The sequence below is a fragment of the Nostoc sp. LEGE 12454 genome, from assembly GCF_056620565.1.
Genome location: NZ_JBWQXL010000056.1, coordinates 1 through 41,131, shown reverse-complemented (window position 1 = coordinate 41,131; position 41,131 = coordinate 1). Strand labels below are relative to the sequence as shown.

General features: G+C 40.5%; 41 protein-coding genes and 1 pseudogene. 31 read left to right on the top strand and 11 right to left on the bottom strand.

What is annotated here, in order from left to right; translation table 11 throughout:
* Positions 1–67 precede the first annotated feature (67 nt).
* The 4 genes from AC1F2U_RS30945 to AC1F2U_RS30930 all read right to left on the bottom strand — a co-directional run bounded on the left by AC1F2U_RS30945 (position 68) and on the right by AC1F2U_RS30930 (position 2,811).
* A complete protein-coding gene (locus AC1F2U_RS30945; RefSeq protein ID WP_480264593.1) occupies positions 68–706 on the bottom strand; it encodes a phospholipase D-like domain-containing protein in 639 nt (212 codons plus the stop codon).
* A gap of 50 nt (positions 707–756) precedes the next feature.
* Positions 757–1,191, bottom strand: a complete 435-nt coding sequence (locus AC1F2U_RS30940; RefSeq protein WP_480264592.1) for a hypothetical protein — start codon at positions 1,189–1,191, stop codon at positions 757–759.
* A gap of 151 nt (positions 1,192–1,342) precedes the next feature.
* Positions 1,343–1,909 carry a DoxX family protein gene (locus AC1F2U_RS30935; RefSeq protein ID WP_480264591.1) on the bottom strand — a complete coding sequence of 189 codons (567 nt, stop codon included), beginning with the start codon at positions 1,907–1,909 and terminating at the stop codon, positions 1,343–1,345.
* Complete coding sequence (locus AC1F2U_RS30930; RefSeq protein WP_480264590.1) at positions 1,906–2,811, bottom strand: SMP-30/gluconolactonase/LRE family protein; 906 nt, start codon at positions 2,809–2,811, stop codon at positions 1,906–1,908. Before AC1F2U_RS30930 ends, AC1F2U_RS30935 begins: the two co-directional genes overlap by 4 nt.
* A 914-nt stretch (positions 2,812–3,725) precedes the next feature.
* Between AC1F2U_RS30930 and AC1F2U_RS30925 the strand changes: the two genes are divergently transcribed.
* The 13 genes from AC1F2U_RS30925 to AC1F2U_RS30865 all read left to right on the top strand — a co-directional run bounded on the left by AC1F2U_RS30925 (position 3,726) and on the right by AC1F2U_RS30865 (position 15,981).
* Entirely contained in the window at positions 3,726–5,300 is a 1,575-nt protein-coding gene (locus AC1F2U_RS30925) for a GMC oxidoreductase (protein WP_094351924.1), read from the top strand.
* Between the two features lie 31 nt (positions 5,301–5,331).
* Positions 5,332–5,694 carry a hypothetical protein gene (locus AC1F2U_RS30920; RefSeq protein ID WP_094352096.1) on the top strand — a complete coding sequence of 121 codons (363 nt, stop codon included), beginning with the start codon at positions 5,332–5,334 and terminating at the stop codon, positions 5,692–5,694.
* 503 nt (positions 5,695–6,197) lie between these two features.
* Positions 6,198–6,932 (top strand): two-component system response regulator RppA, encoded by a 735-nt coding sequence (gene rppA / locus AC1F2U_RS30915; RefSeq protein WP_094352095.1) that lies wholly within the window; start codon positions 6,198–6,200, stop codon positions 6,930–6,932.
* 42 nt (positions 6,933–6,974) lie between these two features.
* Positions 6,975–8,309, top strand: a complete 1,335-nt coding sequence (gene rppB, locus AC1F2U_RS30910) for a two-component system sensor histidine kinase RppB (RefSeq protein ID WP_480264589.1) — start codon at positions 6,975–6,977, stop codon at positions 8,307–8,309.
* A 398-nt stretch (positions 8,310–8,707) separates the two neighbouring features.
* Entirely contained in the window at positions 8,708–9,718 is a 1,011-nt protein-coding gene (locus AC1F2U_RS30905; RefSeq protein WP_480264588.1) for a DUF389 domain-containing protein, read from the top strand.
* Positions 9,719–10,100: 382 nt separating this feature from the next.
* The gene (locus AC1F2U_RS30900) at positions 10,101–11,696 is read left to right on the top strand and encodes a mechanosensitive ion channel family protein (protein WP_480264587.1); all 1,596 of its coding nucleotides are present in this window, start codon (positions 10,101–10,103) and stop codon (positions 11,694–11,696) included.
* A 166-nt stretch (positions 11,697–11,862) separates the two neighbouring features.
* Entirely contained in the window at positions 11,863–12,870 is a 1,008-nt protein-coding gene (locus AC1F2U_RS30895) for a mechanosensitive ion channel family protein (protein WP_480264586.1), read from the top strand.
* Positions 12,871–13,008: 138 nt separating this feature from the next.
* Entirely contained in the window at positions 13,009–14,580 is a 1,572-nt protein-coding gene (locus AC1F2U_RS30890; protein WP_480264600.1) for a Na+/H+ antiporter, read from the top strand.
* Entirely contained in the window at positions 14,555–14,812 is a 258-nt protein-coding gene (locus AC1F2U_RS30885) for a hypothetical protein (RefSeq protein ID WP_143854181.1), read from the top strand. Before AC1F2U_RS30890 ends, AC1F2U_RS30885 begins: the two co-directional genes overlap by 26 nt.
* A gap of 32 nt (positions 14,813–14,844) precedes the next feature.
* Positions 14,845–15,222 (top strand): LapA family protein, encoded by a 378-nt coding sequence (locus AC1F2U_RS30880; RefSeq protein ID WP_179069740.1) that lies wholly within the window; start codon positions 14,845–14,847, stop codon positions 15,220–15,222.
* A 37-nt stretch (positions 15,223–15,259) separates the two neighbouring features.
* Positions 15,260–15,394 carry a hypothetical protein gene (locus AC1F2U_RS30875; RefSeq protein ID WP_480264585.1) on the top strand — a complete coding sequence of 45 codons (135 nt, stop codon included), beginning with the start codon at positions 15,260–15,262 and terminating at the stop codon, positions 15,392–15,394.
* A 54-nt stretch (positions 15,395–15,448) separates the two neighbouring features.
* The gene (locus AC1F2U_RS30870; RefSeq protein ID WP_333783394.1) at positions 15,449–15,736 is read left to right on the top strand and encodes a mechanosensitive ion channel domain-containing protein; all 288 of its coding nucleotides are present in this window, start codon (positions 15,449–15,451) and stop codon (positions 15,734–15,736) included.
* Positions 15,737–15,768: 32 nt separating this feature from the next.
* The gene (locus tag AC1F2U_RS30865; RefSeq protein ID WP_143854180.1) at positions 15,769–15,981 is read left to right on the top strand and encodes a hypothetical protein; all 213 of its coding nucleotides are present in this window, start codon (positions 15,769–15,771) and stop codon (positions 15,979–15,981) included.
* On the opposite strand, the gene AC1F2U_RS30860 is transcribed toward AC1F2U_RS30865, so the two are convergent.
* Positions 15,935–17,212, bottom strand: a complete 1,278-nt coding sequence (locus AC1F2U_RS30860) for a GAF domain-containing sensor histidine kinase (RefSeq protein WP_480264599.1) — start codon at positions 17,210–17,212, stop codon at positions 15,935–15,937. The genes AC1F2U_RS30865 and AC1F2U_RS30860 overlap by 47 nt on opposite strands.
* Positions 17,213–17,644: 432 nt before the next feature.
* On the opposite strand from AC1F2U_RS30860, the gene AC1F2U_RS30855 reads away from it, so the two are divergent.
* From AC1F2U_RS30855 to AC1F2U_RS30820, 8 genes are all read left to right on the top strand, one after another.
* The gene (locus tag AC1F2U_RS30855) at positions 17,645–18,172 is read left to right on the top strand and encodes a DM13 domain-containing protein (RefSeq protein WP_480264584.1); all 528 of its coding nucleotides are present in this window, start codon (positions 17,645–17,647) and stop codon (positions 18,170–18,172) included.
* 46 nt (positions 18,173–18,218) lie between these two features.
* Positions 18,219–19,016 (top strand): SDR family NAD(P)-dependent oxidoreductase, encoded by a 798-nt coding sequence (locus AC1F2U_RS30850; protein ID WP_480264583.1) that lies wholly within the window; start codon positions 18,219–18,221, stop codon positions 19,014–19,016.
* 11 nt (positions 19,017–19,027) lie between these two features.
* A complete protein-coding gene (locus AC1F2U_RS30845; protein WP_480264582.1) occupies positions 19,028–19,741 on the top strand; it encodes an NADPH-dependent FMN reductase in 714 nt (237 codons plus the stop codon).
* Between the two features lie 277 nt (positions 19,742–20,018).
* On the top strand, positions 20,019–21,338 hold the full coding sequence (locus AC1F2U_RS30840) for a 2Fe-2S iron-sulfur cluster-binding protein (protein WP_480264581.1): 1,320 nt from the start codon (positions 20,019–20,021) through the stop codon (positions 21,336–21,338).
* An 89-nt stretch (positions 21,339–21,427) separates the two neighbouring features.
* The gene (locus tag AC1F2U_RS30835) at positions 21,428–21,577 is read left to right on the top strand and encodes a hypothetical protein (protein ID WP_480264580.1); all 150 of its coding nucleotides are present in this window, start codon (positions 21,428–21,430) and stop codon (positions 21,575–21,577) included.
* 36 nt (positions 21,578–21,613) lie between these two features.
* Positions 21,614–21,817 (top strand): MOSC domain-containing protein, encoded by a 204-nt coding sequence (locus AC1F2U_RS30830; RefSeq protein WP_480264579.1) that lies wholly within the window; start codon positions 21,614–21,616, stop codon positions 21,815–21,817.
* Positions 21,818–21,827: 10 nt separating this feature from the next.
* A complete protein-coding gene (locus tag AC1F2U_RS30825; RefSeq protein ID WP_480264578.1) occupies positions 21,828–21,995 on the top strand; it encodes an MOSC domain-containing protein in 168 nt (55 codons plus the stop codon).
* A gap of 21 nt (positions 21,996–22,016) precedes the next feature.
* Positions 22,017–22,142, top strand: a complete 126-nt coding sequence (locus tag AC1F2U_RS30820) for a 3-alpha domain-containing protein (protein ID WP_480264598.1) — start codon at positions 22,017–22,019, stop codon at positions 22,140–22,142.
* Positions 22,143–22,221: 79 nt separating this feature from the next.
* Here AC1F2U_RS30820 and AC1F2U_RS30815 read toward each other — a convergent pair whose 3' ends face one another.
* Together AC1F2U_RS30815 and AC1F2U_RS30810 are read right to left on the bottom strand one after the other, a co-directional pair.
* Positions 22,222–22,596, bottom strand: a complete 375-nt coding sequence (locus AC1F2U_RS30815; RefSeq protein ID WP_480264577.1) for a hypothetical protein — start codon at positions 22,594–22,596, stop codon at positions 22,222–22,224.
* An 87-nt stretch (positions 22,597–22,683) separates the two neighbouring features.
* Positions 22,684–23,739, bottom strand: coding sequence for a restriction endonuclease (locus AC1F2U_RS30810; protein WP_480264576.1), 1,056 nt, complete (start codon positions 23,737–23,739; stop codon positions 22,684–22,686).
* 300 nt (positions 23,740–24,039) lie between these two features.
* On the opposite strand from AC1F2U_RS30810, the gene AC1F2U_RS30805 reads away from it, so the two are divergent.
* The 3 genes from AC1F2U_RS30805 to msrA (AC1F2U_RS30795) all read left to right on the top strand — a co-directional run bounded on the left by AC1F2U_RS30805 (position 24,040) and on the right by msrA (AC1F2U_RS30795) (position 28,881).
* Entirely contained in the window at positions 24,040–26,748 is a 2,709-nt protein-coding gene (locus tag AC1F2U_RS30805; protein WP_480264597.1) for an MGH1-like glycoside hydrolase domain-containing protein, read from the top strand.
* Positions 26,749–27,064: 316 nt separating this feature from the next.
* Complete coding sequence (gene egtD / locus AC1F2U_RS30800; RefSeq protein WP_480264575.1) at positions 27,065–28,081, top strand: L-histidine N(alpha)-methyltransferase; 1,017 nt, start codon at positions 27,065–27,067, stop codon at positions 28,079–28,081.
* Between the two features lie 122 nt (positions 28,082–28,203).
* Entirely contained in the window at positions 28,204–28,881 is a 678-nt protein-coding gene (gene msrA / locus AC1F2U_RS30795; RefSeq protein ID WP_480264574.1) for a peptide-methionine (S)-S-oxide reductase MsrA, read from the top strand.
* Positions 28,882–28,930: 49 nt separating this feature from the next.
* Here the strand turns inward: msrA (AC1F2U_RS30795) and msrA (AC1F2U_RS30790) are convergent, their stop codons facing one another.
* Complete coding sequence (msrA, locus tag AC1F2U_RS30790; RefSeq protein ID WP_480264573.1) at positions 28,931–29,422, bottom strand: peptide-methionine (S)-S-oxide reductase MsrA; 492 nt, start codon at positions 29,420–29,422, stop codon at positions 28,931–28,933.
* A gap of 363 nt (positions 29,423–29,785) precedes the next feature.
* The gene (locus AC1F2U_RS30785) at positions 29,786–30,382 is read right to left on the bottom strand and encodes a peroxiredoxin-like family protein (protein WP_480264572.1); all 597 of its coding nucleotides are present in this window, start codon (positions 30,380–30,382) and stop codon (positions 29,786–29,788) included.
* A 230-nt stretch (positions 30,383–30,612) separates the two neighbouring features.
* Between AC1F2U_RS30785 and AC1F2U_RS30780 the strand changes: the two are divergent.
* Positions 30,613–30,753, top strand: a pseudogene (locus AC1F2U_RS30780) (AIPR family protein); the annotation flags it as partial.
* A 192-nt stretch (positions 30,754–30,945) separates the two neighbouring features.
* Here AC1F2U_RS30780 and AC1F2U_RS30775 read toward each other — a convergent pair.
* Positions 30,946–31,428, bottom strand: coding sequence for a hypothetical protein (locus AC1F2U_RS30775; RefSeq protein WP_480264596.1), 483 nt, complete (start codon positions 31,426–31,428; stop codon positions 30,946–30,948).
* An 80-nt stretch (positions 31,429–31,508) separates the two neighbouring features.
* Positions 31,509–31,946, bottom strand: a complete 438-nt coding sequence (locus AC1F2U_RS30770; RefSeq protein ID WP_480264571.1) for a four helix bundle protein — start codon at positions 31,944–31,946, stop codon at positions 31,509–31,511.
* A gap of 224 nt (positions 31,947–32,170) precedes the next feature.
* Here AC1F2U_RS30770 and AC1F2U_RS30765 point away from each other — a divergent pair, with 224 nt between their 5' ends.
* From AC1F2U_RS30765 to AC1F2U_RS30740, 6 genes are all read left to right on the top strand, one after another.
* A complete protein-coding gene (locus AC1F2U_RS30765) occupies positions 32,171–33,253 on the top strand; it encodes a tyrosine-type recombinase/integrase (RefSeq protein WP_480264595.1) in 1,083 nt (360 codons plus the stop codon).
* 553 nt (positions 33,254–33,806) lie between these two features.
* Positions 33,807–35,384 carry a group II intron reverse transcriptase/maturase gene (locus AC1F2U_RS30760; protein ID WP_480264594.1) on the top strand — a complete coding sequence of 526 codons (1,578 nt, stop codon included), beginning with the start codon at positions 33,807–33,809 and terminating at the stop codon, positions 35,382–35,384.
* A 227-nt stretch (positions 35,385–35,611) separates the two neighbouring features.
* Positions 35,612–36,301: a hypothetical protein gene (locus AC1F2U_RS30755; RefSeq protein WP_480264570.1), complete on the top strand. Its 690-nt coding sequence runs from the start codon at positions 35,612–35,614 to the stop codon at positions 36,299–36,301.
* 349 nt (positions 36,302–36,650) lie between these two features.
* Positions 36,651–36,944, top strand: coding sequence for an HNH endonuclease (locus tag AC1F2U_RS30750; protein WP_094345565.1), 294 nt, complete (start codon positions 36,651–36,653; stop codon positions 36,942–36,944).
* Positions 36,945–37,221: 277 nt separating this feature from the next.
* On the top strand, positions 37,222–40,551 hold the full coding sequence (locus AC1F2U_RS30745) for an ATP-binding protein (RefSeq protein WP_480264569.1): 3,330 nt from the start codon (positions 37,222–37,224) through the stop codon (positions 40,549–40,551).
* 2 nt (positions 40,552–40,553) lie between these two features.
* On the top strand, positions 40,554–40,985 hold the full coding sequence (locus AC1F2U_RS30740; RefSeq protein ID WP_480264568.1) for a DUF7680 family protein: 432 nt from the start codon (positions 40,554–40,556) through the stop codon (positions 40,983–40,985).
* Positions 40,986–41,131 lie beyond the last annotated feature (146 nt).

The window sequence follows — 41,131 nt, the reverse complement described above, 5'->3', positions numbered from 1 at the left end:
CCCTTACTTATAGAAATCGCCGAAAAAGATTTAGTTTAAGGTTTAATCTGATTGCTGCTCTCTACAATTATGAGCTTTGTCTCCCCAAAATAAAATCTTCCTGAGCGACTTTTGCAAGAGGTCTATTATCTGTATTATCATAATTATACATTTTTGCTTTAATAGTTGGAGACTTAGATGTTAAAGCTTTACTTGGATTTTTATGTAGGGATTGTATTCTAACTAATTCTTGTGCGTAATCTTTTAATTCTTTTATGTCAATCTCTGCACTTTTATTCCACAGTTTATCAAACCATATCATAAGTTCTTTGATATTTTCTTTTTCCTCTATTAGAATTGACATTTCAACTCTTTCAAGAATACCCATTTTAGTAAAATTTGCAGAACCCACCAAGCCCAGATGCTTGCCAACTATAACTTTTGCATGTAAATTCTTATAATGATGGATATTTAATTTATTCTCGACAATAAAGTGAATTATATTTTCTCTTGATTGACCCTGAAAAGCACTGAGCCAAGCTTCTATGTCAGAAACAATACGCCACTTCTTGCACTTGTGTAAGAAAAGTTCGACATAGCTAATATCAATGTATGGACAAGCTATTAGCAGTTCTTCACTATTACTGACTTGATGAATTGCTTGATCAAAAGGTGAAATTCCACCATTGATACTTATATCTGTGTGATATATCAATTTAATACTCATAACAATAAATTATTAACTAAAGTTTACTGCGTAAGTTATAGGATAAATTACTAATTGTCTCTCAACTTTGAAAGCTCATCTTTTGCAGCTTCAATAAAGTATTTTTTTTCATGGTTGAAGTCTTGGTTTTGCTTGTTTGTAGATTGGGTATTACCAGCCAGTACACAATCAACTAGTTTTTTAGCTTGCTCAATTACTTTTTCTGTTCCTAAAAGTTCAACTTGTGAAAAATAGTTGATTAGTGAATCAAACTCTTTAATGCTACTAGCTTTTTCTTCTATTGAAAAAAGTATTAGTCTATTCGCTTCACCTAAAAAATCAGAATAAACCTTATTGCGAATAGTCATATCTTCTTTTGTCAAAGATAAGTGCCACTCTTTAATTTTAAGATTTTTGTTTGTAAAATAACTTATATAACCTCCTATAACAGTACCAAAAAGTGCTGACGTAACTCCAATAATGGCTGCAAGAACTTGTGGATACATCTATCAGACCTATCTGTGCAAAGATTGTAATCTAATTTTGTGTTAGATTAAAAAAAGTTAATATCGAAATACAGTCTTACTGATAACTTAGCGAGACACTAAACGTCAACAGATCACATTAACATTATGTCCTTGTTAACGAGAAAATAACTCAACTTCCAAAAATCAAAGCATCGAGCGAATAAGCACCAGGGCCTAAAACTGCGATCGCAATCAGCATGACGCAATACATAAAAGCCTTTTCCCAACTTGGGGGTTCACCTTGTCCTAAAGCACCTTGATACTGTTCTTGAGGAATTAAGTATGGATCTTGAGCTACAAAAGGCTTACTTCCAGAGATGTGCAAATATATCGCAAAAATCATTGAGCAGAGAATGGGCAAAGTTGCTAAGAGTGTGAGGAATCCAATAATCAGAAAAATTCCGCCACCTAACATCGATGCAGCTGATAAAAAGCAAAGAAAGACAGGCGTTTTTAGAGACTCAGCCCACCGTCGAAGATGCGTTATCTTAGGATAGCCGTGTAGTATAAACAACCAGCCAAGGCTAACTCTGAGAAGTAAAAGTGCTAATCCTGGAAATCCGTCAGGATACACAGGAGAAAGTGAACTTAACAAGTGTGGACTTAGCTGTGGGAAATTAAATGCAGCTAGGAAAAAAGCGAGTTTCTTCGGAATAGCTGCGCTTAACGCTACACCCAACCCAAATTGATAAATCATAGTTGTACACCACGGGTATTAAGGTCGATAACATATAATGAATGACCGGCTGTGATAAATAAGCGATCGCTTTCCTTACCACCGAAAGTCAGGTTAGCTGATGTCTCCGGTACAAAAATTTTTCCTAAGCGAGTTCCATCAGGGGCGTATATCTGCACACTGTCTTGAGAACTAGTAAAAACATTGCCATGTTCCTCAACCCGCAGTCCATCCGGTTGTCCTGGCTCAATGACTGCAAATACACGCCCATTCTTTACATAGCTATCGCCCACAACTTCATAGACGCGAATATGATGAGGCCCCCCAGGAATATTAAACGCAGCTGTATCTGAAACATACAAAAGGCTTTCGTCTGGACTGAAAGCCAACCCATTCGGGCGCACCATGTCTGTTACTACAGGATAAATCTCACCTGTTGCAGGGTCAAAGCGATAGACGTAACTTCCGGGTTGTTCTTGTTCGCCCCCGTAACCTTGGTTTGGCTCGGTAATCCCATAAGGCGGATCGGTGAACCAAATTGTACCGTCACTTTTGACTACTAAATCATTTGGACTGTTCAGGCGTTTGTTGTCGTAGCGATCGACTAAAACCTTCCATTCACCATTGTCTTCGCGTCGAATGATAGCACGCAAACCAGAGGAACAGGCAACCAGACGACCCTCTAAGTCGCGGTAATTACCGCTTTGGTAATCAGATGGATCTCGTAGGACAGTCACATTGTCAGTGGCACTCCACCGCAACAGGCGGTTGCCGTGAGCATCGCTCCACACAACGCTATCATCTTCATGGAAGTAAACAGGCCCCTCGCTATGGACTGCACCGTTGGCTAGCTCCTGGAGTAAAGCACCGGGGCGTACAATAGCAAGGAGGCGATCGTCATAAATCTCAATGGCTTCAGGCATAGAAATCTCCTGTTATTTAACTTGGCTACTGACGATAAATAGCAGGTTTAAATTAATACTAAAATACTATAGATGTATATTTAATATCGTGTAACCAACTGAGTACGCCACGGCGGAAATAGAGCAACCATTTAAAACCCCTAAAAAATTGATTCCATAATACTTTTGACTTCCGGCTTGCGGTACTGAGTGTAAAGTTTCTAGCTGTTTTCATCAGTTACTAAATACAATATTAAAGTTAATTATTATAAAGCTAATTCTTACTTTATTGATTTCTATTAACATTGAACCATAGATACAGCACTTCCTGCTGCTATGAGGTACAGATACTTGGGATGCTATTAGTAGTCTCTCAAGCTAGTAATGAAAAGTTTGTAGTAAGCACTTTAGTGCTTAGAAAATAAGGACTGAAGTCCTTACTACGAACTTTCTTACCTATTAATTTAAACTTGACAGACTATTAGCACAGATCAACGATAATTCGATCGATTAGTGTACCTCATAACTTCGGGAAGTGCTGTATAGATTGCACCAAAAGACTATTTTTATTCAAAATAAAGTTATTCATTTTTAAAATTAAATATTTTTTAACACATCAAATTAATAGCTTCATCAAAAATGCCAAGCAAAATTTATTTCCTATTTTTGTAAAGAGATTACATAGCTAATTCATACAATAGAAATAAAAAATGAAATTAAAATGAAATATTAACCTGTCTTTAGGCATAAATAAATATTAATCCATTAGAGAGAAGCAATATTGTAATTAAAGCTTTAGTCTAAGCATAAGAATCTGTCTTTAGAGCTATTTAAATTTTGATAAAATTTATAAATTAACTTAAAATATTGCCAAATTACTTGACGGCATCAAAGAAATTAAACCGTAATTAATATGAAATTACTAATTATCAATTATGACTAGCATCACAGAACATTACGACATCATTATTATTGGTACAGGAGCCGGTGGAGGTACATTAACTCACCGTCTTGCACCCACAGGTAAAAAAATTCTAGTGCTAGAAAGAGGCGACTTTTTACCGAGAGAGAAAGCTAACTGGAATCCAGAGGAAGTCTATCAAAAACATCGTTACCATACTGATGAGCAGTGGTATAACAGGGAAGGTAAAGCGTTTAAGCCTCAGACAGGCTACTGGGTTGGTGGCAATACCAAACTCTACGGTGCAGCCCTAATTCGATTCCGGGAGCGAGATTTTGAAAGGGTAATTTATAAAGAAGGAATTTCTCCAGAATGGCCTTTGAAGTATCAAGACTTTGAGCCATACTACACCCAAGCAGAAAAGCTATATGACGTGCATGGACAGGAAGGAGAAGACCCTACCGAACCACCTCGTAGCGAACCATATCCTTATCCGCCAGTGAGTCATGAGCCAGATATGCAGTCTCTTGCTGATGGCATTCGGGAACTGGGTTACTACCCATTTCATTTACCATTGGGATTAAAGCTTAATGAAAGCGATCGCACCAAGAGTCCCTGCATTCGCTGCGATACTTTTGACGGATACCCCTGTCTAGTACAAGCAAAAGCCGATGCTGATGTCAACGCCATTCGTCCGGCTCGTGAAAAGTATGCCAATGTTACTCTCTTAACTAATACCAAAGTCTTGCGGCTGCATACCAGTGAGTCGGGGCGAGAAGTGACAAAGGTAGAAACTGAAATTGGAGGAGAGCAACATTGGTTCACAAGCGATATTGTGGTTGTTGCCTGTGGTTCTGTCAACTCAGCTGCTTTGCTGTTGCGCTCTGCTAATGACAAACATCCCAACGGATTAGCAAATAGTTCCGATCAAGTGGGGCGGAATTTCATGAAACAACTGGAAACAGCCATAGTTTCCATACATCTAGAAGTGAATCACGCCAACTTTCAAAAAACCATCGCTGTCAACGATTTTTACTGGGGAGAGCCAGATTTTCCTTATCCGATGGGCATGGTGCAGAATACAGGTAATGTCCTAGCTGATATGATTCCCGGAGAAGCACCACCACTGATGGCTCCATTTGTCAAGCTGATTCCTCATTTTGAGCGCCATTTGCTGGCCGAGCGATCGGTGGGCTGGTGGTTGCAAACAGAGGATTTACCAGATCCAAATAATCGGATTCGGGTGGTGGGCGATAAGATTCATGTTGACTATACACTGAACAATATCGAAGCAAGCGATCGCTTAATTCATCGCTGGACATCTGTACTCAAATCAATTCCGCATTCAGCGAAACACGTCCTGCCATTTAGCATTTATCCGCGCACTCATATACCAGAACAAGCAGTTGCTCATCAATGCGGTAGTTGTCGATTTGGCACAGATCCCAAAACCTCAGTCCTTGACATCAATTGCCGTACTCATGATGTCGATAATCTCTATGTGGTAGATAGTAGCTTCTTTCCGTCAAATTCCGGTGCTAACCCTACACTCACGATTATGGCAAATGCGTTGCGTGTTGGCGCTCATCTAGCTGAACGTTTGAAGTAGAAAGTTTATTATTTCTAGGATGGACAAATTTATGAACGATCGACAGACTGATTTAGAAACGCAAAATCAAAACTCTCCAGAATCATCCTCTAATACTCATCCTATTACGACGGGATTGGGAGTTGTAGGAGGCGGGATTGCTGGAGCCGCACTAGGCCGCTCAATTGGTGGTAAAGTTGGTGCTGCAATTGGTGGAGTTGCGGGTGCGATCGCACTTGGAGTTGCAGCCAATGAACTGGTAGGATACACCGAGCAATTGATTGAAGAACTCCAACCAACAGTAGGCTTAGGATTAGGAGCCGATCATAAACCCGTTGAACTACCCTCTCACTATTCTTGGGAAGAATTACAAGCACTATCAAAACCTCAAGGTGAAAAAATGCAAGCTACCTAAGCCAAAAATTTTAATTACGAATTACGAATTACGAATTAATCATGTTTCCACTTTGGTTAAAAGCGGGTTTTTGGGATTTATTGCTGCTTTTGTCTTGAGTAAACTCGCTTGAAATTCCAACTTCAACTGTCTCTTGTAAATTGTGTGGGGAAACTAATTGCAGTCATCGTGGCATTTATAGCAACGGATAGGAGGCTTAGTACACGTAGCGAAAACACCGAAATAAACTCTGCGTTACTTTGCGCTCAACTCTGCGCCCCTTTGCGTTTTAATAAACTTGTCCTAACACCTTTGGCGACTGCTATAACTCCTTATTCAACTTTCAACTCAATCACTTGTGGTTCACACACTCTAGGAATAATACTGACTTGTCCACAAAATTTCATTTTTGTATGGATTTCAAAACTATGCAGACATCAGTCTTAAGTAGAATCCAAATTTCATAATTATTTCACTTTTTTGTGAAAGCGTATTTAAATAAGGCTTTTAGCACTGGGTTGACTATGCGGCTGATATTAGTTGAGGATGAAGCAGATTTAGGTGCAGCAATAAAACAAGTCCTGAGCCATGAGGCGTATATAGTTGACTGGTTTCTAGATGGTACTCAGGCATGGCAATATTTAGAAACTGGCTGGACTGAGTACACACTTGCGATTTTTGATTGGATGCTGCCTGGAGTATCGGGGATAGAGTTGTGTAAATGGTTGCGCGATCGCCAATTAACTCTACCTGTATTAATGCTAACGGCTAAAGACCGAATGGAAGAAAAGATTATCGGTTTAGATAGCGGTGCAGATGATTATTTAATTAAACCCTTTGATATGGCAGAGCTGCTGGCAAGATTGCGGGCATTACAACGGCGATCCTCTTACGTAGGAACAACGCTGACACCTCAAGTCCAACCCCGACGCTTACAAGTAGGTTGCCTGACGCTCAATTACAGCACTCATCAACTTACTCGTCAGTATGGTCACGGTGAAAATCAAGTATTCTCTTTAACTGTCAAGGAATTTCAATTGTTGGAATATTTCATGAGACATCCTAACCAAATTGTCAGCCGCGACCAAATTATTAATCAGCTTTGGGAAATTGGTGCAGAACCAGTTAGCAATGTCGTAGCAGCGCAAATTCGCTTATTGAGACGCAAATTAGGAGAAGAAGAGAACGAATCTTTAATTGAAACTGTTTATGGTGTGGGCTATCGTCTCAATATTCCGGCTGCGGAAATAAGCAGATGATTTCTGCTAAGACAGCGACACTTTCACCAAGGTTATAAAAATATGGAACGCAATCCCATCTTTCACCAGACTCGGTTGCGCCTAGCAGCTTGGTATACCCTCGTCATGGGCGGTATTTTAGGGCTATCTAGTTTGGGGGTTTATAGTGTGGTTGCCCATGTCTACTATGAAACTATAGACCAGGGATTGCAATCAGTCGCAAATGCACTCCATAAAAGTATTGAACCAGCTTGGCAGCAACCCGGACAATTACAACGCCTGAATAAAGAATTTTCTTTAGAATTATGTGTGGCTCAGACAAATTGTTTGCCTAAAACAACAGCTATTAAAAAATCAATAACAGAGGCGGCGAATCCAGTTAATTACTATATCCGCTTATTGGATCGCTCAGGAAAACTTTTTGCTAGTGGAGGCATAGAATTTGACAATTTTCCAATTACCTCAGCATTAGAGCATTGGCAAATATTAACAGATGACTCTGGCACTCGATACCGCGAAATCACTTTACCTTTGTATACTCAAAACCAGGTTTCGGGTTATCTACAAGTGGCGCGTAGTATCACTGATTTAGACCAACATCTGGTTTATTTAAGATTAGCTTTGGTATTAGGATTGCCAATTTCGATGATTTTCGTTGGTTTATCTAGTTGGTGGTTGGCAGGAAGAGCAATGCAACCTGTATATCTTTCCTACCAACAAATGCAACAATTTACTGCTGATGCTGCCCATGAGTTTCGCACACCTTTAGCAGCCATGTATTCTACTATTGAAGCTGCTATAAAGTTACAGCAAGAACCAAAATCCAATGGGGGCATTTTAGATGTACTCAAACGCCAAAATCGGCGCTTATCACAATTAGTTGGAGATTTGCTGTTATTAACGAGGATAGATCAAAAACAACTAACAGGAGAATATCAGCCTTGCTGTTTGAATGATTTAATTAGCGACTTAATTGAGGAATTAGCATTTTTGGCAGTAGAAACTAAAGTAAATCTCTCTAAACAGGTGCAAGTCTCAGAAAAACTGTATGTGACAGGAAATGAAGAACAGCTTTATCGCTTAATTTCCAACTTAATTGCCAATGCAATTCAAGCTACATCTAGCGGTGGAAAAGTCACGGTTTTTTTAGAAAAGAGTGAACTTTACGCCATGATTAAAGTTGAAGATACAGGAATTGGTATTGCTGTTGAACATCAACAGCGAATTTTCGATCGTTTCTACCGAGTAGATCGCAACCGCTCTCGCACCTCTGGCGGTTCGGGTTTGGGATTAGCCATAGCTCAAGCGATCGCCAGAGCGCATAAAGGCAATATTCACGTTCAAAGTCAACCTGGGCTAGGTAGTACATTTACAGTTCGACTTCCTCTTTCATCGTGATTTCTGGAAATAAATGTTGCTATTTAGTGCATTATTTATCTTGATAACGATATTCTATGCTAAGTAAGTTGGTGGGAATAAACCAAATTATACAGCAGAATTCAGAATTAAGGAGTCAGAATTCAGGAGTAAAACAGGCTTTGTACCTGGCTTTGAGACTTAGTTTGTGTACTTCACTAACTTGAAATCCGCTGTATTACAAAACATAAATATGCTTAAAACCCTTACCAATGACTAATGACTAATGACTAATGACTAATGACTAATGACTAATGACTAATGACTAATGACTAATGACTAATGACTAATGACTAATGACAGTTAGCTTTAATTACACCGACTTACTTAAAGCTTTTGTTTAAAATCCAGAAGCTAAAACCATTTGATTTGGAGGAGTTTTGATAAATAATATTCGCGATCGCTTTAGGGGTTTTAAGCGCAAAAGGGTTGAACCATCACAACTCAAACAGTTGGTACATGAATTGCTGGAAGAGTCTAGTCTCGACGCAACATATTTGATTTTGATTATTGGCTCATGTGCGATCGCCACATTTGGTCTACTTGCCAATAGCACTGCTGTAATTATCGGCGCAATGATTATCGCACCTCTAATGTTGCCAATTCGAGGTTTAGCCTTTGGTGCATTAATTGGAAATATTAACCTATTTCGTAAAGGCGTAATAGCAGTATTCTTAGGCACATTACTAGCACTTTTAATTTCTTGCAGTATCGGTTGGATCGTTAATCTACCTAGTTTCGGCAGTGAAGTGCTATCTCGCTCCAAACCTAATCTGCTTGATTTGGGTATTGCAGTCGCAGCAGGGTATATCAGTGGCTACGCTAAGGTTAATTCAAAAATCTCTGCTAGTGTGGCAGGGACAGCAATAGCTGTTGCCCTTATGCCCCCAATTTGCGTTATCGGTTTAGGTCTAGCAAAATTTAACTTGTCACTCAGCTTAGGAGCGACTTTGCTCTACCTAACGAACCTTTTGGGTATTAGCCTTGCTTGTATGCTGACATTTTTATTCACCGGCTATTCTCCTGTCGATCGCGCCCAAAAAGCGCTGCTATGGGCATTGGCGTTAACAGGTGCTTTATTGATACCTTTAACTGTGAGCTTTACCCGATTAGTTAGACAAGCAGAACTCGAAACCCATTTGAGGAAGGCACTGCTGAACCGAACTGTAACTTTTCAACGTTTGGAACTACTGAAAACAGATACTAATTGGCTGAGTAATCCGCCTCAAGTTCGCTTGAGTGTTAGCGCACAAGAACCTGTAACATCAAAGCAAGTAAGTCTTTTAGAAGCGTTTCTTGAAAAAGAAACTGGGCAACGTTTTTCCCTAATTTTTGAAGTTAGTCAGGTGAAAGAAGTCAGAGCAGAAAAATCAGATTCTCCTCACAAATAAGATAGATATCGACCGAATTTAAGTATGCGTTATTCTAAACTCTTCTACAGACGTATAGCAATCCTAAATGAGAATTGCTGCTATACAGATATTATTGTACTGCAATCCGGGAAAATTCTCTGGAATTAAGGAAGCGATTACTAGAATTGGCGAATGAAAAAGTTTCCAAAAAATTAAAATCATTTGGAATTGAATTTGTTATGCAAGAGCCTAATATTTATGTGGAATCTCCAGTAACTATGTAGAATTGAAAAACGACACAGGATGAACACTGTATCCAAATCTTTGGGGAAATACTCTAGCATCGCCCAGATGCCAAACAATACTAACTTTGACAACTTGGTATAGTTAGATATCAAATATAAATTGGTTTGAGTATATTATGATGCGTCGTTCTCTACGTTTTTCCTTTTTCTACTTAGTGGTAATTCTGCTAGTGATTGGTTTGTGGTTGAGTCCGGGAATGGCACAAACTGGGTCAAAAGTTGCTGTAGTTGTGGATGGATACCAGATTTTTCAAGTCAGTGAGTCTGGTGAATTTAGCGCCAAAGAACGAGCTAACTTAATCAATTTACAACTAAAGGAGGCGGTAAAATCTGACAAAGCCATTCAGGTAAAAATTGAAGAACGTAACCAATTACCAACGATTTTATTGGGCGATCGCTATTTGCTAACTGTCACTAAAAATGATACTTTACCAGGCAGCAAACCTGATGAACAGGCTTCCCTTTGGGCTAAACAAATTCAGGAAGTATTACAACAATCTCAAGCAGAGCGAAGTTCGCAATATATTCGCAACACCTCCATATTGTCTGTAAGTATTTTGCTGGGAGCATTTGCTATCTCCTGGTTCCTTGGATTGCTCAGAAAAAGGATTTCAGGAATTGTACAGAGAAAATTAAATGATGCAAATGCAGAAGTTATAAATGCTGATTTACCCAAAGGATTAGCATTACTATTTGATTTAATCCTCTTCTTTATCCGTGCTGGTATCTGGGCAAGCACTATTATTTATATCACTAATTTATTTCCCTACACTCGTCAATGGAGCTATCAAATCACCTATATTTTAAATTCTAGTTTCACATCTCAATTTATTACTCTGGGCAACAATTCTTACTCTTTAATCAACCTGCTAATTCTAGTGAGTTTATTATTCGCCTTAATAATCTTTGCTGGAACCATGACTAATATCCTGCGCTCCCGTGTTTTAAGTGTTGCAGGTATTAACCGAGGCGCTCAAGAGGCGATCGCCATTTTAACGAAATACAGCTTGATTGTAGTTGGTAGCATAGTCTTGCTGCAAATTTGGGGACTCGACCTCAGTTCTGTGACAATTTTAGCTAGCGCCTTGGGTATTGGGATTGGCTTTGGCTTCCAGGATATTGCAAAAAATTTCGGTAGTGGTTTGATTTTAGTTTTGGAACGTCCAATTCAGGTAGGTGATTTTATCGAAGTAGGAGATTTGCATGGCACTGTCGAGCGTATCAGCGCCCGCAGTACGGAAATCAGAACTCTCGACCATATTTCCATCATCGTACCTAATTCACGTCTTTTAGAAACTGAAGTGATAAATTGGAGCCACCGTAATCCCGTTTCTCGCTTACATTTACCTGTTGGCGTGGCTTATAGCGCGGAACCTGATTTAGTCAAAGAAGCATTACTAGATGCAGCCAAAGACCATCCTAATGTTTTAAATACACCTCCTCCCCAAGTACTTTTTAAAGGTTTCGGTGATAGCGCTCTCAATTTTGAGTTGCTGGTGTGGACAGCAGAACCTCACAAACAGTTTTTAATTAAGAGTGATTTATATTTTTCCATCTATGAAGTTTTATGCAAGCGGCAAATAGAAATCCCCTTTCCTCAGCGTGACTTGCATTTGCGTTCTGGGACTTTGGGACTTTCTCCGCAAATAGAGAAGGCTTTACAGCGACTATCTGAAGAATCTGCTAAGGGATACAATGATACAGCAACTTGAGATCACACCTGCCAAAAAAATGGTAAACATTCAAAATGTAAAAAAAGAAGATTATTGACCGTTTTTTCATCCTATTTATAGATAGGAAAAACTAACTAAAGGTGGAGTTCAATATCAGGATATTTTTATATTCTTATTAAGATTGACTAATTAAGCAAGTAAGATCATGAATGCAGATATATCGGCACTCTGGGACAGAGTTCAGGGAATGATTAACGGATTCATTGTCCTACTGCCGAATATCGTGCTGGCATTGATTGTCTTTGCAATCTTCTTCGCGGTGGCTAGAGCGATTAAGAGAGTAGTTAAACGATTGACTCGCGATCGCCATCAAGCTCGGAATCTAGGACTAGTACTGGGACGCTTGGCGCAAGGTACAATACTGTTAATTGGGCTATTTGTTGCTTTGTCGATTGTAATACCGACATTTCGAGCCGGAGATTTGATACAACTACTGGGGATTAGCGGCGTAGCGATCGGCTTTGCCTTTCGTGACATCCTACAAAACTTCTTGGCTGGGATTCTGATTCTCTTGACAGAGCCGTTCCAAATCAATGACCAAATAGTTTTTAAAGATTTTGAAGGGACTGTAGAAAATATTGAGACACGAGCGACAACAATTAGAACTTACGATGGTCGTCGCATTGTCATTCCTAACTCAGAATTGTTCACTAATTCGGTAACTGTAAACACTGCCTTTGACAGTCGCCGACTACAGTATGATGTCGGTATTGGTTACGGCGATGATATAGACCGAGCCAAGGAGTTAATGCTGGAAGCATTGCATAGTGTGCCGGAAATACTGAAAGACCCTGCACCTGATGTGCTGCTCATGGAACTTGCCGAAAGTACCGTTAATATCCGCGTTCGTTGGTGGATTAACCCGCCACGACGTGCAGATGACCTCGCCTCACGGGACAAGGTGCTTTCTACAATTAAGAAAACGTTAGTTGAAAACGGCATCGATTTACCCTTTCCCACACAGCAAATTTTACTCCATGACCAGACAGAAGAGATAGATGGCGATCGCTCCCGTCAGCGTGAAGGTTGGCCATCTGGTAAAGGCAAAGTACCAAAACCCCGCAACATTGGTGATTCACTCAGGTTACTTGCTCAAGAGCGCTCCTCACAAGATGACAACGGTAAGGTAGATGCTCAAATCAACGAACAATGAGAAATGTCAAGATAAGCAATTTGTGGGATCAGCTCCACGCAATGCACTGGCAACTCTATTACCTCTGTGGTTCGATTAAAAAATAATTTTAAAACTCTTTAATTCATGCTAAATATTCTATTTAACTGGAATCCCTTAATGGTCTTAGATTCTACCACAAGTGAAGTTGTAATTGCAGAACAACTCAAGCAATTTCTACTAGTATTATCTGTATCATTGGGTGTAGCAACACTACCACAAATTTTTAGTTGGTTTCGCCGCATTCCTTATACACTCTTACTGGTCATAGTGGGATTAGGGTTAGCATTCGTAAATGTGCGATTGGTTAATCTCTCTCCTGAATTGATTCTGATGATTTTCTTACCACCACTGCTGTTTGAAGCTGCTTGGAATTTGAAATGGTCAGACTTAAAGCGGGATTTGTTACCTATTTGTTTATATGCAGTAGTAGGGGTAATAATTTCTATTGCTGGAGTGGCACTCGGTCTTCATCAATTCGCTGGACTTGAACTGAATATTGCTCTATTAGTTGGAGCTAGTCTATCAGCAACCGATCCGGTTTCGGTAACGGCTCTATTTCGGGAACTAGGAGCAAGCAAACGTCTAAGAACGCTGATGGAAGGAGAAAGTTTATTTAATGATGGTATGGCCGTTGTGGCTTTTGGCTTATTAGTTGCTTTGCCGTTAGGTACTGCCAAACTTGATTTACAGTCTGCTTTATTAGAATTTTTTCAAGTAGTAGGCATTGGTATCAGCATTGGAGGATTAATTGGGTTTGGTATTTCCTATCTAACACAACGTTTCGACTTACCATTAGTAGAACAATCTCTTACCCTGGTTTCTGCCTACAGCACTTACCTAATAACAGAATATTTGGGTGGTTCTGGAGTGATTGGAGTTGTCACCACAGCTTTAATTTTGGGCAACTTTGGCTCACGCATTGGCATGAACCCGCGCACACGGATCATTGTTACTGAATTTTGGGAATTTCTAGCTTTTTTTGTAAATTCGATTGTTTTTCTCTTAATTGGCGATCAAATTCGCTTTGCTGTCTTAGGAGATAACCTAAAAAGTATTGCAGTCACAATTGTGGCGATGATTGTGGCACGGGCAGTATCTATTTATGCTTTAAGTAATCTTAGCAACTGGTTAGCTAAATCCGAAATTCCTTTATCTGAACAAACTGTATTGACGTGGGGTGGGCTACGCGGCTCTGTCTCCATTGCTCTGGCTTTGAGTGTACCAGCCATACTCCCGCAAAGGGAAGAAATTATTGCCACTGTATTTGGAGTAGTTTTATTTACCCTGTTAGTACAGGGCTTAACCATCCAACCATTATTAGAAAAACTCCAACTTTTAGGTTCGCAACCGCTACGTCAACAATACACCGAAGCAATTGCCCGTCAAGTTGCTCTCCAAAGGGCGCTGGAATATTTAGAAACAGCACAAAACCGTCCGGGAATTGAGCCAGAGTTTTATCGCTACCAGAAGACGCTGCTTTCAGGAGAAATTACCTTTTTGCAAGAAGAAATTGACAAGTTACTTGATGAATACCCAAATTTGCAAGAATTTTCAACCGAAGAACTGCGAGGGGAATTGCTGGCAATTGAAGCTGATACATACGCTGAGTTTGTCCGCGCAGGTAAGTTAAATAAAGAACTGTCACCTTTTTTGCAAACAAACTATGACAGAGCAGATGGGAAGGAATAAGTCTATACTGCATGGTAAGCGATCGCCAATTAACAATATTTTGACAGTTTTAATCGTCTTCCACAGCCTCAAATCCTCTCCCCATTATTCAGCAATTCGGGATGGTAATCAAATTACCATTCCTGAAAATTACTTATCCAAAGACTACAAAGCACCGGGATTTCGCCTTTCCTCCCTCGACAGTCCATTAAATCCATCAAATGGCAAAGAATCTGCGGAAACTCAGCAATAATACTAAACTAAATCAATTGGTGGAGATATACCATGCGAATACTGACTTTATTAGCATTAGCGATCGCAATCGCAGCTGTGACTTTCGCACTGCAAAACTCAGCCCCGGTAGCAGTACAATTTTTAGTGTGGCGATCGCTAGACTTGTCAATGGCGCTAATACTTCTGCTTACCTTTAGTTTTGGCGTGTTATTTGGCTTCATCATCTCATTATTTTCAGCCATCAAAGGTATGAGAAAAAGGTCTGAACTCATGCGGAAAATCGAACAACAGACCGACGATATTGAAGACCTCAATCGTCAACTAACAGAAGCAAACAATCAACTTCAGGTGCTGCAATCTACACAACCACAACACTATTTACCTCAAGACGCATCGTCAAATTATTCTTCAGATGCCTATCTTGAATGATGTTTATTATCAAAACAAATTATCAGGGTTGGTTGCAATGGACTTTATAAATATAATTCAACACTGGCTAAAAGACCCAACAGTGGAAAAACTTATCCAAGTCTGCATAGCTATTTTAGTTATCACTCTCATCGTCCGCGCCTTAAGTAACTCTGTACCCCGCTACATTTAGGATAATGATACCCGCTATCACCTCCGCAAGACAATTAACTTCATTGGCTATGGGTTGATTTTTCTGTTTGCTGCAAGTATATTTAGCGACAACTTCCGCCAGTTAACAGTTATTTTCGGGGTTATTGGTGCTGGTGTCGCTTTTGCTTTGCAAGAGGTAATTGCCAGTTTTGCCGGCTGGGTTGCTATTTCTTTCGGTCAATTTTATAAGCCTGGAGACAGAGTTTTACTTGGAGGAATTAGGGGAGACGTGATAGATATCAGTATTCTCCGTACCACCATCATGGAGTGCGGTATCAGCCCTATCTTTGATAAAAACGTGATACTCAATATAGCAAATTAACTCAACTAAAGTGCAGATATGCACGGGGTGAGATGATGACAACTCCAACCCAAGAAGAAATTAGATTAGCAGAAGCCCAAAATCACATAGCCCATTGGCGCAGATGGGGGCCTTATTTAAGCGATCGCAACTTACACAAAATTGTAAACTCTTTAGGTTCTGTCTTCATTTGCTCCAGCCGTCAAAAATACCATCCGTTTAAAGGCTCCCAAGAACAACCACAGGTAATTGAACGCTCACTTTAGTACCTGTCACGGTGTCAGACTCAATGGATAATTCTCCACCATGAGCATTAATGATACGTTTGCTAATGGCAAGCCCCAACCCAGTACCGCTTGGTTTTGTGGAAAAGAACGGCTGCGTTAGCTTTGACAAAACCTTTGAAGGAATTGGCTCACCACCATTGCAGACATTAATGCAGATTTTATCAGGAGACGAACTATCCACTTCCCATTTAATCACATCTCCTGCTGAGACTGCCTCACAAGCATTGCGAACAATATTAATAAACACTTGTTTTAGCTTATCTTTATCTCCTAAGATTTTGACTCTAGGTAACGCCGGGATAAATTCGATTTGCCGTGAGAGCGCTTCTGGCATCTCGCACATTGGCATCAGTAATTCACAAATAAATTCATTCACATCCAATTCACACAGTTGCAACACCTGGGGTTTGGCATAAAGCAAAATTTCACTCAGCAGATTTTCTAGCCGACTAGCCTCACTAAGTGCCAACGATAATCGCTCAAGAGCCGCTTCAGTCAGAACAGTTTTCTTAAAATACTTCAATCCCATAATCATCGTTGTTAGTGGATTGCGAATTTCATGCACAATCATCGCCGCAAATTCACCAATAGCTGCCAGCCGTTCCTGTTCTAAAAGCTTGGCTTGGGCTGCTTGTAGTTCTGCGGTGCGTTTTTCTACCTCAGTCTCCAGAATATGATTAAATTGGCACTGCTGCTGGTAAAGATGGTAATGGTCGATGGCAGTAGCAGCACGTTCAGCGAACAATTCCACAATTTGGATTTCTTCTTTGGTAAATTCCCTTGCTTGCCGATGAAAAGAGCAAACAGTACCGAAGACTTGACCTTCGGTAGTTTGCAAGGGTATACCTAAATATGCAGGGTAACCTGGCGCAGGTTTACCATATTCTGGATTAGCCACAGCATCCTCAACAGCTAATGTGCGCCCAATTTGCATAACTGTAGCAATCAATCTACCATGCAGTGCATAAACACGAGGTGTATCTTCGGACATTTCCAGACTACTCGCTAGAATAGTTTCAAACCCTTCTTGGCAAAAGGTAACAACCGTCCAATCAACTGCAATCAGTTCGCTGACTCCACAAGCAATATTATGTAAATAGCTACCTATCTCACCAGTGCGATAGTTCAAAGAGGACAAACGTGCTATTATCTGCCGTTCCCTCTGCCAAGGCTGTTGCAACAACATTTCTTCATCATCGGCTTTGCTCATGGATGCTTGTTGCATGGTTTAGCAAAATAAGTTAAAAAATCAAATATTAAATATTGGATTTTCCAGGTGTTAACTCTGGATATCCTAATAATTTTGATGGGGAAATTTTACTAGATAAATGTGCTATTTATGCAGAAAAAGTATGAAATTTTACTTAAATAAATGTAAATTTATACAACAAATAGCAAGCAAACATCAGGCTATTCATTGACAACCTACCGTATCTTTTTTTACATTTAATCATCAGTGACCTAAAAATTTAAATTTTGCTGAGAAATCTGTAAGAAGTTTCTAAGGAAAATATCAGTTTTTTAGATATCAATCCTTATCTATTCATAATTCTTAGATGAATTATTTAAGCAATAATCAGTTTAAAGTTCAAGCCAAGAGCTATATTGCTGATTGAGGCATTGAGGATGAGGAATTGAAATCATGAAATTAAGACATTTATTAATACTGGGCTTGTCTTCTCTTGTCATGGTTGGCTGCGTCCCCGAAGTATCAAAGAACCAGGCTAATGAAAGTCCTATAGCTGTGAATGCCTCTGTTCCCGTGTCTTCAACTCAGGCGAAACCGTTAGCCAAGTCAGCACAATCTCCAAATTCAACTGCTATGAAGTCAGGCACATTTGTTTCTGGAGAACAAAAAACTCAAGGGAAAGTTAGTATTACCACTAAAGACGGCAAATCATTTCTAGAGCTTGATGACTCATTTAAGACTTCTGAATCAGGGCCAGATTTAGTAATAATTTTGCATCGTTCAGATAACGTGATTAATTCAACTAAGCCACCATCGTATCCTTTAACAAACGGAGATTATTTTATCATAGCTCCGTTGCAAAAATATAGTGGCGCTCAAACATATTCCATTCCTAAAAACATTAATTTAGCAGACTACAAATCCATTGCTATCTGGTGTCGCAAGTTTAATGCTACTTTTGGCGCTGCTAGTTTGAGTTAGTAAATATTAACCAACAACAGAAAAATCAATCACCAGCAGAAAGTTTATGAAACTAGAAGGAAAAGTTGCCCTAGTAACTGGGAGCAGTCAAGGAATTGGACAGGGAATTGTTCTCGGTCTAGCTCAAGCAGGGGCGAATGTGGTAATTAATTATCGTTCTCACCCAGAAGGAGCAGAGGATACTTTAGCAAAGGTGGAGGCGATTGGTGGTAATTGTCATATAGCTCAGTGTCCCAAATCTCATGGTTATACAGTTCAAGCAGATTTGGGTAGTGTCGATGAAGTACGCCAACTGATTGCAGAAAGTATTAACCATTTCGGCAAGCTAGATATTTTGGTAAACAATGCTGGCATTGAAAAACACGCACCATTTTGGAATGTTACAGAAGCAGATTACGGCGCTGTAATGAATGTCAATTTAAAAGGTGTTTTCTTTGTCACTCAAGCCTTTGTACAACACCTGATTGAAACTAAACGAACTGGAAAAATTATTAATATTAGTTCCGTGCATGAAGAACTGCCATTTCCCAATTTCACAGCTTACTGTGCTAGCAAAGGTGGAATGAAAATGCTCGCTCGTAACTTAGCTGTTGAGTTGGGTGCTTTGGGGATTACGATTAATAATGTTGCGCCAGGAGCAATAGAAACTCCGATTAATACTAAGCTGTTGAATGACCCAGAAAAGTTGGGTGCGCTATTAAAAAATATTCCGCTTGGTCGCTTGGGTCAACCACAAGATGTTGCTTCTTTAGTGAAATTTTTGGCTTCTGACGATGCTGACTACATTACAGGTAGCACCTTCTTTGTGGATGGTGGACTACTTTGGAACTATCAAGAACAGTAGGGAGAAAAACTATGTCAGATTCATCCTTATTTATTCCAGTTATCCTTGGTACTTCTCGTCAAGGTCGCCAGAGTGAACACGTTGCTAAATTTATTGTTGAGCAGGTTGCACTACGCGATCGCTTAGAAACCGAATTGATCGATATTAGAAATATAGCGATCGCTAATGATGATGCAGGTGAACCACTCAAAGACCCTGAATTTTCTGCAACAATGGAACGGGCAGATGGATTAATTATCGTTGCACCAGAGTATAACCACGGTTATCCAGGTTTACTCAAACACATACTTGACACCTGCCTCAAAGAATACATTCATAAAGCCGTTGGGCTGTGCGGCGTTTCCGCAGGCCCCTTTGGTGGTACAAGGGTAATCCAAAACCTTTTACCTGTGATGCGGGAGTTGGGGCTAATGACTATTTTCTACGACCTCAACTTTAGCAACGTTCAAAAACTATTTGATGAGTCGGGCAATTTGATTGACAAACCAACCTACATTCGTCGTATGGAAAAGTTTATGGACGAATTGGTTTGGATGTCAACTGTCCTAAAATATGGGCGACAAGAAGTCAGTCTGGAGAAAAAAGATAATATCCAAGTTAACACCCATGCCAGTAAACCCTGCCCGGAAATAGCTGCTCGGATGGGTGCAGATGCAATGGATACCGTCCTGCAAGTAAGTCGTAATGTCCAGACTGGTGAAGTGAAAGCTACCCCAGTTACTTAAATTCCAATTTTGCTTGACTCTAGAACACCGATTCAGTAATAAAAAACGAGACTGAGACATCCAATTTTTACGCCTTTTAAAACCAAATTTTCCTTGTTACAACCCAAAGAAACCGAGATTTTTCGTCATAACTCTGAATACTAGACTTCTTGCAAAAGTCCTTCTTTGCGTATCCTTCTCTGCGCCTCCGAGGTATGGTCTGGAAATTATTCCTCCACCTGCTGAATCTTCGCAGATATAGTCCAACATCACTAAAAGTATTAGACAGGAGACAACGATGCTAGAAAGTCTGGGAAGAATTAAGAATCCACTAGTCAGAAGTATAGCCGCAGCAGCTACAGTTGGTTCGGTAATTACCTTATCTGCTGCTGTTGTAATTGGAGTAACCAATGCCAAAGCTAAATCTGCCTATCAATTTGGTGTCTATTCCTCACTGTTTGGAACAGCTAGTGGTGCAGTATTTGGCTTAGTTTATACAAGCAAAGCAAGTGGAAACAAATCTACTCCAGACCTCAAAGCATCAGATAGTCATGTTTGGCAAGATTGGCGAAATTTTGTTGTTGTTCGTAAGGTGAAGGAGAGCGAAGAAATTACCTCTTTCTATTTACAACCTGAAGATAAAGGGGAAATTCCCAACTTTCAACCAGGCCAATTTTTAACCATCAAACTTGATATACCTGGACAGGATAAGCCTGTAATTCGTACTTACTCGCTTTCAGATTATCCTGAAAACTGTGAATACTATCGCCTCTCAATTAAGCGGGAACCTGCACCGAACGGATTAGATGTTATGCCCGGTATAGCATCTAATTTTATGCACGATCACATTCAGGAAGATTCAGTAATTCTAGCAAAACCACCAAACGGTAAATTTGTTTTAGATGTGCAGAAATCTATCCCCGCAGTGTTGATTAGCAATGGGGTGGGAGTTACGCCGATGATTAGTATGGCGAAAGCTTGTACTCTTCTTAATCCTACTCGTCCTATTTGGTTTGTACATGGTGCTAGAGATGGTAAATTCCATGCTTTTCGGGATGAAGTGAGGGAAATTTCTCGACAAAATCATAATCTGAATGTGCATTTTCGCTATAGTCGTCCTACACCTGAAGATAGAGGTAAATACCACAGTGTTGGTTATGTTGATGCTGCTCTGATTCAAGAGTTAGTAAGACAAGAAGCTGAGTATTTTCTGTGTGGTTCTACATCTTTTATGCAGTCCATAATGCAAGGGTTGAAGGAATCGGGAGTACCTGACAGTAGAGTATTTTTTGAATCTTTCGGTAAACCGATGAAAAGTCAGTCTGAGAAACAAACTGCGATCGCAACTGGAGATGAAAGATTTGCAGAAATTGTCTTTGCCAAATCTGGCAAAACTTTGACATGGCAACCTAGTGATGGCACTATCCTAGAATTTGCCGAAGCCAATGATATTAATCCACCTTTTAGTTGTCGTGTAGGTGTTTGCGGTACTTGTATGTGTAAAATCCGCGAAGGTGTAGTTGCTTACCAAGAAGAACCAACTGCAACAACTGATCAGGGTTCGGTGTTGATTTGTATTTCTCAACCTGGAACGTCAAAATTGGTGTTGGATATTTAATAAATTCCTCTAATAATCAAGTAATATCAAGCATATTATCTATCAGGCTTAATATCGGTACAAAATTTTATTAGAGGAGATATGAAATTGTGCAAGTTATCTCAGTCAACGTAGGACTTCCCCGTGAAGTGCTTTGGAAGGGCAAAACAGTTACAACTGGGATTTTTAAAGAACCAGTTGAGGGACGAGTGATGATGCGATGCCTTCTCTACGAGAGGCTTCGCCAACGGCGGGCGTAGCCATCGCTCAACTTAGATGGAGATAGACAAGCTGATTTGAGTGTCCACGGGGGGAAAGACAAGGCAGTTTATGCTTATCCATTCGAGCATTACGACTATTGGCGGCGCAAGTTACCTGACATGGATTTGCCTTGGGGAATGTTTGGTGAAAACCTTACTACAGTTGGGCTGTTAGAGGATGAGGTTAATATTGGCGTTCACGAAGTGTGCGCGATAGCGCTCTCGCTTCCGAATCGGTAGCGCAGAGGTAATGGTGACTCAACCTCGAATGCCTTGTTATAAACTGGGAGTCAAGTTTGGACGGGCTGATATAGTTAAACAGTTTTTAGATAGCCGCCTAACGGGGTTCTACTTTTCGGTGCTGCAAGAGGGTAAAGTCGGAAATGGTGATACTTTATCGTTAATCAGTCGAGACTAAAATAATGTTACTGTTGCTGACATTACCCGACTTTATGCACGGGAAACACACGACTTAGAACTGTTACACCGCGCCGTACAAGTTGAGGCGTTACCTACAGGTTGGCGAGACTACTTTCAGCAGCAAATCGAGAAGTTTAAAAGATGAATTTTATTAATGTTATAATTAGTAATAAAACGCTCTAATTATTTTATAAAAGCAATTTTCTCAGAGTTAATAAAACTTCCTATACTTTTATAACATAGATAACACACAAAGTAATAGCGTGATGCCCTACATTCAGCGCACGCTTCATCTCATCAGTGTCAGAAGACAAGGAACTATAATATTCAGGCTTTGGTACTAAATGCCGATGATGGTGAATGACTCTAAAGTAATCTGATGCGCGTTCTTGATCATTTTCTCGACCTTCAGGAAACGGGACTTTATTTTCTAATTCGTAATCACTCCAGTCAATTTGTAAGGTTGTTTCGATAGCAGGAACTTCACCATAAAATCGTCCCCAACCTCCATAGCCTGATGGCGGATGATTATATTGTTTAACATACTCCATGAATTGTTTTTCATCATCAACTAGCGCAATCTGGCATAATACAGACATAATTTCACCCGGTGAGTTTTACTTCAAAAAAATTATTACTTGCGTTTCACTCTCATTTAGTTCGGTTATACTACTTCGCTACTGCATTTAACTCTGCATTAAATATGCAGCAATCTCTCGATTGGCTATGCGTTGCATTTTAGTTTCTAAACTTTGTCTATCAATCGTTTCTATTGTGGCAAGTGAAGCACCTTTATCCTTCAACCATCTTTTAGCTGGTTCTGTAAAATATGACGTAGTTACGAAAAAGCCTTTATCAATTTTGTCTCCTGCTAAAGTTGCAACAAACTCCTTAACCTTTGGCTCTCCAACTGGATTAAGCTGTCTTTTAACTTGAACATAAGCAACTGTGGGAACACCGTCTATCTCTTGCCTTGCAATAATATCTTTACCTCCATCACGAGTTTTTTTCATCCTCTCAACAGTCCAACCTTCTTCAACAAAAATTGCAGATATAAAGTCTTCAAATTGATGGGGATCAAGTAAGTTTTCCATTAATATGTTTCTACGTAAAAAATAATTGCATAATAAACCAGGAGAAAGCTTCGTGATACCAACTCTTTTTTTCAGTTGTTTTGATAAACCAGCTTTTTCTTCAACCAATTTCCCTAGTTGGCAGTCAGCATTAAAAGGCAAAGTCCAAAGGAGCTTTCCCAGTGTTCTTGAATCAGCATTGGATGATTCCGTTATCTCTTGCTGTATATTTGCTGCTGTGTCACGAGTCCAATGATTTATTCGATAATTTTCTGTTCCATTTTCTGAGTATAAGTCAGAAGGATAAAACGCATAAGCTAGTTGCAAAATTTGAGTATTTTCTAAACATTTCTGCCATAGATTATGCAACATATCATCATATTTAAGCTTAATCATAGAATTAATCTCTGGAAAAAGCTTAAGCCACAAAAGTGCCATTTTTTCACGGTTACAGGGATTTTCTAAGTTCAGTAAATCACTTCTTCGCAGAAAACGTAGTACTTCTATGGGAATATTATCTTCATCCTCATCAAGAATACGTTTCTCATAGGGATGAAAGCCAAGCATTAAATCAAACCGATCAGAAATTTCTGGATCAACAGCAAACGAAGCAGTTATTTCTACGTATTTATGTTTTTCTTGATCGATGTGTGATGAAAACTTTACCATACTTTACTCAGGACAAAACAATTAGAGGCTTTGATATATGTAACTATGATAAGTGATGCTTATCTATGTAGACAGTATCTCATAGATAATATTCATTACAAGTACACTCTTATCAAAGTAAAACAGTTTAGATTACTAATAAAACTTAATATAAATTTTTCCTGAGTTTATCCTAGATTTTTATTTATCAATTCACCTAGCAAATTTTAATCAAAATATCAGCCCCATCTTTGATAAAAACGTGATACTCAATATAGCAAATTAACTCAACTAAAGTGCAGATATGCAGAGGGTGAGATGATGACAACTCCAACCCAAGAAGAAATCAGATTAGCAGAAGCCCAAAATCAGATAGCCCATTGGCGCAGATGGGGGCCATATTTAAGCGATCGCCAATGGGGAACAGTACGCGAGGACTACAGCCCCAACGGGACTGCATGGGACTATTTCACCCACGATCAAGCCCGTTCTCGCGCCTACCGTTGGGGTGAAGATGGAATTTTTGGGATTTCTGATAATCATCAGCGACTTTGTTTTGCGATCGCTCTTTGGAATGGTGAAGATTCTATTCTCAAAGAAAGAATTTTTGGCCTAACTGGTAGTGAAGGTAATCACGGTGAAGATGTTAAGGAATATTACTTTTATTTAGACAGCACTCCCACACATTCATATATGAAAGCGCTGTATAAATATCCTCATGCAGCCTTTCCCTACTCTCAATTAGTTGCAGAAAATCAACGCCGAAATCGTCAAGAGCCAGAATTTGAACTCCTAGATACAGGTGTATTTGATGACAATCGCTATTTTGATGTTTTTGTGGAGTATGCCAAGCATTCTGCTGAAGATATTCTCATTCAAATAACAATAGTCAACAGAGGTACAGAAGCTAAGACATTGCACCTGTTACCTACCCTCTGGTTTCGCAATACTTGGTGTTGGAATGGAGATGCAGATAAACCTACTTTAAAAGAGATTAAATCAGATAATAGCTTCAATATCATTGAAGCATCTCACCCAACTTTAGGAAACAGGTGGTTGTATTGTCAGGAAGCAACAGAGGTTATATTTACAGACAACGAGACAAATTATCAGCGATTATTTGGTTCTCTCAATACATCCGCTTATGTGAAAGATGGCATTAATGACTACATCGTAAATGGTCAAAAATCAGCAGTTAATCCCGATAAAATTGGGACAAAAGTATCTGCTGATTATGTGTTAACAGTTGGAACAGGTAAAACTAAAACTATTAAATTGCGGCTCAGTAATACACCCAATTTACTTGAGCCATTTGGTAATAAATTTGAGGCAATTTTTAGTAAGCGACAACAAGAAGCTGAGGAATTTTCTCAACGTATTACTCCATATCCTCTGAGTGAAGATATGCGAAATGTGCAGCGCCAAGCATTTGCTGGGATGCTGTGGAGTAAGCAATTTTATCACTATATTGTAGAGAATTGGTTGAAAGGCGATCACAACACACCAACACCCCCAGCAGAACGGCAAAATGGTAGAAATCAAGAATGGTTCCATCTCTACAATGAAGATATTCTCTCTATGCCTGATAAGTGGGAATATCCCTGGTTTGCGGCTTGGGATTTAGCATTTCATACCATTCCTTTGGCAATGATTGATCCAGATTTTGCAAAGTACCAATTGGATGTTCTCACACGGGAATGGTATATGCATCCTAATGGGCAAATCCCTGCTTATGAATGGGCATTTGGTGATGTTAATCCCCCTGTTCATGCTTGGGCAACTTGGCGCATTTATAAGATTGAGCAGAAGATTTACGGGCGAACAGACCGACAGTTTTTAGAACGGGTTTTTCAAAAGCTGATGCTCAATTTTACTTGGTGGGTGAATCGTAAGGATGCTGAGGGGAATAATGTCTTTCAAGGAGGATTTTTAGGATTAGATAATATTGGCGTATTTGACCGCAGTGCAGCCCTTCCTACAGGTGGACATATTGACCAATCTGATGGTACTAGTTGGATGGGTATGTACTGTTTAAATATGTTAGCGATCGCTCTAGAATTAGCCAAGAGTAATCCTGTTTATGAAGACATTGCCACCAAGTTCTTTGAGCATTTTCTTTACATAGCCGATGCGATGAATAAAATTGGCGAAATGGAAGCCAGTTTGTGGAATGAATCAGATGGATTTTACTACGATGTTCTACATTTACATGAACAGCAGATTACCTTAAAAGTCCGGTCAATGGTGGGATTAATCCCCCTATTTGCGATTGAAAGCATTGAACCAGAAACCTTAAAGATGCTTCCTGGCTTTAAGAAGCGGCTGGAATGGTTTATCCAAAACCGTCCTGACTTACGGCAAAATGTAGCTTGTATGGAAACAAAAGGAATTGGTGCGAGAAGATTATTAGCAATTGTTTCACGGGATAAATTAAGAAGTATTCTGCAAAAAATGCTCGATGAAAGTGAGTTTTTCAGTCCTTACGGTATTCGCGCAGTTTCCAGATTTCATGCCGAACATCCCTATACTTTTGATGTCAATGGTTCCCAATTTCGTGTAGATTATGAACCTGCTGAATCTAGCAGTGGTTTATTTGGTGGTAATTCTAACTGGCGCGGCCCTATTTGGTTTCCGGTGAATTTCTTACTAATTGAATCTCTGCAAAAATTCTATTATTACCTGGGCGATGATTTCAAGGTGGAATGTCCTACCGGCTCTGGTAAGATGATGACACTTTGGGAAATTGCATGTGAATTATCTCAAAGATTAACTAGAATTTTCTTGCAAAATTCCTCTGGTCAACGTCCTGTTTATGGTGGGATACAGAAGTTTCAAAATGACCCGCACTGGCAGAATTTAATCTTATTCCATGAGTATTTTCATGGTGATAATGGAGCCGGAATTGGCGCTAGTCATCAGACTGGATGGACAGGTTTAGTTGCTCAACTTATTCAGCAATTTGGTGAATATGAAGCACAACATCAGGAACCAAAAATTGAGCAGGATAAAAAGGCGATCGCTATAGCATAAATCCGCCTAAATCACTGCTTTCATAACAGGAGATCGGGCTATAAGTTTGCATATCGAGCTTTTCTATACCTCAACGAAGAGGCAGGGAGTAGAGGGAAATGACCCCAACCGAGAGCCGTAAAACAGAGCGGAACATAAGTCTGAGTGCCCCCACTTCTTACAAGTAGTTCTCGTACCCTACGGGATTGAGCGCAACAGGTGGGGTGGTCACTGAGCACAGCCTCTCCAAGAGTTGTGTCGAATCCCCTTTCTGTTCTGTCCCCCCTGCTCCCTTGCCTCTTTTTCAATCCAAAAATAAATTAAGGAGAGCAATAAATTGAGGATTCAACAAAAAGAAGATTCTCGCTTTCGCTGGATTAATTTACATTCGTCTCAGCTATCAATTCAGGAAGACACAGATATCATTCAAGGACTAAGCAATCAACCTAAAACCTTACCATGCCGTTACTTATACGATGACCAAGGCTCAGAACTATTTGAGCAAATTTGTGAACTGCCAGAATACTATCCAACTCGCACCGAGCAAGCAATTTTAGAAACATCTGCCCTAGAAATCTCCCAAATGACAGGTTTATGTACCTTGATAGAACTAGGTAGTGGTAGTTCTCGCAAAACTCGCTTGTTGTTAGATGCCTACAGTCAATTTCAACAAGAACTGCAATATTTCCCCATTGATGTTAGTGCCGGAATTCTTCAAACTACTGCTTTAAATTTGCTTCATCAGTACCCGAAATTAAAACTTTGCGGTTTGGCAGGAACTTACGAACAAGCGCTAGCACAGCTTCCACCTGCTGAATTTGAGAATCGAATGTTAATTTTTTTGGGGAGTACGCTAGGGAATTTAAATGAGCAAGAATGCAGTGATTTTCTCGCTCAAATTCAACGAGCATTAAAACCTGGAGAATTCTTTTTATTTGGGGTGGATTTGCAAAAACCAATAGAAATTATCGAGGCAGCTTATAATGATTCCCAATCTATAACAGCAGCTTTTAATTTAAATATTTTGCACCATCTCAATCGACGCTTTCAAGGTAATTTTGAAGTCAACCAATTTGAACATTGGGCTTTCTACAACCCAGTAGCTCACCAAATTGAAATGCATCTACAAAGTCTCAAAAATCAAACCGCAGTCCTAGAAGCTTTGGATTATCAGGTTTCTCTCCAGTCTGGGGAAACAGTTCGTACCGAAATATCCCGCAAGTTTCATCTACCAACTTTAGTTTCTGTTTTAGAGAATCATGCACTCCAGCCATTACAAATCTGGTCAGATCCTCAAGGTTGGTTTGGGTTAATATTATGCCAACGTCAGATTACAACTCATGAATATCTATAAGCAGAAAAATACTTCTGCCCAAAGTTTTTATCGCCGAGTTGGGTTTGAAGATTGCTATCTAATGACAAAATAGCTGAATAAACTCGGTTCTTCGTCTATTAAATAAAGGAGTTCACAACCTTATGTCAATTCATAACTTTACTCTCTCCCGCCAGTTATTACGCAACTTGTCCATCATTTCGCTGACTGTTGTACTCCTATACGGTGCATCTCGTGTGATACTTTCTGCTCCCGCCACTGATATCTCGAATGCTGCACCGCAGGGAAAGCAAGTAGCGGTTTTCGCTGGTGGCTGCTACTGGGGAATGGAAGCGGTTTTTGAGCATCTATTAGGTGTTTCTGATGTTGTTTCTGGCTTTTCTGGGGGTGATGCAAGAACCGCAGACTACACACTTGTCAGTGCTGGATTAACTAATCATGCTGAATCAGTGAAAATCACCTACGATCCATCGAAAATATCATATAATCAGCTTCTAAAAGTCTACTTTTTGGTAGCGCATGACCCAACAGAGTTAAATCGACAAGGCCCAGACTCAGGTAAGCAATATCGTTCGGCGATCTTTTTTGCTAACGATGAGCAGAAACAGGCTGCACAAAAATATATCGCTCAACTCAACAAATCGCAAATCTTCGACAAGCCGATTGTGACAGAATTAGATCCTTTGAAAGGTTTTTATCAGGCTGCGGCATACCATCAGAATTATATAGTGCATCATCCGAGCGATCGCTATGTTGTAATGAATGACTTGCCGAAGCTGGCTAAACTTCAAGTAAAGTTCCCTGATATGTATAGCAAGTAAGGGGATTTACAGCATTCGACTCTTAACATCCCCTTGAACCAGTGAAAGATTAGCCTATCCTGTAAGATGCTCGTCCATGCTTCTTTTGATATTGCTGATGATACTCTTCTGCTCTATAGAATTGTGATGCAGGTACAATCTCCGTCACAATTGGATTTTTGTGATAACGAGAACTATTTTCAAGCTGCTCCTTGGAGGCTCTTGCTAATAATTCCTGCTCTGGTGTGTGGAAAAATATCACTGACCGATATTGAGAACCAACATCTAGCTCCTGATGGTTTGATGCTGTGGGATTGTGCTTATTCCAAAACACATTTAGTAGTTCATCATAAGATACTATTACCGGATTGTATTCCACTTCCACTACCTCAGCATGTCCAGTTTTTCCTCTACAGACATCTTCGTAAGTTGGATTATCAAAGTGTCCGCCACTGTAACCAACTGCTGTAGAAGTTACTCCTTTTACTTGACGAAATGCTGCTTCAACTCCCCAGAAACAGCCTGCTCCAAATGTCGCTTTTTGTAGATTAGCGTTTTGCATATTTTTGATAACTATTTTGTGATAATTTTAAATGAAACTCATCAAATCAGACAGATACTTTATAAGGAAATATTTTCTAAATCCTGCCTGATTTATTTTAATTATTAGAATTACAGATTATCCTGATACGAGTATGATATAAAGCTGAATATTATCTAAGAATTGGAAAAAATAGTTAAATCTAAAATTAATATACTACTACAGTACGGCGTAAATAAAACACCCATTCCAAATCAATGAAAGGCTTGCAGTATCCGAATTACGAACTTGTACTGAGCGTAGCCGCCGTACCACTTCGTGGAAGCAAGTACACGTAGCGTATCGTAGAGAAGTATTACGAATTACGAATTACGCCAAGCGGTACTAGCTTTTGCTAACTATAGGAATATTTCTTAGAATACTCACTATTTCAATTGGGTCTAACCGTTTAGTATAATCTGCATCAACAAAAGCATAAACGATTTTTCCGTCTCGATCGACTACAAATGTAGCTGGAATAGGTAGTTCAAAAGACTCATCTCCATTGTATCTAGGTAACACATGACCCTTTGACTCTAATATAGGTCTTAGATACTCCGGGATTTGAAACACAATTCCAAATTGACGAGCAATCATATTGCTGCGATCGCTTAATACTTCATAAGTTAGTTCATGTTTTTCTACAGTTGATATAGTATGACGAGTAGTTTGAGGTGAAATAGCAATTATTGATGCTCCTAATGTTTTAATTGCAGGTAATGCTTGTTGGAGTCCTGCTAGTTCCAAGTTACAGAAAGGACACCAAGAACCTCGAAAAAAGGAAATAACTACAGGCCCACTAACTAGTAGTTTTTGTAATTCTACTGCTTGACCGAAAGCATTAAGTAGAATGAAATTAGGAATAATATCTCCTACCTTTAAAGTTTGGTCAATTATACCTGAAGAAATTAGCTCATTTTTGATAGACTCTGTAAAATTCATCGTAATTTTCCTGAAAGTTAACTTATACTTTTATGTACCTTTCTAGAGAAATACTGTTGCAGTGAATTTACTGAAATACTAAAAGTAGACCCTTGGATTTGCATTACTGGGATAATTGCTTTAGGTTCCAAGGCATGATTATCATCTACTATTCATGTTGTTTTTATACACGTTAAGCCATCAGTTCAATAAGGTGATTACCTACACCGACCGTAGGTCATCGCATCATCTCTTCAATGGGGACTAAAATTTGTCGCAATCAAGAAATTTGGGAAAGTCTGTACATTTCGGCCCAAAGTTATCTCAATCAGCACTTGGTGAAAATTGTCAATTCCGCCAAGCGTGAAGAATTAACGCTCACACAAGGCTAAAATCTCCACTAAATAATTACAGCCAGCAGATTTCAAGTCAGGTGAACTACACCAAGTGTTCTGCGGCGGGGACACCCGGTGCTTGAAAGCATAGAAGAAAGGCGCAGGCGAATTTATTCTCTACGAGACGCTGCGCGTTAAGCGTAGCTATGCCGCAGGCTTTACGCCGTCCCCATTCTTCAATTCCCATGCTTAAGTTAACGGTAGTTCAGCACCGGAGTCTTCCCCAAAAAGCCAATCGCCATCACTGTTTGAATTTACCTCGCCATCCACTTGAAGATTTAAAGAAGGCACCAACTGTTCAATTTGGCTTTCAAGCCGGGAGAGCGCCAGCGCCAAAGAAGCAAGTTGCTCCCTATCCTTCTTAATTTCATTTGAAATCCCCACCCGCAATTGATTTAACCGCTCCTGGAGGGTATGCACTTCTGTTTTGGTCGCAGAGGGAATACTCACTTTCTCTGACAAGGCGGCGATTTGAGCTTTCAAAGCTTCAATTTCAGCAGCAGTTGCACTATCTGCACTATTGGGACTCTCTTCTACAAGTGCATTTCTAATACAATCCAGCACAAACTCCTTAAAAGTTAAGCGCAAATCCTCAGCACGCTGCTTGGCCTGCTTCACCAACTCCCGGTCTTCTTCTGACAGAAGTTTTATATTTATCTGCGGATATTCCACCAGTCCCTCGCGCTTTTGTTGTGGAGAAGTGAGAAGTGAGAAGAGTAGGGGAAGTGGGGGAAGTAGGGGGAGGAAAATGATTAGTGCTTCATCAACCAAGATTGCGAATGATTAATCATATTGACTAATCCACTCAAAATCTGGTTATAGGTTCCGTAGAGTTCTCGACCAATCTCAACATTCAAATAACCACATTTAACACTAAACTCTATCCAAGTTTGGGTTTCGGCTGCTTCTGCCTGTCTACGACACGCTCCGCGAACACAATCATTCAATTTTGCGACGAAAGCTGCCTCATATCGACGCTTCCTCCATGCCTCAGCTAAATTCGCACACACAGAGCGAGATAGCGAAGCGTTAGCGACGTTAGGAGCGTCTGAGCGACGAATTTGATCGGTAAGCGAATACCTTTCCTCCACAGGAAACTTTTTCGATAATTCAAAAATTTGCATCGCCATATCAAATGCCATCTTATAAATTTCTAAATCTTGATGCTTTCTAACCAGTTCTTTAACCATTTGCTTCTCTGTCTAATATTTACTCACTCCCCCTACCTCCCCATCTCCCCCGACTTCCCCTACTCTTCTCACTACCATCATCGCATACGGGATATCCGCGTATATACGATATAGATGATTCTAGATGGGCAATTGGATCGTGTCTGGGAAACAACTATCATAAAGATACCGGGAATTGTCATTCTCGGCATCATAATCATCAGTGGGGGTTGGGGATTTATCTTATGGAAAATTTACCTGTATTAAGCGTGGAATCACTTGCTGTGGAGGTGGTGACTCTGCCGCTTGATGAAGCCCGGGTTGCGCTTGTGGATTATTATTTTCCCAACCGCCAGAGAATTAATTCGACGGAGCAGCTAATTGAGCTATGGGTGCATTCTGTCACTATTAAAAGTGACCAAACGCGACGGGCATATCGGCAAATTGGTTATGAGCTTGCTGATTATATGCAGTCGCGGTTTGGGATATCTGATTTGAGGATGGTAACGTTATTCCATCTACACGCAAATCTTGCTTGGCTGAAAGATGAAAAGCCAGTACGGGGACAGAAAAATACTTATGGAATTAGTAAAAATACTGCGGCTAAATACACGGCGGCGATTAAAAGTTTGTGGGAGTGGGGTACTAGAGCTTCTATTGGTTATTTTGCTATCGACTTGGGCAAGGACTTAAGTATCCAGTGGGACGATAAGCTCGCAGAGCGCATTCTGTCGGAACGCGAGATTGCTAAGTTGGAAAAAGCGGCGATTGAAGTAGATTTGCAACACAACACTAATAAGATGCATTGGTTGCTGTTGACTCTCGTCTTTTACAGTGGAGTGAGGGCGGGAGAAATTGCGCGGCAAACTTCTGATTATGGTAAGCGCATAGTTACGCCGGGGTTATTTTGGCGGCAGTTTCGGGAGGATGGAGATTGTCTGTTATTAACTGTGACGGGGAAACGAAATAAAACCAGAACCATTAGTCTCGATCCGGAGACGAGTGCGGTGCTACTGGATTACCGTGGCGATGCCAGCAATGATCAGCCGGTGTTTCCTAGTCCCAGTCGGCGGGATAGGGGTAAACCTCTAAGCGATCGCGGATTGCGGTTAATGATGGCGGAAATTTCTGCTTGTGCGGGAATTAAGTTCAGCGCCCACTTTCTGCGCCACACTCATGCGACGCTGGCTAAGAAAAATGGAGCTTCTGATTTTGACTTGCAAGCAGATTTGGGCCATGCTTCGCCGGCGACGACTGCAAAGTACATTCACCATGTCGGGCGTGTTGGGACTTCTCACGCACTGCGTAAAAAAAGCAAACATCGGTAAAGTGCGATTCGTTGTTTAGAGAATCACGGTAAACAGTCCGTACATATCTAAACCAGGACTTCTTAACACAAGTTAAGAAACTGAACTATCAGATTGATATAGGTGGAAGTCCTATCCGCGAGATTCTAGCGTGACTCCTTATCTGCCCACACTGACCAAGCTCAATTCTTGGAGGGTGAAGCTGGGAACAGGGCACAATCAGACAATTGTTAAGAATTGACACTGGTGCTAATGGGGAGTTCCTACGGTGAAATTGAACCTAGAAAAGTGACTTAATGTTGAGCGAGGCTTAACAACAAAACCCTCGACTTCATTAGAGATTAAACCCGCTGCTACTTTTACCATAAACAGCAAGAATCCAGGGTTTCTAATAGTCAAATTGGTTACACCTAACGGAACGTAATAATCATCTGAAGGAACGAATAAAAACGATTTAAGAGTCCTAAAAATGTCGATTTTAGGTAGGTAAGATGAGATACGGAACTCTCTTAGGTCGGGTAGGATACGGCGTAATTGCTGTAAGGTATTCAGAAAACACTTAATGGAGAAGAGCATGATTAGGCACAGTGAATACACTAGTGAATCTTGGAAGAATCTACCTTGGAAGAAATTCCGGAAAGATTTACTCCGCCTACAAAAGAGAGTGTTTAAAGCGGTTCAAGCAGGAAACAAGCGGAAAGCTCGGTTCCTTCAAAAGCTAATACTGAAATCCAAAGCGGCTAGATTTCTGTCAATTAGACTTGTATCTCAGCTAAACGCTGGAAAGAAAACAGCAGGTATTGATGGGGTCAAATCCCTAGATTTTGCAGGGCGTTTCGAGTTAGAAACTCTACTGAGAAAATCAGCAGGTGATTGGAAACATCAAGAACTTAGAGAGGTTCCTATCCCTAAAAAAGACGGAACCACTCGAATGCTAAAAATTCCAACTATCGCGGATAGGTGTTGGCAATGCCTCGCCAAATACGCTTTAGAACCAGCACACGAAGCAACTTTCCACGCTAGAAGTTATGGTTTCAGAACAGGACGCTCGGCACATGACGCCCAGAAGTACATTTTTGACAACCTAAGCTCCCATGCCAACGGAATAGATAAAAGGGTTATGGAACTCGATATCGAAAAATGTTTTGATAGAATTTCTCACTCCACCATAATGGAAAACCTTATTGCACCTAAGAATATCAAAATCGGTATCTTTAGATGTTTAAAAGCCGGAATCAACCCCGACTTTCCAGAACAGGGAACACCACAAGGGGGAGTAGTAAGTCCTCTATTAGCTAACATCGCTCTAAACGGAATTGAAAGTATCCACAGAGTTCATATAAACTCAAATAAAAGGCTTACTGACAAAACAGTTAAGAGTCAAATAGCACATCCATCCGTTCGGTACGCCGATGATATGGTAATTGTACTAAGACCTCTAGACGATGCTGAAGAGATACTAAGAAACATTGATGATTTCCTAGCTAAAAGAGGAATGAAAGTAAGCGCCAAGAAAACCAAGATAACCGCCGCGACAGATGGATTTGACTTTCTAGGTTGGCACTTCAAAGTGAGAAACGACGGAAGACTTTTAGTAACTCCCTCAGTGGATAACTTTAAGAAATTTCGGGAGAAAATCAAGAAAATCGTTAACTGCTCGAATTATGGTTCTAAGGTAAAAGCCGCGAAGCTAGCACCTATAGTAAGAGGCTGGAGAAATTACCACAGGTTCTGTGATATGTCTGGGGCAAGGTTCTCACTTTGGTTCATGAATGAACGAACCCGCTCGGTATTCAACAAGGAAACAAAGAACACCAAAGAGTCAAGCGTCAAGCTTACTCAAAAAGCGTTCCCAACCGTCCCTTATTCCGTCAACTCACACGTCATGGTATCAGGAAATAAATCCCCATTTGACAGTGAATTAGTCTACTGGAGTCAACGCAACAGTAAACTATACGATGGGATTACCTCCAAAACCTTACAAAAGCAGAACCATTCATGCGGTCATTGTGGAATGAAATTGACAAGTGATGAGCGAGTCCATCTACACCACATAGATGGTAATCATGATAACTGGAAAACTAAAAATCTTCTGGCAATCCATGAGTCCTGTCATGACTATTTACACATGAGCAAAAGGGTAACTCCCTAAGAATATCGGGAGCTGGATGCACGGAAACGGGCACGTCCAGTTCTAACTGAGAGGTGCGGGAGATAATACTCCCCATCGACTCAACCAAAGCAATCGCCACCGATTCATGGCGGGTACGCCATCGCGCTCATGCGCTCCAAAATGATAGTGTCAAGGTAGTTATCTTTTCGGGATGACGCGCTTATTCGGTTGCGTCCAGTCCCGGTTAACCTAGATAGTACCTAGACATGAGCCAAACAGGGAAAAACAAGAAACTGGCATCTTTTAACTGCGACCAAAAGATGTGGGAGCAGTTTATTGCCCGTTGTAAGTCGAAAGGGACGACGGCAACAGCCACGCTCACCCAATTTATCGAACTCTACCTAGATGATCTAGATAACCTTGATGCAATTGGTGGCGATAATTTAGATAAACGCTTGGACTCTAAGATTAAGGCAAGTGTTGAGGAGTACTTAGTCACTAGTAACAATATTAACCCCAGTCCTACGAATGAAACGATATTAGCTATTTGCTCACGACTTGATAAGCTGGAGTCACAGTTTTCAAGTGAATCTAGCAACGAAACTGGAGCAATCCATAATCTCGCCGATTTATCAGAAAAAATTGAGGGGATAACAGCCCGAATGACACAGTTTACTGAGGCGATTATTAAAATTCAAAATCATCTCAACAATCAACAAAAGCGGGGCAATAAATCGTACAACAACAATTCATCATTCATTGTGCATACTCCCCGAATGCAACCATTAAGCGAAGAAGGTTTAGCTTCAAGACTTGGTGTAAGTCAAGAAACTGTACGCGAACAGCGAATTAAGCTGCACCCACCGCTTTTTGTGGCATGGTGCAAGGGCAAGGATAAATCGGGTATGGGATGGGAATTTAACGAAAATACGGGGTTATATCATTCGGTAAGTTAGTATTTTTATTAATTTTAAATACGCCTACACACTTGTTGATTTTTGGCATAACACCAGTTTAATTTCTCTCACAAGTGCTATAATTTTCCTGCTCAAAAAAATAGCAGCTTTAAATATTAATATTATTGAAAGCGTAATAAATATTCTTTTGTACTTAGGAGATAGTTAGGCGATCGCTTTCTGCCTCACCACTTCTCAATCACTTTTAGTCCTGATTCTATTGTTGGTATAAAAGCTGTCTGTACTATACTCATCAAAGCTCTAAACAGGTTTCTGTGCCACAAATACTACCTTAAGAGTACTTAATCGATTAGAATTACCTCATGTTGTTGCTCTCTCAAGTATTTTCATGAGTACCAGCCGCTATCCCCAGAATTGGAAAGAAATCGCCACCTCTATCAAAGAATCTTTTGATTGGCGCTGTACTAGATGCAATCGCGTTTGCCTGCGTCCTGGACAAAAGCCACCAGAGCTAACTTTATCCCAGCGCCGAGTCTATACACTTCAGGTACACCACTTTAATTTTGATCCTTCTGACAATCGCTTAGAAAATCTTGCCCCGTTATGTAGTGGATGTCATCTTTACTACCATCGATTCCGACGAGGCAATATTTCTCCTGGTCAATTGTCATTGTTCAAATGAGTGATGCACGAACATTACAGAACCTTGATGAACGCACCCTGGCAGTACATGAAGTGCGACGGCGTACCCGCCCGCCAAGAATGCGATAAGCGAAGCTTAAGCCTTCGGCTATCGCAAATCTCTGCTTTGGGGACTTTGCCCAACTTATACTGTTACTTACAATATTATGGAAATCAGAATTTTAAAACTTATACTTAATATAAATTGTATATTTAACAACAAGCTACTGTTGGCGGTTGTTAGTTAACTGTCAATTAACAACTATTGATATATACCAATGCTTTCGCCAGTATTTCAAACGTGTCTTCCCAGAGAAGAAATTTTAGCCGGGGAACTCTCCCCCGAATTATTCGCCGCCAAGCTACGACTGGTTGTGGAAGGGAAAGCGCCGCAAGTCTACCAAGACCCCACAGCCTTTTTCGCCAATACATTTGCTACCGATGGTTTGAAAACCCTAATTTCTGAAGTGTTCGGGCGGTTGGTAGGGGAAGCTGTCGGTTCTCCTATTATTCGACTGGAAACCAGCTTTGGTGGTGGTAAAACCCACGATGAAATTGCTTTGTGGCATATTGCTAAACATGGACGAGAGATTTCTGGACTAGACCGTTTTGCAAATTTAAATTTAATTCCAGATCGACCCATTCAAGCAGCTGCGATCGCTTGCCAAGACCTCGATCCAGTTAACGGTGTTTACCATGCGGACACTGGCGTTACCACATATACCCTTTGGGGAGAAATTGCTTATCAAATTAATGGTGTAGCAGGTTATAGCTTGCTTAAAGGTTCTGACGAACAGCGAGTCAGTCCAGGCACAGTGGTTTTAGAAAGGATAATCCAAGGGCAACCCACAGTCATTATCATCGACGAAATTGCCTCATACCTGAGAAAAGCCAAGGCTACTCTAGTTGGTAACAGCAACTTAGCTGGACAGGTAGTTGCTTTTTTATTCGCTCTCATGGATTTAGCAGCATCTTGTAATAATTTAGTATTTGTTTACACGCTGGCTTCCTCCACTGACAGTTTTGGCGAAGAAACCACCGAAATCCGGGAAACCATTTCCGCTAGCGCTAGGCAAGAGCGGATCATTAAACCCAGCACTGATATTGAAATTTACAATATAGTTAAACAGAGGATGTTCAGCAGCATTGAAGCTAACGCTGCCAATAATGCTTCAAAAGAATATTTACAAACTTATAAAGCTAGTCGGATTAATTTACCAGATGGTTGCAAAGATGCACGCTATGCCGATAGTATCGAGCAGAGTTATCCCTTCCACCCGGAATTATTTAATCTCCTGACTAAAAAGATTGCCTCCATCCCAAACTTCCAACGCACCAGAGGCGCTTTGCGGTTATTTGCTGGAGTTATACGTTATCTGTGGCAAAATGCTGACGGTTCACAGTTAACTGTTGACGGTTCACGGTTGACGGTTAACCGGAAAAATACAGTCAACAATCAACAGTCAACAGTCAACAGTCAACAGTCAACAAATTGGATACCGCTAATTCATTCTCACCATATTCCTGTTGGTATTGAAGAAGAAATCACCAGTGATTTAACTGCCCGTTTGGAACGTCCTTTGATGCGGATTACGATCCAAGCAGACATTTACAACAAAGATGGTAGAGAGGCACACGCTCAGTTACAAGATGCAGAATGGAAAGCTGCTGGTAAACCTCCCTTTTCAACCTGGGTAGCTCGGACTATTTTTTTGCATTCCATCACTCAAGGTATATCGGCGGGGATTCGTCGCGCCGAATTAAATTTATCTTTGTTGACACCAGGGCTAGAAATTGGTTTTGTTGATACTGCCTTAGAAAGGTTGAGTGAAGTTGCTTGGTACTTGGAAAATGATCCAATGACAACTTTGGCTCGTTTCAAGGAAGAACCATCAATCAATAAAATTATTGCCGAAGAAAAAGCTCAAGTTGGAATTACCGAGGCAAAGGATGATTTACGAAGTCGCCGCGATGCCATTTTTGCTAATAGACTACTCACCTTAGTTATTGCACCGGAATCACCAGCAGATGTGGATGATGTGTCCGATAGTATTGCCTTGTGTTTAATTGACTTCAACGAGGCGACTATTTCTGTAACTACCGAAGGGCCACCGCCAATGGTGGAGAAAATTTTTAATGAAACAGGTGAGTCGGGTAAATTCCGTACTTTTAGAAATCGTTTGTTATTTTTAGTCGCCAACAGGCAAGAATTAGAACGAGCAATTGACAATGCTAGGGAGTTTCGGGCTATTCAAAATATTCTAAATTCTCCTAATCGCTTGCAAGATTTATCAGAAAATCAGCAGAAACAACTCAAAGATAAAAAAGGTTCTCTTGATTTAGGGGTAAGAGTATCTTTAACAAATGCCTACCGCCATTTATTTTACCCTGCTAATGACCCAGTAAAAGCTCCCAAGGGTTTGATGCACTATACCCTTCCCGCCCAAGATTCTAGCGATGTGAAGGGTAAAAATAATCAACAAGATGTCATCTTAAAAGCACTGAAAGATTGTCAAAAAATTCGTGCTGATGACGCACCATCCTACGCCCCTGCTTATATTTTGCAGAAGGTATGGCTGTCTGGGTTAAACCATTGGACAACTAAAGCATTAAAAGAAGCTTTCGCTAAAGACTTGAGTTTAAATATATTTGTCGATGCCGAAATCTCAAAGCTGCGAGATACCATCCGCCAGGGGTTGCAGACTGGTAGTTGGGATATGAAGGTGGGAGAAAAGCTGTTTATTAAAACCGATGACGGGAAGTTTACCCTACCTGACTCCATAGAATTTTCTGAACGGATGGAACTCTACCGCCGGGGAATTTTGGAACCACCGAAACCGCGAGAAATTGAACTGAATGCTCAAGTCTTGTCCAGTACAGAATCGGTAAAACCTGTGCGGATACGGTGGAAAGCATCGGGGGCTTTGGCGATTAAGCTGTATCAAGATGGGAATTTGGTTACAGGGGAGTTTCGCCCTAGTGATGAACATGAGACAGCGATCGCTAAAACCACAACTTTCAAAATTGTAGCTGACTACGGCAATGGCGAAGTAGAGGAGAGGGAAACCCCAGCAAGCATCTTAACCTACGGTACTGGTACACCCCGCACACCTAACGGTAGCGAAAAAATTGGCGATGACTGGAATGATTTATCTCTGTTTAAAGCTAAACCGGAAGAATTTGACTTGGAGGGAACACTCGATCGGGTGTTTAATGAATTAGGCGATCGCATTCAAGATCATCAAGTTCAGGGTATCCAGTCGTTGGAAATTTCCGTTGGGCAAGTAATGGACTACCGCAAGTTGATGACGGCTTTCCCTATGTTGATCAAGCTACCCTTGCAAATCGACCAAACCGCAACTATTACTGTTAATGAACAGTTTATCCGGTTAGAGTATCAAGGGCCAGTCAAAGGATTTCAGAGTTTTCAGGGGGCTGTTAACACTTTGCTAAGTAGCCCGGATGTAAAAGCTGACGTGTCCCTGAAGCTAGTATTTGAATTTTCATCTCCAGTGCAACCAAACGGCGCAGAAATCAGTACTATCAAAGGTGCCCTTAATCGTAACCCGGTTGAACGGCTGAACTTGATGGCTAAAGTGACTTACTAAAGATGCAAGAGTTTCAACTGCGAGTGGTTCCTACAGACAATAATAACTTTGCCCTTGAGTTGTACCAGTGTGCCTATAAAAAGGCTGGAGAAAAAAAGAGGGCAGCAGCCAAGTGCATTGGGCGACTAAAGGGCAATGCTTTAGTGCAGGCGAAACAGGCAATATATAATTGCTTGAAAGGTAACAATTACGACCCAAAAACCCTAAGTCATAGTCGCCAGTCACCTTACGTTCTTGATGAAGAGTCGGGAGTAAACTTAGCACTGTTGTTTCAAGTATTGCAGCCTCTCTCTAAACCAGAACGGATTGCTAATATTACTGCTGGGATTACAGCGATGAGTAATGAGGAGTCCCATTACTGGTTTTCTAAAGTGAGTAATGGGCGGCGGAGTGCTGCATTAAAGGCTATTCGAGTGTTGCTTGGTGATAGTTAAGTTCAAATAATTCTCTCTATGTCGGGTAGGGCAGGGGCATTTCTGCCCCTTTCCCCCCTAAGAACCGTGCTTACAAGTTTCCAAGTACACGGCTCAAGCAAGTCATTTGCTAACAGATTAGTACTTCTAGTTGAAAGGAGTGTTTC

Coding starts and splice junctions, on each gene's coding strand:
- AC1F2U_RS30945 (WP_480264593.1), bottom strand. CDS start 706: ATGAGTATTAAATTGATATATCACACAGATATAAGTATCAATGGTGGA.
- AC1F2U_RS30940 (WP_480264592.1), bottom strand. CDS start 1,191: ATGTATCCACAAGTTCTTGCAGCCATTATTGGAGTTACGTCAGCACTT.
- AC1F2U_RS30935 (WP_480264591.1), bottom strand. CDS start 1,909: ATGATTTATCAATTTGGGTTGGGTGTAGCGTTAAGCGCAGCTATTCCG.
- AC1F2U_RS30930 (WP_480264590.1), bottom strand. CDS start 2,811: ATGCCTGAAGCCATTGAGATTTATGACGATCGCCTCCTTGCTATTGTA.
- AC1F2U_RS30925 (WP_094351924.1), top strand. CDS start 3,726: ATGACTAGCATCACAGAACATTACGACATCATTATTATTGGTACAGGA.
- AC1F2U_RS30920 (WP_094352096.1), top strand. CDS start 5,332: ATGAACGATCGACAGACTGATTTAGAAACGCAAAATCAAAACTCTCCA.
- rppA (WP_094352095.1), top strand. CDS start 6,198: ATGCGGCTGATATTAGTTGAGGATGAAGCAGATTTAGGTGCAGCAATA.
- rppB (WP_480264589.1), top strand. CDS start 6,975: ATGGAACGCAATCCCATCTTTCACCAGACTCGGTTGCGCCTAGCAGCT.
- AC1F2U_RS30900 (WP_480264587.1), top strand. CDS start 10,101: ATGATGCGTCGTTCTCTACGTTTTTCCTTTTTCTACTTAGTGGTAATT.
- AC1F2U_RS30895 (WP_480264586.1), top strand. CDS start 11,863: ATGAATGCAGATATATCGGCACTCTGGGACAGAGTTCAGGGAATGATT.
- AC1F2U_RS30890 (WP_480264600.1), top strand. CDS start 13,009: ATGGTCTTAGATTCTACCACAAGTGAAGTTGTAATTGCAGAACAACTC.
- AC1F2U_RS30885 (WP_143854181.1), top strand. CDS start 14,555: ATGACAGAGCAGATGGGAAGGAATAAGTCTATACTGCATGGTAAGCGA.
- AC1F2U_RS30880 (WP_179069740.1), top strand. CDS start 14,845: ATGCGAATACTGACTTTATTAGCATTAGCGATCGCAATCGCAGCTGTG.
- AC1F2U_RS30875 (WP_480264585.1), top strand. CDS start 15,260: ATGGACTTTATAAATATAATTCAACACTGGCTAAAAGACCCAACAGTG.
- AC1F2U_RS30865 (WP_143854180.1), top strand. CDS start 15,769: ATGATGACAACTCCAACCCAAGAAGAAATTAGATTAGCAGAAGCCCAA.
- AC1F2U_RS30860 (WP_480264599.1), bottom strand. CDS start 17,212: ATGAGCAAAGCCGATGATGAAGAAATGTTGTTGCAACAGCCTTGGCAG.
- AC1F2U_RS30855 (WP_480264584.1), top strand. CDS start 17,645: ATGAAATTAAGACATTTATTAATACTGGGCTTGTCTTCTCTTGTCATG.
- AC1F2U_RS30850 (WP_480264583.1), top strand. CDS start 18,219: ATGAAACTAGAAGGAAAAGTTGCCCTAGTAACTGGGAGCAGTCAAGGA.
- AC1F2U_RS30845 (WP_480264582.1), top strand. CDS start 19,028: ATGTCAGATTCATCCTTATTTATTCCAGTTATCCTTGGTACTTCTCGT.
- AC1F2U_RS30840 (WP_480264581.1), top strand. CDS start 20,019: ATGCTAGAAAGTCTGGGAAGAATTAAGAATCCACTAGTCAGAAGTATA.
- AC1F2U_RS30825 (WP_480264578.1), top strand. CDS start 21,828: ATGGTGACTCAACCTCGAATGCCTTGTTATAAACTGGGAGTCAAGTTT.
- AC1F2U_RS30815 (WP_480264577.1), bottom strand. CDS start 22,596: ATGTCTGTATTATGCCAGATTGCGCTAGTTGATGATGAAAAACAATTC.
- AC1F2U_RS30810 (WP_480264576.1), bottom strand. CDS start 23,739: ATGGTAAAGTTTTCATCACACATCGATCAAGAAAAACATAAATACGTA.
- AC1F2U_RS30805 (WP_480264597.1), top strand. CDS start 24,040: ATGACAACTCCAACCCAAGAAGAAATCAGATTAGCAGAAGCCCAAAAT.
- msrA (WP_480264574.1), top strand. CDS start 28,204: ATGTCAATTCATAACTTTACTCTCTCCCGCCAGTTATTACGCAACTTG.
- msrA (WP_480264573.1), bottom strand. CDS start 29,422: ATGCAAAACGCTAATCTACAAAAAGCGACATTTGGAGCAGGCTGTTTC.
- AC1F2U_RS30785 (WP_480264572.1), bottom strand. CDS start 30,382: ATGAATTTTACAGAGTCTATCAAAAATGAGCTAATTTCTTCAGGTATA.
- AC1F2U_RS30770 (WP_480264571.1), bottom strand. CDS start 31,946: ATGGTTAAAGAACTGGTTAGAAAGCATCAAGATTTAGAAATTTATAAG.
- AC1F2U_RS30765 (WP_480264595.1), top strand. CDS start 32,171: ATGGAAAATTTACCTGTATTAAGCGTGGAATCACTTGCTGTGGAGGTG.
- AC1F2U_RS30760 (WP_480264594.1), top strand. CDS start 33,807: ATGATTAGGCACAGTGAATACACTAGTGAATCTTGGAAGAATCTACCT.
- AC1F2U_RS30755 (WP_480264570.1), top strand. CDS start 35,612: ATGAGCCAAACAGGGAAAAACAAGAAACTGGCATCTTTTAACTGCGAC.
- AC1F2U_RS30750 (WP_094345565.1), top strand. CDS start 36,651: ATGAGTACCAGCCGCTATCCCCAGAATTGGAAAGAAATCGCCACCTCT.
- AC1F2U_RS30745 (WP_480264569.1), top strand. CDS start 37,222: ATGCTTTCGCCAGTATTTCAAACGTGTCTTCCCAGAGAAGAAATTTTA.
- AC1F2U_RS30740 (WP_480264568.1), top strand. CDS start 40,554: ATGCAAGAGTTTCAACTGCGAGTGGTTCCTACAGACAATAATAACTTT.